Origin of the sequence: Streptomyces sp. NBC_01237 (assembly GCF_035917275.1) — a bacterium.
Classification (GTDB): domain Bacteria; phylum Actinomycetota; class Actinomycetes; order Streptomycetales; family Streptomycetaceae; genus Streptomyces.
In genome coordinates this window covers 4,594,374-4,650,127 of the sequence record NZ_CP108508.1, presented here as the reverse complement: position 1 = coordinate 4,650,127, position 55,754 = coordinate 4,594,374, and the positions used below count along the sequence as shown (strand labels likewise).

The window sequence follows — 55,754 nt, the reverse complement described above, 5'->3', positions numbered from 1 at the left end:
GCGCGGGCGGGGCGGGCTGCACGGTCGGAGCGGGGGGGGCGGTTCGGCGTCGGTAGGGGCGGCGTGGTTCCGGGCGGCGGAAGGCGCCCGACCCGGGCCGGATGTTCCGGCCCGGGTCGGGGTGGGGTGAGGGGTGCCTGGTGTACGGGTCAGGTGGTGGGCCGGGTCAGGTCGTAGAAGGTGGAGCTGCCGACGGTGACCTCCGTGAAGTTCTCCGTCACCCACGAGGAGATCTGCGAGGACGTACCGGCGCTGCCGCCCATACCGCCGCCGCCCATGCTTCCTCCGCCGCCGCCCGAGATGAAGTAGTGGATCCGGCCGTCGGCCACGTACTTCTTGAACTGGGCGAGCGTCGGGGACGGGTCGCTGCCGTTGAAGCCGCCGATCGCCATCACCGGGTCACCGGTGGCGAGCTGGTAGCTCGCGGCGTTCTGCGAGCCGATGGCCGCGGCGGCCCAGGTGTAGTCTCCGGCGTTCTTCTCCAGGAGCTTCCTGGCCTCCGCGCCGACGGACGAGCCGTTGAGCAGTCCGCCCATGCCGCCCCCGCCCATGCCGCCGCCCATGCCACCGCCCATACGGCCTTCGCCGGTGGTGCCGGGAGCGGTGCCAGGAGCGGTGCCGGGCATTCCGCCCTGTCCCTGCCCCTGGCCTTGCCCCTGCCCCTGGCCCTGGCCCTGGCCCGGCTGACCGCCGGTCGGCGGCCGGCCCGTACCGCCGCCCTGCTGGTTGCCCTGCTGGGTCCCCTGCCCCGGAGGCCGCATCCCGCCACGCATTCCGCCGCCGTCACCACCACCGCCGGGACCGCCCCGGCCGCCGCCACCCGGGCCGCCCATGCCGCCGGCCCCCGAGGGGCCCGCCGTCACGATCGACCCCTGGTGTCCGGTGTCCAACGTGCTGATCGTGTACGCCGTCGGCCCCGCCAGCGAGGCGACGAAGCCCAGAGTCACCACGGCGAGTGCGAGCCGCCGCCCCGTCCGGCCGGCGAGCAGCAGGCCGACTGACGCCACCAGACCGCCGATCAGGACGGCCCAGCGCAGCCACGGCAGGTAGTCCGGGGTGCGCCCCAGCAGGACGTACGACCAGATCACCGTGACGGCGACGGTCACGGCGAGCACGCCGCCCGCCCACCACCTGGCCCGTTCCTCCCACAGGACCGTGGCGCCCATGCCGACGAGCGCCGCGACGTAGGGCGCGAGGGCCACCGTGTAGTACTGGTGGAAGATCCCTGCCATGAAGCTGAAGACGACCGCGGTCATCAGCAGCGAACCGCCCCAGGCGAGGAAGGCCGCACGCGCCGTGTCCGTCCGCTTCGCCTTCCAGGTCAGCCAGACACCCGCGGCGAGCAGGATCAGGGCGGCGGGCAGCAGCCACGAGATCTGGCTGCCGATCTCGGAGTTGAACATCCGGCCGACCCCGGTCTCACCCCAGCCACCGCCACCGCCACCGCCACCGCCACCGCCACCGCCGACGCTGCCGGTCTCCTCGCCGTTGATCCGGCCGAGTCCGTTGTAGCCGAAGGTGAGTTCCAGGAACGAGTTGTTCTGGGAGCCGCCGATGTACGGCCGTGAGGAGGCGGGCATCAGCTCGACGATCGCCACCCACCAGCCGCCCGCGACGACCATCGTGAGCGCGGACAGGGCGAGTTGGCCGAGCCTCCCGCGTACGGGACCGGGTGCGAACACCCCGTACAGCACGGCCAGCGGCGGCAGGATCAGGAACGCCTGCAAGGTCTTCGTCAGGAACGCGAACCCGACCGCGGCCCCCGCCCAGACCAGCCACTTCGTGCGCCCGTTCTCCATCGCCCGCAGGACGCAGCAGACGGTGACGGTCATCAGGAGCGCCAGCAGCGCGTCCGGGTTGTTGAAGCGGAACATCAGCGCCGCGACCGGCGTCAGCGCGAGGACCGCCATGGCGATCAGCCCGGCGGCAGCGCTGAAGCGACGGCGCACGGCGGCGTACAGCACGGCGGCCGTGGCGACGCCCATCAGCACCTGCGGGACGAGGATCGCCCAGGAGCTGAGCCCGAAGAGCCGCACGGACAGGGCCATCGGCCAGAGGGTCGCCGGGGGCTTGTCGACGGTGATGGCGTTGGCGGCGTCCAGCGAGCCGTAGAAGAACGCCTTCCAGCTCTGACTGCCGGCCTGCACGGCGGCGGAGTAGAAGGAGTTGGCGTAACCGGAGGCGCTGAGATTCCACAGGTAGGTCAGCGCGACGACGAGCAGCAGTCCGAGGAAGGCGGGCCGTACCCAGCGGGGGTCGTCCGGCCTGCCCCGCAGGGCGCGCCGCGCGAACGTCTCCCTGGTGCGCCCGGGCGCGGCGGGGTCGCCCGGGGGCGGGGCGGGGGCATGGTCGGGGTACAGGGTGGTCATCGGACGTTCCCCAGTTCGTGTTCGGTACGCCGGTCCGGGAAGACCCAGGCGCGGAAGAGCAGGAAGCGCAGCACCGTCGCCGCGAGGTTGGCCGCGATCAGGACGGCGAGTTCCGTGCCGTGCGAGGGCGAGCCGGATGCCGCCCCCAGCGCGGCGAGCGAGCCGCTGGTCAGGGCGAGACCGATGGCGAAGACGACGAGCCCCTGCGCCTGGTGGCGTACGGCGCCGCCCCGGCCGCGTACGCCGAAGGTGAGCCGCCGGTTGGCCGCCGTATTGGCGACGGCCGACACCAGCAGCGCGCCCCCGTTGGCGAACTGCGGCCCGAAGCCCGTCCGGAACAGCGAGTACAGGGCCAGATAGAAGAGGGTGGAGAGGGCCCCCACGACACAGAACCCGACCAGTTGGCGGGCCAGCCCGCCCGGCACCCCGGGCAGGGCGCGGTCGCGCGGGTCGTCGCCGAAGGGCCGGGCCAGCCGGTCCAGCGGCAGTGCGCCGACGGCCAGGGCCCGCCCCACCCGCCACACGCCTTTCAGGTCCTCGGTCGCCGTCCGCACGATGTGGACGGTCGAGTCGGGGTCGTCGACCCAGTCGACCGGCACCTCGTGGATGCGCAGCCCGGCCCGTTCGGCGAGCACCAGCATCTCGGTGTCGAAGAACCACCCGGTGTCCTCGACCATCGGCAGCAGCCGCTGGGCGACCTCGCGCCGTATCGCCTTGAATCCGCACTGGGCGTCGCTGAACCGTGCGGCCAGCGACGAACGCAGTATGAGGTTGTAGGCCCGCGAGATGAACTCACGCTTCGACCCGCGCACCACCCGCGAACTGCGCGCCAGCCGCGACCCGATGGCCAGGTCGGAATGGCCGGAGATCAGGGGGGCGACCAGCGGGAGCAGTGCGTTGAGGTCGGTCGAGAGGTCGACGTCCATGTAGGCGAGGACCGGGGCGTCGGAGTGCGACCACACGGTACGCAGCGCCCGGCCGCGCCCCTTCTCCTCCAGCCGGTACGAGCGCACTTCCGGGATGGCCGCCGCGAGCGCGGCCGCCACCCGGGGCGTGCGGTCGGTGCTCGCGTTGTCCGCGACGGTGATGCGGAAGGGGTACGGGAACGTGCGGGCCAGATGGTCGTGCAGCCGCAGTACGCACGGTTCGAGGTCCTTCTCCTCGTTGTGGACGGGAACCACGATGTCGAGCACGGGGGCACCGGCCGCATCGGCCTCGCCTGCCAGGAGATGTTCCCTGGCCGGCAGGCTGTCGCCACTGCCACTGCCACTGCCACTGCCACTGCCACTGCCACTGCTGACGCTGCTGTCGTCGCTGCCGCTGTGGCCGCTGCCGCTGCTCCGGAGGCTGTCGGTTCGCATGTCATCGACATTCGCCAACCGCGCTGTCACACCGGTGTGATGAGCCTGTGTCCACCCTGTGAGCCGCCTTCGCCGAGCCCGGTGCCGGGCCCTGCGCCGGGATCCGTAACGGAGCGCGGAGCCGATCCCGTACCGGAGCGTGTGGCGCATCCCGTACCGGATCCCGTACCGGAGCCCGTAGCGGCCGGGTCGGCGGGCAGCTGGACGGCGAAGACCGTGCGTCCGGGCTCCGAGCGCACCTCCACCCGGCCGCCGTGCGCGGTGACGACGGCCTGCACGATGGCGAGCCCGAGCCCGGTGGACCCCGCGCCGCGTGAGCGCGAGGCGTCGCCACGCGCGAACCGTTCGAAGACATGCGGCAGCAGTCCGGCCGGGATGCCGGGCCCGTCGTCCTCGACCTCCAGCGTCACCCGGGGCAGGTCGGCGGAGGCCGCCCGCACCCGGACGGTGACGGTGGTCCCTGCCGGGGTGTGCGTACGGGCGTTGGCCAGGAGGTTGACCAGCACCTGCTGGATGCGGGCCGGATCGGCCCGTACGGTCGTGGGGGCGTCCGGCAGCTCCAGCCGCCAGTGATGTACGGCTCCGGGCCCGCCGCCCGGTCCTCCGCCGCTCCCGGCCCCGGGCCCGCCGCCCGCTTCGCCCGCGACGCGCGCATCGCTCACCGCGTCGACGACGAGCGGCAGCAGATCAGTGCTCTCGTAACTGAGCGGCCGTCCGGCATCGAGCCGGGCCAGCAGCAGCAGATCCTCCACCATCCCCGTCATCCGCTGCGCCTCGGACTCGATCCGGCCCAGTGCGTGACGGGTGTCGGGGCCGGTGTCCTCACGGCCGCGCCTGGTCAGTTCGGCGTACCCGCGGATCGAGGCCAGTGGGGTGCGCAGCTCATGGCTGGCGTCGGCGACGAACTGCCGTACCCGCATCTCGCTGTCCTGCCGCGCCGCCAGCGCCGAACCGACGTGTCCCAGCATCCGGTTGAGCGCGGCGCCCACCTGCCCGACCTCGGTACGGGGGTCGGCCTCGGCGTCCGGGACACGTTCGAACAGGGCCACCTCACCGCTGTGCAGGGGGAGTTCGGAGACGCGGGTCGCGGTGGCGGCGACCCGGCGCAGCGGACGCAGGGCCACGGGGACCATGGCGGCGCCCGCGATACCGGCGGCGATCAGTCCGGCCGCGGTGACACAGACCTCGACGAGGATCAGGGTGGTGAGGGCGCTGCTCACCTCGTCGCTCGGGATGCCGACGAGGACAGTGTCCCCGTCGGAGGTGGCGACGGCCTCCACCCGATAGCCGCCGAGGCCGGGCAGATCGATGCCCCGCGCCTCTCCGCCGGCACCCGGTCCAGAGGCGTCGGGCCCGTCCCGCAGCCCGTCCATGAGCCCGTCGGCCAGCGCGTTCTCCAGCGCGGCCCGCTGGGCGCCGGTCAGCGGCTCGGCACTCTCCTGGGCGCGCTGACCGCTGTCCTCGACCACCTTCGACTCGGTGACGGTCCCGTCGACGACGACGGCCCCGAGGGTGCCGAAGGGCTGACCGCCCCCGCCGATGAAGCCCAGCGGTCCGGCGGCGCGGAGCCCGGCGACGAGCGGCGAGGGGCCGGGCGGCCGCTCCGCGCGTACGGCGATGGAGTGCAGCTGATCGTCGAGCTTGCCGTACATGTAGCTGTGGAAGGCGATGGCGGTGACCGAGCCGATCACGGCGGCGACGACGGCGATGAGAGAGACGGCGGACACGACGAGCCGGGTCCGCAGCGTCCAGGGCTTCCGCGGCGCCCCCGGCCTCAGCAGGTTCCGCGGCTTCCGCAACTTCCGCAGCGCCCCCGGCTTCAGCAGGTTCCGCAACTTCCGCGGCGCCCCCGGCTTCCGCAGCCTCGGCGGCTTCCGCGCCGGGCCACCCGCCCGCGACGGTCCGCGCACCGTGCCGCCCACGGGTCCGCCCACAGGGGTGCGCACCGGCCTACTCCCCGGGCTTGATCAGATACCCCGCCCCACGCCGGGTGTGGATCATCGGCGTCCGTCCCGCGTCGATCTTCTTGCGGAGGTACGAGATGTAGAGCTCGACGACGTTGGCCTGGCCGCCGAAGTCGTAGTTCCACACCCGGTCCAGGATCTGGGCCTTGCTGAGCACCCGGCGCGGATTGCGCATCAGGAAACGCAGCAGCTCGAACTCGGTGGCCGTGAGGTGGATCGAGTCCTCGCCCCGGCTCACCTCATGGCTGTCCTCGTCCAGCACCAGGTCCCCGACGACGAGCGTCGACTCACTGCGTACCGCCGCTGCCGCCGTGGCCGAGCGCCGGATCAGCCCGCGCAGCCGCGCCACGACCTCCTCCAGGCTGAACGGCTTGGTCACATAGTCGTCGCCGCCCGCGGTGAGCCCCGCGATCCGGTCCTCCACGGCGTCCCGCGCGGTCAGGAAGAGCACCGGGACGTCGGAGTACTCCCGCCGCAGCCGGCCGAGCACGGAGAGCCCGTCCATATCGGGCAGCATCACATCGAGAACCACCGCGTCGGGGCGGAAATCACGGGCGGCCCGTACGGCTCCGGCACCGTCACCGGCGCTGCGCACGTCCCAGCCCTCGTACCGTAGGGCCATGGAGAGCAGCTCGGCGAGCGGTGCCTCGTCGTCCACGATGAGGACGCGCACGGGGTTGCGGTCCGGCCTGAGCATCTCGGTACGCCCCTGGGGCGAGGTCGTCGTCATGCCTCCACCCTGTGAGGCCCGCCTGAGAGCCGCCTGACCCATTCCTGTGAATTCCCTGAGAAACCTCAGCCGAACAGTGCGCTCGCGTTCCCGTGGCACACGCCCCGCAACCACGCGTCGCCCAGCTCCAGCCGCTCCAGCGCGTGCAGTTGATGGACGTACGGGTAGGGAATGTTCGGGAAGTCGGTTCCCAGCAGGATGCGGTCACCGAGATCCGCGAGCCGCCCCCGTTCCGCCGCCGGGAAGGGGGTGAACCCCTCGGTGAAGTCCGTGAACGCCATCGTCGTGTCGAGGCGGACCTGCGGGTACACCTCGGCCAGCGCCATGAACTCGGCGTACTCCGGCATCCCCATGTGCGCCACCACGAGCGGCAGCCGGGGATGCCGCGACAGCAGCCCGGCGATCGGCTCGGGCCCGGTGTACGCGCCCGGGGCGGGCCCGGACCCGCAGTGCATCACCACCGGAACTCCGGCCTCCGCCAGCAGTCCCCAGACGGGCTCCAGGAGCGGGTCGTTCGGGTCGTACGCGCCGACCTGGAGGTGCGACTTGAAGACCCGCGCCCCGTCCTCGACGGCCTCCTTCACATACCGCTCGACGCCCTCCTCCGGAAAGAAGGTGGCGGTGTGCAGACAGTCGGGCACCCGCCCGGCGAAGTCCTTGGCCCAGCCGTTCAGCCAGCGGGCCATCCCCGCCTTGTGCGGATAGAGCATCGAGGTGAAACGGAGCACCCCGAACGAACGCAGCAGGGCCAGCCGCTCGTCCTCGTCGTGCCGGTAGGTGATCGGCCACTCCATGCCGGTCAGCGGCCCGGCGGAGTCGAAGTACGCCCACACCTTGCGCAGGACCCGCTCCGGCATGAAGTGCGTATGGACATCGATGATCCCGGGCAGCCCCAGCCGCTCCCAGAACCGCACGACATCGTCCCGTTCCTGCCCCACGTGCGCTCCCTCACCTGTCCCCAGGGCCGATCCGCCCTCAGAACAACCCACCCTGCACGCCGCCACCCCCGATGTCGATGGTGGGCACACTCACTCCGGCCCCGGCCCCGGCCCCGGCGTCGGCGTCGCCCCCGGTCCCGCCCCCTTCGCCCTCTCCGGCGCCGACCCCCGAGAGCTCCCACCCGCTCATCAGCCGGGTGTCCAGCACCACCACCCCACCGCCGCCCGGCCCGGTCGTCGCCAGATGCAGATCGGGCCCGGCCGCCGCGAGGAGCCGCCCCGCGACGACACCGCCGTCCGCCAGCGCGCTCACGGCCCTGACCGCCCCGGGCGCGCCCTCCAGCCCGAACAGCCCCAGATGATCGACCGCCTCGAAGGGCAGCCGCTCCAACGACTCCGGCCAGCCGTCCCCTTCCAGCGCGACGGCCCGCCGGTACAGCTCCGCCACCTCCTCGCCCCGCTCCCCGGCACCCGGCAGCGTCCCGCGCACGGCCCGCTTCCTCGCGTACGGAATCCGGTCCGGCACCCCGAGCGCGGCCCGCAGCACCTCCTCGGTCCGCCGCGCCGCCATCAGGGGCCCGCGCCCCAGCCAGCTGAACACCACGGCCCCCTGCTCCCGCAGCCGCGCCGCCCCGCGCTCCTCCCCGGTGATCCCGACCTTGACCATTCCGGGCCCGAACCAGGCGAGATAGACGCGGTACGTACGCGGGTCATCGGCGATCGTGTCGGCGGCCACCGAATGCGCCCGGTCCAGCCGCGCACACTCCGCGCACCGCGCTCCGGTACTCCGCACGGGCACCACGGCCCCCACCGGACACACGTTCCCCCGAGCCCCCACACAGTGCCGCTCCCCCACGGCCCGGAACCCGAGCCCGGCCCCGTACGAGAGCACACTCACCCGCCGGGCCGCCCCCTTGCGCCACCCCAGCTCGGGCACCTCCCCCGGCCAGCGCAGCCCGGTGCACCACCACCCCATGAGCCGATATCCCTGCCCTCCGTGAATCACAACGCGAGAGGCCCCCAGGATTTCTCCTGGGGGCCTCTGGCCTGCTGTGCACTCGGCAGGATTCGAACCTGCAACCTTCTGATCCGTAGTCAGATGCTCTATCCGTTAAGCTACGAGTGCTTGGCGTTCCGGGCTTTTCTGCCTGGTCGGCGTTGCGGGAACAACATTACATGACCTGCGCCGTGACGCGAAATCCATTAGTCATATGGCCTCTGACCTGCGAAAACACCATTCTGAGGCGTATCTCGGCCATCCTCCCGGCCGCCCCGGCGCTCTCCCGTCGCGCCGACGCCGTGCCGACCCCGTACTCACCCCGTGCCGACCCGCGAGCGGCGTGTCCGGCCGGAGACGACCGAAGCCCCGTGCCAGGGGCACGGGGCTTCGGTGTTCGAGCGGAGGCGGAGGGATTTGAACCCTCGATGGGCTTTAAAACCCAAACCGCATTAGCAGTGCGGCGCCATAGACCGGACTAGGCGACGCCTCCAGCACACCCCGCGCGGACGCGAGTGGTGCGTGCAGATGATGACACAGACGAGCGCGCTGTCACCAATCGCCGCCCACGGTACTAGGCATGCGGGCGCCAGGGCAAAGCATTCGGGCATCGCCCGCCGCCTTCACCCACCGCCTTCGCTGACCGTCATCGTCCGCCGCCTTCGCCCGAAGCCCTCACCCGAAGCCTTCACCCGACGTTGCACACCGATGTCGCACACCGACGTCGCACAACGTCGGGGCGCGCCCTCGGGGCGCAACGTCGCGGCGTCCGGAGCGTTAGAGGAGGCGGGGTGACGGGGTGACGGCCCGTTGGTCGCCGTCGCTGTCCGCCGCCCTCCACCGAGCCCGTCGTGTCAGAGCACAGGAGCCCCGCATGCTGCGCCGTCTCACCCGAACCGCCGCCGTTTCCCTCGCCTCCCTCGCCGTGCTGTCCGCCGCCGCTCCCGCCGCGACGGCCGCGGGGTCGCTGACCATGCCGATCCCGCCGCTGCCGTCGTTCCAGCACCTCCCGCTGTTCCAGGAGCTGGGCGGCGTGTACCACCCGGCGAACACGGGGCAGACCCGGCTGACGGTGACGGTCTCCTCGTCCGGCAACCGGGCCGCCGACGGAACGTTCGAGCTGGAGTGCGGGCCGACCGGGGGCAGCCACCCGCAGCGGCAGGGGGCCTGCGACCGGCTGGCGGAGGCGGCGAAGGCGGGCGAGGAGCTGTTCGCGCCGACGCCCCAGGACGCGATGTGCACCCAGATGGACGGCGGGCCGGCCGGCGCGCGCATCGTCGGAACCTGGCAGGGACAGCGGGTCGACACGTCGCTGAGCCGGGCGAACGGCTGCGAGATCTCGCGCTGGAACAACCTCGTTCCGGTGCTGCCGACCGTCAAGTAGCCGTCCGTACCAGGCCCGCCGCCCTGTGTTCGCGCACGTCACAGGGTGTGCGGGCGGTCATGTAACCGACCGGGGGTGTACCCGCCGTGCACAGAACCTTGGTGAGAGCTCCCCCTCATCCGCCGCCCCTCGGCCCTCCCCAGCCTTTAGACTCCTCCAGTGACAGCCTGCGGCCCGAGGGGCAAGATGGGGCCCGCTGTCGGCAAGGTGCGGTAACCAGGGAGGAAGCGTCGTCGTGAGCAGCAGGCCATCCCGAGGCGCTGCTCGCCTCGCAGCCATACTCGACGCCCTCCCGGACGGGCTTCTGCTCGTCAATTGCAACGGCACGGTCGTCAACGCCAACACCATCGCCCTCGAAATGTTCGAGACCCCGGGCACCGCGCTCGTCGGGCGCGGACTGCTCGATCTGCTTCCGGAGTTCGACTCCAAGCTGATCCCGGGGTCGATGCGCCGGCCGGAGGCTGCGGACGAGCAGGGCAGGACCAGGCCGACGCGGATGATCGCGCGGCGCACCGACGGCAACGAGTATCCCGTCGAGGTCACCAGCGCGAGCCTGGACAGCGGACAGGCCGAGTACAACGACATCCACGCGAGCTACACCGGCGACGAGCTGCTGATGCTCGTCGTACGTGATCTCTCGGGCACCGTCGACACCGAGGCCGAGCTGGCCCGTTCGCAGCGCCAGACCGAGATGATCCTGCGGGCCGCGTCCGAAGGCGTCGTGGGCACGGACAACGACGGCAGGGTCGTCCTGGTCAACCCCGCCGCCGCGCAGATCCTCGGCTTCCGGGCGAGCGATCTGGGCGGTCAGGAGCTGCACCCGCTGATCCTGCACTCGCGTGCGGAGGGCGAGCCGTTCCCGTACGAGGAGTCGCCGCTCGCCGACACCCTCAAGTCCGGGCGCAAGCACCGCGTGCGCGGCCAGGTGCTCTGGTCCAAGAGCGGTGCGCAGGTGCCGGTGGACCTGACGACCGCACCGGTACGCGACGGGGACCAGCTCGTCGGCGCCGTGATGACGTTCACCGACCGCAGGCCCCAGCAGGAGCTCGCCGATCAGCACGAGGCGTCCGTCAACGAACTGACCGCGAGCCACACCGCCGAGGTCGCCGCGCTGACCGAACGGCACACCGCCGAGATCGCCGCGCTCACCGAGCGGCACGCCACCGAACTGGCCGACAGGACCGAGCGGTACGCGTCCGAGCTGGAGGAGCAGGCCGAGCACATCGCCGCGCTGAACGGCCGGCACCTCCAGCTCACGGCCGTCCTCGGCGAATCGCTGCGCGGACCGCTGGAGGAGCTGCGCGGCGAGCTGTCCACGCTCGCCGCCGACCCGGCGGGCCAGCTCTGGCCCGAGGCCAATCAGATCCTGCATCACCTGGCCGCCGGCTACGCCCGGATGACGACGCTCGTCGACAACGTGCTGGGCTACCAGCGTCTCGACGCGGGTACGGAGGGTCTCGCCAAGGCGCCCGCCCTGCTCGACGCGGTCGTGGCGGCGGGGGTCGACGGGGCGGTCGAGCTGATCGGGCCCGGACGCGCGCAGTTCGCGGTGCACGCCCCGCCGATCGAGGCCGAGGTGGACGCGCGGCGGCTGGCGACGGCCCTCGCTCATCTGGTCGCGGACGTGGCCGGCGTCGACTCCACCGGCAAGGCCCGGCTGGTTCCGGGCGGCGGCTATGTCGACTCGACCGTGGTCGTGGCCGCCGCGCAGCGTGGTGACGTCGTACGTATCGAGGTGCGCGGTCCGTTCTCCGGGGGCGACCCGGTGCACGAGCCGATCGTGCGCGGGATCGTACGGGCGCACGGCGGGGTGCTCCAGACGCACGAGGTGCCGGGCATGAGCGGCAGCGCGTACGTCCTCGAAGTGCCGCTCGGCACGGGCTCGGGGACCGTGGCGCCTCCGACGGTGGCGCCGGAGGCGTTCGGGGCGGAGCCTTTCGGGGCGGAGGTGGCCGGTACGGAGGCCGCCGTTCCGGAGGGGGCCGTTCCGGAGGCGGCGGTTGTTGCGGAGGCTGTTGTTCCGGAGGCCACGAGCGGCGGGCGGCGCCGGGCCCGCCGGTCCTCGACCGATGCCTTCCTGGAGAGCCCGGTGGGCGCGGCTCGGGCCGAGGACACCGCGGCCGCCGAACCGACGGGGCGTCGCAGGGCGCGTCGTGGGCCCGCGGCGCCGGACGAAGAGCAGCAGGCCCAGGAACTGATCCCGGCCCAGCAGGGCGAGGGCTCCGGGCGCAGGCGCGGCCGTCCCAGCCCGGCGGAGACCGGGTCGGTGGCCTCCCCCACGGGCCGGGCCGGGCAGGTCACCGGGCAGGACCAGCAGGCCGGGCAGTCCGGCCGGCAGCAGGGACAGCAGCAGGGAAGGGCGCTGGCGTTGCCCGCGGGGGCCGCCGCGCCGCCGGCCGATCCGTCCGCCCCCTCCGAAGGCTCGGTCGTCACGGCGGCGGAGGGTGCCCAGGGCGGCGGACGCCCGCAGCGCGGACAGACCGTACCGCCGCAGGGCGTGCCGTCCGAGGCACAGCTTCCGGTATCGCCCTCCGGGCGTCGCGCACGCCGCGACGGGGAGGACCGGCCCGCGCTTCCGGCTCTCGCGGCCGGCAGCGCCGACGCCGACGCGCCCGTCGACGCCGGGGCCGGCACGGGTGCCGCACAGCCCGGTGGGCGGCGTGCCCGACGCGCGCTGTCGGCGGCGCAGGAGCGTTCCGCGGCGGCCGAGGCGATGGGGCCGCGTACCGCGTTCGCCCTTCCGCCCGCCGACGCCGACCGGACCGCCCCGCCCGCGCCGCCCGTCGGCGGTGTGCAGGGCGCCCCGTACCAGGAAGGCCAGGAGGACCAGGCAGGTCAGACAGGTCAGGCAGGCCAGGCGAACCACGGAGCTCCGTCGGGCCACGGAGCTCCGTCGGGCCGGGAGGTCCCGGAGCGGCAGGTGCGGCACGACGCCGTGCGTACCGCACCGGGAGCCGACCACACCCCGCCGCAGGCACACCCCGCTGGGCCCGACTGGGCGCGGGGCGGCGTGTCGGGGCAGGGACCGGCCGCACTGACGGTGCACGACGACGTCGACGGACCGGAGGGCCGGTCCGCGGCACCGCACGCCGCGCCTCCCGTCGGAACGCCGGAAGCCGCGCCGGGCCACGGACCCGACGACGCTCTGGACGACGGGCCGGACGACGTGTCCTGGGCGGGCCTCGACCGCACCACGCACACCACCGGCACCACGGGCAACGCCGCAGCACCTCACCCGGCCGACGGCGGGGCGGGCGGTCCCGCGGGGGACGCGCGCAGGCAGCCGTTGCCCGCCGAGGCTCCGATGTCCGGGTCGTCGGACTCGACACAGGGGCGGGCCTTCAGCGTGCGGACGCTCGGGCAGGGTGTGCCCTTCGCGCAGAACCTCGCGCACCAGCAGAACCAGAGCGCCGGCGGTGCCGGACGGCGCCGTAAGCTCGCCGCCCCGCCGGAGGGTGAGCGTCCGGCTCCCCAGAGCGGCGCGGCACAGAGCGGCGCGGCACAGACCGGTACGGCACAGACCGGTACGGCACCGACCGGTACGGCGCAGGCCCCTGGTGGCCCGGCCGCCGGTACCCAGCCGGCCGGCAGCAGGCCCGGCGCCGCTCAGCCGGGCGCCGCTCAGCCCGGTGGCACCCCGCCCGGCGGCACGGCAGCCGGTGGCACGGGACCGGGTTCCGGTCAGTTGCTGCCGCCGCACGCCGCCGAGGGGCGCGCGTACGCGATAGGCGCCCCCGACGAGGGCGCCGAGGGACCGGAGCCGCTGGACGGCCCCGGTGGCGCCGTCGAGGTCGCCAACCGCCCGCAGCCGCGGCCGGTCGACGACGAGCTGCCCCCCGAGCCGCTGGACAACCCGCGCCGGCTGCTCGTCTGGCCCGCGCCCGACGTCTCCACCCAGCAGGCGCTCAGCGACCGCGGCTACCGTCCGGTGATCGTGAACTCCCGCGAGGAGGTCGACGCCCAGATCGCGGCGTTCCCCGCCGCGCTCTTCGTCGACCCGCTGACCGGGCCCATCACCCGTACCGCCTTGCAGTCGCTGCGCCGGGCGGCCGTGGCAGCCGAGGTTCCGGTGCTGGTCACGGCCGGTCTGGGGCAGGCGACCAGGGAAGCGGCGTACGGCGCCGATCCGGCCGTACTCCTCAAGGCCCTCGCCCCGCGCGACAGCGAGCAGCACCCCCCGCGGGTCCTCCTGATCGAGGAGCACGAGGAGATCGCGCTGGCCCTCACCGAGACGCTGGAGCGGCGCGGGATGCAGGTCGGGCGGGCCGCCGCCGACAGCGAGGCGGTCGACCTGGCCACCCGGATGCGGCCGAACCTGGTGGTGATGGACCTGATGCAGGTACGTCGCCGGCGCGCCGGGATCATCGACTGGCTGCGCGCGAACGGCCAGCTGAACCGCACCCCGCTCGTCGTCTACACCTCGGCCGGGATGGACCGGGCGGAACTGCCGAGGCTCAGCTCCGGCGAAACCGTCCTTTTCCTGGCGGAACGCTCCACCAGCGAAGAGGTGCAGTCCCGCATCGTCGACCTGCTGGCGAAGATAGGCACCAACTGAGGTCGCCGTCCTAGGTCCTCGCCCGGATCGGTGGCGAGGACCGGAGCACGCGGCACGGCACGCACGAGGGCGGTACGGAGTTTCCCGTACCGCCCTCGTGCGCGTACGCCGACGGGCGCGCGTCGCCGGTCGGCGTGCTGCCGGTCGAACACCGCCGGTCGCGTGCTGCCGGTCGAATGCTTCCGGTCGCGTGCCGCCGGTCGCGTGCTTCCGGTCGCGTCAGAGCTGGGTGATGTCCAGCTCGCCGTCCGCGTACTGCTTGCGGATCACCTTCTTGTCGAACTTGCCGACGCTCGTCTTCGGTACCGCCGGGATGATCGTCCAGCGCTCCGGCAGCTGCCACTTGGCGATGCCGGACTCCGCGAGGAACGCCTTCAGCGCCTCGTACTCGGCAGTGGCGCCTTCCTTGAGGACGACGGTCGCCAGCGGGCGCTCGCCCCACTTCTCGTCAGGGACGGCGACGACGGCGGCCTCCGCGACATCCGGATGCGCCATCAGCGCGTTCTCCAGCTCGACGCTGGAGATCCACTCGCCCCCGGACTTGATGACGTCCTTGGCCCGGTCGGTGAGGGTGAGGAAGCCGTCGGTGCTGATCACGCCGACATCGCCGGTCTTCAGCCAGCCGTCCTCACTGAACTTGTCCTCGGGGCGCAGATGCGTACCGTCCGCACCGCCGTAGTACGCCCCGGCGATCCAGGCGCCGCGGACCTCCAGCTCACCGGCCGACTCGCCGTCCCACGGCAGGTGCTCGCCACCGGGACCGACCAGGCGTGCCTCGACCCCGGCGGGGAAGCGGCCCTGGGTGATGCGGTAGGGCCACTCCTCCTCGGCGCCGAGCCCGGCGGGCGGGTTGGCCATGGTGCCCAGCGGTGAGGTCTCCGTCATGCCCCAGGCGTGGCAGAGCCGGACGCCGAGCTTGTCGTACGCCTCCATCAGGGAGGGCGGACAGGCGGCGCCGCCGATGGTGACGTTGGCCATCGAGGTGAGGTCGCGCGGGCGGGCCGTGACCTCGGCGAGCAGGCCCTGCCAGATGGTGGGCACCGCGGCGGCGTGGGTCGGCCGCTCCCGCTCGATCATGTCGGCGAGCGGGGCGGGCTGGAGGAAACGATCCGGCATGAGCATGTTGACGCCGGTCATGAAAGTGGCGTGCGGCAGGCCCCAGGCGTTCACATGGAACTGGGGGACCACCACGAGAGTGGTGTCCTTGTCCGTCAGCCCCATCGACTCGGCCATGTTGACCTGCATGGAGTGCAGGTAGATGGAGCGGTGGGAGTAGACGACGCCCTTGGGGTCGCCGGTGGTGCCGGAGGTGTAGCACATGGCGGCGGCCTGGCGTTCGTCCAGCTCGGGCCAGTCGTACGCGGTGGGGCGGCCCGCGATCAGTTCCTCGTACTCGTGCACGCGCGGCGCGACACCGGCGAGGCCCGAGCGGTCGCCGGGGCCCGAGACGATCACGTGCTCGATGGACGGCAGGTGGGGAAGCAGCGGCACGAGGAGCGGCAGCAGCGAACCGTTGACGATCACCACCTTGTCGTCGGCGTGCTGGACGATCCAGACCAGCTGTTCGGCGGGCAGCCGGAGGTTGAGGGTGTGGAGCACGGCGCCCATGGAGGGAATGGCGAGATACGCCTCCACGTGCTCGGCGTTGTTCCACATGAGTGTTCCCAAAACACTTCCCTCGGTCATGCCGAGGTCGTCGCGCAGGGCATGGGCGAGCTGTGCGGCGCGGGCGCCGATCTCACCAAAGGTGCGCCGGTGCGGCTCCGCCTCGCCGGTCCAGGTCGTGACCTGCGAGTTCCTGTGTACGGTCGAGCCGTGCGTCAGGATGCGTGAAATCAACAGCGGGATGTCTTGCATTGTGCTCTGCACCGGGTACCTCCGCTTGGTGGGTATCCGGTGATTCTGGCGTCATACCGCGCGGTATGTCACTACCTGCGGGTAGCTCATTTCTGACGACCTGCCCCGGAATCACTGCCCATGGGTCCGGCTCCCATCGTGGATGCATCACGATTTCCACGTCCGCGCTCGCCGATCCGTGCCTGATGAGCACAACCCGCCGCAGGAGCTTGCGAAGCAGTGCGTTGCGCTCCGGGGTGATGAGTACGGGCCATTCGGTGAGTGTGCTGCTGATCAGGGGCTCGAACTCGGCGCGGTCGGGCAGCGGCTCGACTTCGGCCGGTAGATTGTCGAGGGCCGATTGAGCGGCGGCGCGCTTGGACCGAATGAGTCCGGCCGCGGCTTCGTACTCTCCGGGGCCATAGTCATCGGGGTCGGCTGCATAGTCGGCGCGGAGCCTGGCGAGGGCCGCCGACTGCTTGTCCACATCAGCTTGGGCGCGTACCCGTGCTCGCGCATGGGCGGCGCGGTCGTCGCGAGGGGCACGGCGCAGATCCGTGGCAGGTGAGCCGTCTATTCCCGCGGCCCCTTCGCGCTTCAGCCACCGATAGACCTCGGCTTCTACGAGGTTGCGCGGCACCAGGACGCCATCACAGGCGAGGGGTCCGGCCTTGGCCCGCAGGCTGCACCGGTAGGCAAAGCCCGTCTCGTGGGAGCCGTTGTGGCCTCGCCTCGCGTTCAGGCTGGTGCCCTTGCGGCACCCGCCGCACTTCGGTAGACCGGTCAGCTCATAGATTCCGACCCGGGACCGCGGGTACGTCGCGGCGACTTCGGCGCGGCGCTTGCGATATGCCTCCCAGAGGCCGTAGTCGATCAGTTCTTCTTGGGCCCCCTGGATGTAGATGCGGATGCGGCAGGTGCCGTTCTTCTTGCCGCACCGGCATTCCGGGTCATGGACCCGGAGCAGACCGGCCGCAAAGCCGCTGTCCATATAGCGCGCGAGGGTGTCTGTTGTCCACAGGGTGCCCTGCGTGGTGCGGTGCCCATCCGTGTTGAGCCGAATGGCCAGGATGCCAAATCCGTCGCCTGCGACGTACTCGCGGTATCGGTCGGCGATAGCAGGGCCGGCGGATACGGTTTCCGGCTCGTACCACTCTTTCTGTAGCGTGCCGGCCGCTTCGTCCCATCGCTTGTGCCAGATGTAGCCGAAGCGCTTTCGACCCTGCGCGGGCAGCCCCAACTTGTACTTCCGGTGATCGTGCGTCTCTCGCCACTGCTCGCCGGCGCGGTCGCTCTCGAACGCGGAGAATTCGAGGATCATCCCCCGCTGAAACCGTCCGATTGCGGTCGTGGCGTCAACCGGCTCAGTTGCGGATTCCAGCTCGCCACCTGCCTGTTGCAGGCGGGCCAAGTTCGCGGCGTTGCCAGTGCGATCACGCCCGAAGCGGGAGTATTTCCAGACGGCGACGCCGCGTACTTCGCCTGCCTCAACCCGCTCGATGCACTTCATGATCTTGCGCCTGAAGTGCCTCCCGGACACGTCGAGGTCTTCGACCCATCCGACGATGCGGCGGTTGGTGCGCTTGGCCAATTCGAGGATTGCGTCACGCTGAATTTCGGGCGAGATTTTTTCCTCGCGCCATGTGCTGACCCTGATGTAACCGAGCCAGGGCTCGCCGTCATCGTCGACGGTCGAGCCCTGGAAGGTTGCTGGTACATCCCTCATGTCACAGTGCTTTCCGTTCATCGTGCGGGCCGGTGATGCTGCGGGCGTGCAGCCACCGGACGTTTTCGGGTGTGGCGCGGTGACCATCGCCGGTCGGGGTCGGCTCCAGGAGTCCGCGGGCGACGTGGTCGAGTGCCATGCGGTATCCGGCCGTGTGCGCGTCGGCAAGTTGGTCAGCCGTGGTCTGGTGGGCGCGGCGTTGGGCCCAGCAGGTGACAGCGGGCAGCGCGGCGAGGGTGCCGAGGATGCCCACCGGTAGAAGCAGATCGGTTCGGGGGGTGGGGAGGAGCCCAGCAGCGCCAACAAACACTCCGGCCGAGACGGCGAGGATGGCCGGCGGGATGGTGCGCATGGTGGGACCTCCGTGCTCGTGCTTAGTCGGCGACGGCGTCGCCGTTGGTATTCGCTTGGTGACGTAGCGTCTCGGTCATGGAGATGAAAAGGCGCCTGGCCTGCGCGTCATCGATTCCAAGCTCGTCGGCTGCTTCGTCGGGTGTGATGTGTCGTCGGGCGCCGGGGGTCTGCACGGCGCGGAGTTCGTCAGCCGAGAGGATGCCGGCGCGAACAAGAATTTCCGCGAGCGGCACATCCAGTGCCGCGGCGAGCTGAGCTAGGACGCGGGTATCTGTGGCGCCCTGACCGGTGAGGATGCGACTGATCGTGGCGCGGCCGATGCCGCTGACGTCCGCGAAGCGCGTGCGACCCCCGCCGCGAGCGGACATCTCGTATCCGCGGCGTACCAACTGGTCGTGAAGCCACTGGCCGAAGTCTCGGGCCTGCTGTACGGCCGCATCGTCATCCCTATGTTCCATGGATGGAACATACCGACCACGGATGGTAGACGCATCGCCGCCCCCGCTTTACCCCCCGGATTTTCACCGCGCTTACACATACCAGCCCCCGTGTGCAAATTTACTCGAACTGACTATCGATCGTGCCCGGCTTGTCAGCCGGTGTCAATGAGTTAGGGGAACGGACCGTTCCCATTGGCCGCATCGTCCACGCACCGTGCTAACGTTCCACTCGTGGACGGAATGTACCGGCCACGAAAGGACGTTCCCTATGTATGACCGCACCGCGCTGCACACCGCCGCCCGCGACATGGGAGACCACACCCCGTCAGACCTTGCCCGGCGGTTGAAGGTTGCACGAAACACCGGCTGGCGGCTGTGGCACGGCCACACCGCGCCGTCGGCCGCCGTAGTCGCCCGAATCGAGCACGCATACGGCGTCTCCGCCCGCCAGCTCACCCGGCCCGCCGCATGACCGACGACACGATCACCCGCGAGCAGGCGTTCGCCGAGGCCCGCGCCGTCCTCGACCGGGCCCGCATCCGCATCGCCGCCGACCGCACCGCCGGACGGCTGCCGCCGGAGCACGAACTGATCATGCGGCGACTCGAACGCGAGCAGCGCCACCAGCAGACCACCGGCCACCGCGCCGCATAACAGCAAAGGGCCGCCCCGGATTGCGCCCGGGGCGGCCCACCACGACCCGTGAGGAGACACGACTCGTGAACACCACGCACAGTACCCGCCGCCCGCTCCGCGCCGCTCTCGCCATCCGTGGCGGGCAGGCCGGCCGACGCCACGTCACCCGCACCGGCGTGCTCCGCCGCCAGCTCAACCAGATCGCCCCCGGCGTCGCCGTCGTGTGCATGGTCCCCGTGACAACCGCCGGAACGCACGGCACGCACGTGATGCTGCTGAACGACCTCGCGCAGCCCGTCGGCGACGACCTCGCGCACCGCGCGGCCGGTCGCCTGCTCCGCGCCGCGTTCCCCGCCGCCCAGGACACCGCCCACGACTACTACGTGCAGTCCGGGCGCATGGTCGACGCCACCCCGACCGCCCCGGCCGCACTCGGCATCGACACCGCGCCGGTGCTCCTGTGATCCGCCCCGGGCTCACCGCCGCCGGTGACCGCGTTCGCCTGCCCGTCGGCGAGCAGCTGCTCGCCCCGCTGATCGACGCCCTCGCCATCACCTACACCGAGGACCCCGACGCGGTCGGCCGACTGCTCGCCGGGCACGCCGTGCGCGTGCTCGCCCTCGACTTCGCCGAGTGCTCCCTCGACATGCCGGAGTACGAGCGGTCGATGCGCGCCGCCGAGGCCGACGGCACCCGCGAGGCACTGTTTGCCGAGCTGCCCGACGAGGTCCAGAAGGACCCGCTGCTCACTCCGGGCGACGCGGTCGCATTCGCCACCCGCCTGAACCGGCTCGCCGCCCGCATCCGCCGGACGGCTACCCCACGCGCTCGCTGGACCCGCCTTACCGCTCGCATCCGCTGCACCAAGAACAGGACCACCCGCTCATGACGATGACCCTTGCCGAGCGCCCGCAAGCGCCTGCCGCTCTCCAGCCCGCCCCTGGCGGCTCGCTCGCCATCCACCCCGAGCAGACCGCGTGGACGGCCGATCAGGTCGCTGTCCTCCGCCAGGCTGGCATCAAGCAGCAGGTGACCAGTGCGGAGCTGTCCGGCTTCCTGCACCTGTGCCAGCGCACCGGCCTTGACCCGTTCTCCCGGCAGATCTACCTGATCGGCCGGTACAGCAAGAAGGACGGGCGGGACGTCTACACCCCGCAGACCGGCATTGACGGATACCGCGTCATCGCCCAGCGGGTGACCGCGCAGACCGGCGGAACGTACGGCTACGAAGACATCGTCTGGTGCGACCCGTCTGGCCGGTGGCGTGACGTGTGGTTGGCCGAGGTGCCCCCGGCCGCCGCGAAAGTGACCGTCATCCGGAACGGCCAGCGATTCTCTGCTGTGGCGACGTTCCGTGAGTACGTGCAGACCTTCCCGGACGGCAACGCGAAAGGTCTATGGGCGAAAATGCCCGCCGGCCAGATCGCGAAGTGCGCCGAAGCGCTTGCACTCCGAAAGGCTTTCCCGCACGACCTTGCCGGGGTGTACACAGCCGAAGAGATGGGCCAGGCCGACAACGCGACCGACGCCGCACCGGCCCCGCAGATGCAACGGGCGCAGCAGGCCGAGCCCGACGAGTGGGCCACGGCCGCGCCGCGCCGCGACTACCTTGCCGAGGCGCGCGCCGCCGAGACCGCCGAGGACGTGCGCACGATCTACCGCGCCGCCGCAGCCGAGTTCGGCCCCGGCACAGCAACCGCGCAGGAAATCGCAGCCATCGGCGCGACGAAGCCCGGAGCGAAGACGCACGAGCAGGCCGCCTCGAACCCGGTCGGCCCCTCCCCGTACTCCATGTCGGATGCCATGGCCGAGGAGGGCGCCTACGACGACGGATACCGACCCGCCGACGAGACCAGGGCCGCCCCCCTGGATGCCGCCGAGCAGGACCCGGCGGACAAGGCCGCCGAGGCCGAGAACGCGCTCCGGCTCGCCGCGTCCCGCGCCAACCTCCCCACCCTGGACCGCGATTTCGAGAGGGTGTTCGGTCTGCCCATCGCGCAGGCTGCCGCGGCGCAGCTCGACCTGTTCCGCGAGCGCATCGAGGCCGCCGCCGGGGGTGCCCAGTGACCGCCGTCGAGGAGAAGCCGCAGGCACCCGACCCCGCGTACCTCGCCGCCGTGCTCCGGCACCGGCAAACGATGCAAGCCCAGCTTGACCGCGCCAAGGCCATGTTCGCCGAGGTCGACGCCGACGCGTCCGCACTGCTCGCGCAGCAGTACAAGGCCACCAAGAGCACGAAGGCCGAGGTCACGCTCCCGGACGGCGAGACGAAGTTCGCCACCGTCACGCGCATCCCCGGGCAGGCCGACGCGGAGGTCACCGACCGCGACCGATTCGCCGCGTGGGTGCGGGACACCTACCCGGAGTACTGGGGCTTCAAGGTGATTCCGGCCCGTACGGAGGTCGTTGTCGACGCAGCGTTCATCGACCGCGTGTTGGCCGCCGTGAACGCCGCCACCGTCACCGAGTACGCCGACCCGGAGTCCGGCGTCGTGCACAAGGTGCCGGGCGTGGCGATCAAACCCAAGCGCCGCGCCCACTTCAAGTGGGCGTTCACCCGCACCAGCAAGTCACAGCCGCTCGACGGCCGCGAGCTGGCCGCGCAGGCGGTCGCTGCCGGGCTGATCAGCACGGACGCGCCGCCCGCCCTCCCCGCCGCACTGGCCGACGATCAGTCGGCCGCCGCGTAGCCACCCCCGCAGGGCCCGCCCGCCTCCACCGGGCGGGCCCCGGAAGGACACCATGCCCATCACTCTCATGACCCCCGACGAGCGGGCCGTTATTGCCGCCCGCCTCGATGGCCAGAACCCCGCCGCCCCCGAGCTGGTCGACGCAACCGTTTCCGCCGCGAACGGCATCATGCGCAGCGGACGCAGTGGCGCCGCCGTGGGCCGTCTGCTCGCTGCCGACGTGCGCGCCGTCGCCGCCCGCCTGATCGCCGCCGAGCAGGAACTCAGCACCACCCGCGACGTTCTCGCCCGCATCCTTGCCGCGCAGGAAGCCGGGGACTACTACAGCCCTGACGACGTTCTGCACGAACTGGACCGGGCAGGAATTCACCTCCGCGCCAATGTCGAATCCGCCGGAGTCGCGGCCGACGCCGCCGAGACCGCGTGGGCACTGCGGTGACGCCGCGCGCCCGCCTCGACCGGACCCGCCAGCTACTCGACACCCCGCCCCCCGCGCCCGTCCCCGGACAGCTTGCCGTCGAGATGCCCACCGACCGACCGTCGCGACCGTGCGAGCACGGAAACCCCCGGTGCCGCGCCACCCCGACCTGCCCATACCGGCGCGGCCCCCGATGCGAGCAGCACCAGCCCAGCGTCACCCGTCCCTACTTCCGTCAGGAGTCACCGTGAGGGCATTTCACCGCGGGTACGACCCTGACAAGGGCCGCCAAGGGCCCGCGGTTCGCCGCCTGCACATCATGCGCGAGACGGGCAACTTCGCCGGTAGGCAGGGCCTTTGCGGGTCCGCCGGGTGGGCCCACCGCACCACCACCGCCGTTGTCATCGACCCGCTGCCTGCCGAGCCACCCCCCGGACTGGAGTGGTGCCCCGCGTGCGTCGGCCGCGCCGCCGAGAACGCCGGACAGCTCCGATGGATGGCTGCCGCCCTCGCCGCCCTGTAACACCCCTTGACGGCCCGGGGCGAGGACGAGCCGCCGCGCCCCTCGCCCCCAGCGCCCCACCACCCCGAAAGAAGCGCCACCGTGGCCCGTATCCGCACCATCAAGCCCACCTTCTTCACCTCCCTCACAATCGCCGATCTCTCGTACGAGCAGCGGCTCACCTTCGTCGGCATGTGGACCCACGTGGACGACGAAGGCCGCTGTGTCGACGACGCCCGACTGATCAAGGCCGCTGTCTGGCCACTCGACGACCGGACCGCCGCCGATGTCGAAGACGACCTGCGCGCACTCACTGAGCTTTCACTGATCACTCGCTACACGCTCACGCGCCGCTCGTACATCGCCATTTCCGGGTGGGCAGAACACCAGCGAATCAACCGCCCGACCCCAAGCAGATACCCCGCGCCCGACCAGGCTGAATCTGCCCCGGAAAAGCCTCTGACCAGCAGTAATGAAAGGTCGTCGAGCACTCACACACAACTCAGTGAGCCCTCACGCCCGGAAGGGAACAGGGAACAGGGAAGGGAACAGGGAACAGGGAACAGGGAAGAAGCATCGTCCGGGACCGCTGTCGCGCTCCCAGACCCGCCGCCGGACCGCGACGACGTCGAACGGATCTGCACGCACCTCGCCGACCGCATCGAGCAGAACGGCAGCAAGAGGCCAACCATCACCAAGTCGTGGCGGACCGCGGCCCGGCTGCTGCTCGACAAGGACGGACGCAGCGAGGAGCAGGTACACGGCGCAATCGACTGGTGCCAGAACTCGGACTTTTGGCGCTCCAACGTGATGAGCCTGCCGAAGCTCCGCGACAAGTACGACACCTTGCGCCTCCAGGCCACACGCCCCACCCCCGGCAGCAACGTCGTGCCCATCGGCGCCGGTGGCCGCCAGCTCGGCCGCGCCGCGAACGCCGCCGCCGTCATGGCCGAACTGCTCGGACAGGAGAAGGTTCAGTGATCCCCGCTCACGTTGCCGCACTGCTCGCCCACGTTGATCGTCTCGACCCCAGCCGCGCCCCCGTCGAGCGCGCCGCCATCGCCGAGCGCCTTCAGCAGTGGTGCGACGTCCTCGCCGACGTCGCACCGACCGCCCCGCACCCCGAGGGCCGCGATTGGGACGCCTCGCAGGCTGTGTTCCGCCACATCGCGACGTCGCCGTACCCGATCAAGCCGTCCGACGTGAGCATCCCGTGGGCCGCGTTCAAGCGTGATGTGCTGTCGCGCCATTTCGACCCGCTGCCCGACGTCGACCCCGACGACGAGCCCGCCTACCGGGCCGCCATCGCCGACCACCGCCGCGCCATCGAGTCCGGCCGCACCGTGGCTACGCCCCGTGCCCTGATGCCGTCCGGCACCCGCGCCGAGCGCGACCAGGCCGCCGCCGAACGCCTTGCCCAGCTCGGCACCTACGTGCCCCGCAGCGTCGTTGACACGCTCGCTTCGACCCGCCCCGGCATGACCGAGCGTCGCCGCCTCGCCGTCGCTGGACAGGCCGACCCGTACAGCGTGCCGTGCCCGTGGGAAGCCTGCCGCGCACCCCGCGGCGCCAAGTGCCGCACGGCCGGCCGCCCTCGCCGCGACTTCCACGATGCCCGCCTTACCGCCGCCGCCCGACAGGAGCAGCCCGCATGAAGCATTACGCCACCCGCCCCGACCGCCCGCACAAGCGCAAGGCTCCCAACCGGGACCGCACGCGAAGCGCCAACGCGTGGCGAATCACAGCGAGTTGGGACTCGCGCCCGGACCGGCCAGCCGTCCGCACCACATCGGACAAGAAGGCCCGGAACCGCATGGTGCGCACCTTCACCGCCGACGGGGCGTACGTCATTGTCGAGGAGCAGCACGGGCCCGCGTGGCGCACCTGGCGGGAGTTCAACGGCGCCGAGCAGCTGCGCAACGCTGCTCGCGCCGAGCAGGAGCAGGCTGAGGCCGCCGCCCGTGAGACCCGCCACCGCGCCGACTACGACCGGCAGGTGCGCGTGCACCAGGCCGTTGCCGTCGAGCAGGCAGCCGCCGACCGCGACCGCCTAGCCGCCCTGATGCGGCGCCCTCCGATCGCCCGCCAGTCCACCGGGCATGCCACCGCCCGCCACATCACCGGCAGCCAGCGGTGAACACCCAACTTCCGGACGCAGTAGCAGCGATCATCGCCGCCGCCATCCGAGACGACCCGACCAGCACCCCCGAGCAACAGGCACACATTGCCGTACGGACGCTGCGCGAGCAGGGGTGGCACATTGCCGCACCCGAGGTCATCGCCGCCGCCCTACGGGCCGCGTAACGCCACGAGGGGGGGTGCTCCACAACTCCCAAGCGCACCCCCCTCCATGCTACCGTCCACCCATGGACGGTACGTACCGCCCAAGAGCCGTGAGCCGTCGCTCAGACCGGAAGGACCCCGCCATGCCGCCCAGGCCCCGCCCCACCGCCGCATGGCGCTACTGGTCCCGCGTCGCATTCGACGGCCCCCTCCCACTCGTCCGCGGAGTCACCAGCCACTGCCACGAATGGACCGGCAGCCGGAACGAGCGCGGCTACGGCACCTTCTGGCTCGGCCGCACCGTCAAGGCGTACCGCCACGGATACGAGATCGCTCTCGGCCCCATCCCCGCCGGCCTCGACATCGACCACCGGTGCCGCAACCGGGCCTGCGTCCGGCCCAGCCACCTGCGCGCCGTCACACACCGCGTGAATCTCCTCGCGAGCACGAACCACGTGGCCTTGCGCGCCGCGCAGACCGCGTGCCATCGCGGCCATCTTTTCGACGCCACAAACACGATCCGCGCGAAGAACGGCACGAGGAAGTGCCGGACTTGCAAGAACACCCGCGCCCGCGCCTCGCACCACACCACCACCCCCGAGAGGACCGCAGCCTGATGGCAGGCGAAACCGTGATCACCATCGTCGGCAATCTGGTCGACGACCCCGAGTTGAAGTTCACCCCGGCCAGCCACGCCGTCGCCAAGTTCCGCGTGGCTTCCACCCCCCGCACGTTCGACCGCCAGACGAACGAGTGGAAAGACGGCGAGTCCCTGTTCCTCACCGTCACCGCATGGCGCAGCCTCGCCGAGAACGTCGCCGGATCACTCACCCGCGGCATGCGCGTCATCGTCCAAGGAGCCCTGAAACAGCGGTCGTACGAGGACCGCGAGGGCGTTAAGCGCACCGTGTACGAGATCGAAGCCGAGGACGTCGGCCCGTCGCTGAAGACCGCCACCGCCGCCGTCACGAAGACCAACGGCAACCAGGGCCAGGGTCGCCAGCAGCAGCCCAGCACCGGCGGATACGGGGCACAGCAGCCCGCACGCGACCAGTGGAACACCGGACAGCAGCAGAACACATGGGGACAGCAACGCCCCGCCGACGCCCCGTTCTGACCCTTCCCCGCGCGGCGACCGGTCGCACCGCCCGCCGCGCGCGTGAGCAACCCACGCCCCTTCCCTCGCTCCACATTCGAGAGGACCCCATGAACACCCAGCCCCCGCCCCGCTCCGCGTCCGAGGCCATGCGGCGCGCTCTCGGCCCCCAGGTGTCGGGCGCGCTCGCTCGCGGCATCGCGCAGGGCCAGCAGCGCGCCGACATTCCGCCGACCGCGTTCGGTGTGTCGTCGGAGGAGGCCGCCGCGAACATCAAGGCCAACGTGCCGCTCCTCGCCGCACTTGCCCCGACCGCCGAGGCGTGCACGGACCCGCGTCACACCGGCCCGATCCGGGCGCAGCTCGGTTGCACCGGGCCCGACCCGGCCGCCGAACAGCCCGACTACGGCCCCGTACCGGAAGCGTGGCCCGCGTGGTCCGCGCTCCGCAGCACCCTCGTACGGTCCGTGTCGTCCGACGACGCCGACCGGCTGATCACCGACTACTACCGCGCCACCATCCGCCGTGCCCAGCTCACAACCGCTGAGCAGCCCGTGCCACGTACGGAGCGCGCCTACTGGCAGTCCATCGCTGACGCCCTGAACGCCGCGCAGGCCGCAGGGATGCCGGTCGGTATCGAGCTGGACGGCACGCTCACTGACCACCGCGCGTGGTCCGTCGTGTGGAACCGGGACGCCGAGCGCTGGACCCTTACCGGGTACGAGGGCGACGAGGACCAGGAGCAGCGGTCCGCGTGGCTGACCGGTGCCGAGGCCGGAGAGCCCGCGCCCATCACGGCCACCGCTGACAAGCCCCCGCGCCTCGACCCGTTCGACGAAGCCGCGATCCGCCGCGCGGCACTGCTCGGCGGCGCCGACGCCATCGAGGCACTGCCCCAGGATTACGAGTGCGACCCCGGCCGCGGTGACGCCGTGAAGCTGCTGCGCCGCCTCGCCGGACTCACCACGACCACGGAGCAGCCGACCGGGCTGACGTGGGAAGCACGCGCCGATCACGCCGTCCGCTTGTACGCCACGACCGCGATCGAGCTGGAGGATGCCCGCCGCGAGAACGGCCGGCTCCGTACCAAGCGGGACGAAGCCACCCGCGACGCCAACCGCTACGCCGCGCGCATCGTTACCGCCCGCGACCTGCACACGCAGTACATCGACTCCCCGCACTGCGCGCACGACGCCGAACAGTGGCCGTGCCCGACCATCGCCGCGCTCGACCGCGACGACCAGGCCGAGGGCCCCGCGCTGCTCACCGTCGCCGAGCTGGAGCAGCGCCAGGCCGACGCCGACCACCTCGACACCATCACGGCGCTGGTCGACGAGATTGCCGACGACATCCCCCACCACCGCGCCCCGCAGATCGCTGCCGACTACCTCAACCGGCACGCCCGGCTGCTCGCCAAGCAGATCACCACGCTTGGCCAGGCCCGCGGCTGGTCCACGTGGGCCGCCGCGCTCATCCACCCCGACCGCGAGTTCGTAGACCCCGGCAAGGACGACGACCAGGCCGAGCAGCAGCTCGCCGTGCCCACGGTCGGCGACCGGTACGAGAAGCGGACCGCCCCGGACGCCGGGCGCATCGTCACCGTCAACCGCGTGTGGGTAGCCGAAAGCGGACGTACCGCAGTTGCGTATGACTGGCGCGACGACAGGCCCGGCCAGTGCGGTAGCGCGTGCCCCCTCGACGTGTTCCACCGCGAGTACAAGGCCGTCGAGGAGCAGCCGCTCGCGTTCCCGCAGCTGGCCGTACCGTGCCCCCGGTGCAAGGCGCCCGCCGGGCAGCTCTGCACCAGCCACAACGGCACACGCCAGCGCACCGCCGACACGCACCAGGACCGCAGCCGCGCCTACCGCAGGCAGCAGGCCAGCCGATGAGTACCCCGACCCCGGCGCCCGTCGCCACCACGCTGCTCCACTCCCGCATGTTCGGCCGCACCAACGCCGCCCGCGAAGCCGCCGACCAGCTCGCCGCCGACGGCCACCACGTCCACTACGTCGCCAGCAGCGAGACCCGCTGCCACACCGGCCACTGCACCCCGAAGGCCGGCCGATGACCGGGGCCGCGGCCACCGCCGCCTACGTCGCACTCGTCGTCGTCGCCGCCGGGCTGCCCGTCGGCATGTGGACACGCACCACCGGACCGCGCCGCGGCGACGAGCAGATTCTCACCCGCCTCGCACCGGTCCCCATCGCCAACGACGAGCAGAGCCCGCACTACTGCTACACCTGCCGCCGTATCTGCGGCTCCCAGCCTCACCCCCCGCAGTAACCACCCCCGGGGCGCCGCCATTGCCGCGGCGCCCCGCACCCCACCGGGAGCCCCGTACATGGCCGTTCGCCGCTGCTCGTTCCGCTACCTCGCCCACCGCACCGGGCTGCTCTGCTCCTGTTTGCTCCTGTACATGGACGTGCCCTTCTCCAACCGTTGGCACCGCCGCCGCATCATCGCCCGGAAGGACCGCACCTGATGGCCCGCCGCACCATGGCCGAGCGGAAGCGCCGCGCCGCCGAGCGTGAGACCCGCCGCGAGTCCCTGCTCGTGCTCCTCTCCCGCATGCAGCGAGGCGCACTGCTCGACGTCGAACGCCCCCTGCTTCGCGCCCACGTCGAAACCGAGCTGTCTGACGCCAACGAACTGCGCCGCACCGTCGCCGGACAGCAGACGCTCATTCAGCGTCAAGCCGTCCAGCTTGACGCCGCACACGACGCCATCCGCGAGGCCGAGCAGGACGCCGCCGACGTCCGCGAGCAGCTGCTCGCGTACCGGGCCGTCGAGGCGCAGCGCCGAGCCGAGCACCGGCAGGCCCTTTCCCGACTGCTCACCATCCGGTCGCACTCCAACGTCCGGGCGTTCCTGGACGAGCAGACCGCCCACCTCGCCACCTCGACCCCGGAGCAGCCGTGACCACCGTCCCCATCGACGCCGCCCGCCAGGCCCTCAACGACACCGAGGCCGCCCTCGCGAGGCTCCGCCCCGCCCTCGCCGCCGCGTACGGCACCGCCGGAGAGAACCTGACCGCCGCCGCCGGGCAGATCGACGCCGCCGAGCGCCGCGCCGAGCGGGCCGAGGCCGACATGAAGGAGATCGCCGAGGCGTACGACCGGCACCGCCGAACCCTCGCCGCGGTCTTCGCCCGGTCGGCCGAGACCCCGTTCGAGGAGATCACCGAGTACGCCGCGAAAACGCTCACCCGCAGTGGCAAGCGGCTGCTCGACGCCGAGGAACGCCTCGCCGCCGCCGAGCAATTCGCTATCCGACTCGCCGCCGCCGAGAAAGCCCGCGCCAAAGCCGAACGCGTCGCCGACCGCGCTACCAACACCCTGCTGCGGATCAAGCACGCCCGCACCGCCGCCGACGCCTGGACCGAACTCGGCACGCACTACCACCTGCCCGCCACCGAAGCCGGCCGCCGAGCCCGCGACTGGCGCAGCACCGCCGAACGGGACGCCGCCAAGCGCACCGAGACCGCGTCCGCGCTCGGCGCACGGCACATGGGCGACTCGGAGCGGTTCCACGCCGCGTGGCACTCCGCCCGTCTCCGCGCCCAGCAGACCGCGTCCGAACTCCGCGTCACCCGGGCATCCCGCCGCCGCTGGAAGCGCCGCGCAAAGACCGCCGAGCAGGCCCTCGCCGACATCCGCACCCCCAAGCCCATCAGCCGCGACCACCCGATGTACGCGCTGCTCGCCGCCATGGTCGGCCCCGGCATCGGCCAGGCCGAGGCCCGCCAGCACCTCACCGACTACTACGACGCCATCACCGGCCGGAAGCAGTGACCATGACCAACCCGCCCACCATCCGGCCCGACGCCGTCGACTACCTCGACCGCCAGCAGACAGCCGCCGATCTGCGCGCCGTCCGCGAGCAGTGGGGCGACCTACTCGCCGCGATCGACTGCCCGCCCCGGGCCGAATGGCCGCCGCGTGACTCCCGCGCCCTCGGTGCCACCCCCGAGGCCGAGGCCGAGCCCAACGACACGCCGGCCGTCGGACGTCTGCCACTGATCCTGCGCGAGCATCCCGCCCCCCTCAACCTCACCGCGCTGAACGCTGCCGTGGAGACCGAGCGCGAGCTGTTCCAACTGTGCGACACCGTGGCCGCCGCCGTACAGCGCCCCGTACGGCGCCGCTACCACCGCCCACAGCCCGTACGCGGCCGGGCAGCCCCCCGAGGCGGCTACCGCTCCCAGGCATACATCGACTCAGCCGACCGCGCCGACCCCGCACGATGGCGCACCGCCTCACCCACCACCCCAGGAAGCCGGACACACGGACTGCATTGGGCCGCCGTGTGGCTGGAAGGACGCGCGCTCGGCGAGGAGTCCGGCGACCTGTTCAGCCCCGTCCTGCCGCCGCTCAGCGAAACGATTGCGACGACTGCCCGCCGCGCCCGCGCACGAGTCGAGCGGGCACTCGGCCGCGACAATCAGCCCACCCAGCTTGGCCAGCCATGCCCGTACTGCCGGGGCCCGCTCACCGCGTACACCCGGAGCGGTGACCCGGCCGCGGCGACCATCGAGTGCGGCACGGGAAGCAACTGCACCGCGCCCGTGCCGCTGAACGGCCGGCGCCGCCGGGAGTGGGCAGGTGCCGAACTGGTGAGCTTCTACGTAGCACTCAATGCCGCGCAGCGCCGGGCCAAGCGATAGCACAGACAGAAATAGCGCCAACTCCCGCGTAGGCGGTGACCGGTTTCGATACCATCAGAGCGGTCCCCGCCTATGCGGGGTTGGTCCTTGAACGAAGCGTTCGTGGACGAGCAGTACGAAGCGTTCCCCGCGCGGCGGGGCTGGTCCGCTTCTGTGCTTGCGGTTGCAGTCGTCCCCGCAGAATGCGGGGATCAGCAGTTGTCCCCGCGCGTGCGGGGCATCCCCTGAATCATGCTCCCCAAGGAATCTCTTCATGCCTGTTGTCCGCTGCACTCATTGCAACTGCTGGCAGAACCCCGCCGTCAACGGCTGTGCAGGATGCGCCTATTGGGGACGTCGTAGGGCTGAGGTAGGCGACGGGCACCGCTGCAAGCACTGTGCCGCTCCCTTGCCGCAGGACGCGCCGACGCGCTGCACCAAGTGCGCTGCGGTTCGGGGCGACGCTGAATTCCAGGTGCGCAAGGCCGCGGCCGACAGCCGCTTTCCGCAAGGCATCCGAGGTGCGCTTCTGGACCGGCTGACTACCGGAGAGCACATCACGGCTGCTGCCGCCGCCTTTGGTGTAACCAGTCAGCAGATTCACGGATTCAAGGCGTACGACGACACGTGGGCCGATGCGCTGGACGCTGCCCTCATGGCCGGCCGAGTTGATGCCGGATGGCATGGCACGGAGCGGGGCTACAGGCGGTGTCGCTGCCGGTGCCCCGAGTGCCGCGAGGCGAGGCAGGCGCGACGCTTGCGGTACTGAGTACCGAGGGAATACGGTACTCGGTACCGGCGAGGCTCCACACCTCGCCATCCACCACCACGGGAGCAAACCCCATGGACACCCACGCCGTACAGGGCGCAGCACACCAGGCCACCGGCCACTACCGCCGCCCCGGCACCCGCACCCTCTACTGCGGACGCCCCGCCGGACCCCGCAACAGACTTTTCTGCACCGTCCGCGGCTGGAAGGTCTGCCGGTCCTGCGTCAACGCCGAGGCCCGCGACCGCGTCGACGCCGAAGCCGTCGCCGCCGAGCACACCGCCGAACAGCCGGCCGCCGTGGCCCCCGCGCCCGCCCGCCCCCGCCGCGCCCTGCCCGTGCGCACGTACGTCTACGGCGCGCAGCAGCTCACCATCATCGGCACCCCGCGCCCCGCACAGGGCGCACTCTTCGCCGCCCGCTGAAAGGCCCTCATGGACAGCAGAAGCAACACGGAATCACTCGGTCGCCGAGTTCGCAACTCCCTTGTGGAAAACGTGCGTGAAGCAACGATGAGTGCACTAGAAAGGGCGTTCAACGAACTGGAGGCCAAGCATGCCGCCTCAATGAGTGCGGTAACACCGGGCACCCTGTCGGACCTCGCCGACGACTACGACGCAGCCGCCACAGATCAACTTCGCGCCGCAATCGCGTACGCAGTCGCCGAGGACATCCCACTTGAGACAGCGGGCAAGATCCGTCGCGCCGCCAAGGCGATCGAGCTTGGCACCCCTGGCCTTATCCACCGTGCCACTGCCAATGGGGCAACCCCCTCCGCCATCGCCAAGGAACTCAGCGTCACAGACTCTTACGTACGTCGCATGATCCGCGAAACGCGCCAGGTGTCCTGGCGCATCGACTTGTTTGAAAGCGAGGCCGGACGCGGATGGCAGGCGTGGGAGTCAGGCGAGAGCGTCATCCCGGCCACCTACACCGCCGCAGACCTCGCGGAGCACGTTCTCAGCCGCGGCGGGCGCGGCCCGAGCGAACACCGCTCCCGCGTGCTGATCTGGAACGGTACTGACGAGCAGCCGAACAGGGCCGCGATTTACGCCCAAGAGCAGGACCCTGCTTACTGACACGCCGCGGGCCCGCCCACGACTCCACATCGTGACCGGGCCCTCACCACCACGGGAGCAAACCCCGCCATGGCTGACCAGAACCCTACCCGCCGCCCCATCCGACGCCGCCCGAGCCCCGTCTCCGTCCCCCGCACCGCCGCACTTGATGACGCCCTCGCCACGATCATGCGCACCGGCATGACACAGGCCGAGGCCATGCGTACCGCGGCCCGATTCCTCGCCCACGGACTTCAGTCCGCATGGGAATCCGGGGCCGTACCCGACGGGACCATGCCTCACCGCATGCTTATGCGCGTAGAGCGACAGGACACACCGCAGCCCGCCGACCAGCGGGTATGACACCTGCATGACCACCTGCGCCCCGCTGTACGACACGGCGGGGCGCAGCGGTACGACCGGTCGTACCCGCTGGTGCGCGCGTGAGCACCACAACCATTCGCCGCCCCCACATGTCTCACACTGCACACGACTACGTACGGAGTGCCACCGTGAGACCTACCGCCGCACTGCTCGCTGCGTCCGCTGCCGCGCTGCTCGTGCTCACTGCCTGCTCGGCCGAGGAGGACAAGGCCGCGCCCTCACCGAAGGCGAAGACGTCCGCGCCGGCCGCCGAGACGACCGACCCCGGCAAGAGCAGCGACGCCGAGAAGAGCGCGGGCATCCCGGACGCGCCGACGGGGGCCGATCGCGCCGCGTACCTCGCCGCGATCAAGGCGATTGACCCCGCGATCGTCGAGGACGAGGAGAAGGCGATCGACGCGGGCCGCAATCAGTGCAGCCACCTGGCCTCGCCGAGCGGCAAGAGCGACTGGCTTGCCGCACAGCGCTTCGGGAACGACGCCCGGCCGCTCACGGACGCACAGGGCAAGCAGCTGAACGCCGCACTCCGCAAGACCCTCTGCCCCGCCTGATTGCACGTCGTTATCAATCCGTGATCTAATCAGGGCGACCCCAGCGTGCCCGAAAACGGCCGCCCCGAACGCCCCGCCGCACACCGCGACGGGGCGTTCTGCATGCCCGGACCACCGCGGCGAGGAGGTGGCGTACCCATGGGCCGACCCATCACTGAGACAGACCGGCGAGCGGTACGACGCCACCACGCCGCGGGCATGACCCGCAACGACATTGCACGGAAGATCAAGCGCAGCCCGAGCACCGTCTCGAAGCTCGCCGCCGAGCTAGGGCTCACCTTCGACCGCGCCGCCGAGGTAGCCACCGCAACGGCCGTACGCAAGGCGGACCTTGACGCACGGCGCACCGAGATGGCGCACCGGCTTCACGACGTCGCCGAGCGCGAACTCGGCAAGATGACCATGCCGCAGCTCTACTGGGAATGGGGCGGCAAGGACCACACTTATGCGCAGAAGGAGCAGCCCGAGCCGACACCGGCCGACCGTCGCACCATGATGGCGACCGCCGGGGCCGCGCTCGACCGGTCCCTCAAGCTGCTGCCGCCGAAGACCGACCCGGGCGAGCAGGGCCGCAGCGTGGTAGGCGAGCTGATGGCGGGACTGGCCCGGGACTACGTGGCACGCCACGGCGGGCCGCCCCCGGACGCCGATGACGACCAGGCCGCCGCCGATGAGCCGTAGCCTCGCGCTCTCCCCGAAGCAGATCGACAGCATCATGGAGGCGCGCGCCTTCCAGAACATCTGGGAAGGCTCGGTCCGCTCCGGCAAGACGATCGCCAGCCTGTTGCGTTGGCTTGACTTCGTGGCCGATCGGCCCGAGGGCGGCGAACTGGTCATGGTCGGCCGCACCCGCGACAGCCTCGCGCGGAACGTGTTCGGGCCGCTGACCGACCCGTCGATCTTCGGACCGCTCGCCCGCGACATCACGTACACCAACGGGGCCCCCACCGCGAACGTACTGGGCCGCACCGTGCACTGCTTGGGCGCCAACGACGCTCAGGCCGAACCCAAGGTCAGGGGCCTGACGTGCGCGGGCGCGTACGTGGACGAGCTGACCACGCTCCCGAGGACGTTCTACGACCAGCTGAACGCCCGCTGCTCCATCGAGGGCAGCAAGATCTTCGGGACGACCAACCCGGACAACCCGAACCACTGGGCGAGGCGCGAGTACCTGCTCCGCCCGCGCGAGACGAGGTTGCGCAGCTGGCATTTCGTCATGGACGACAACCCCGGATTGTCGGACGAGTACAAGGCGCGCACCAAGGCGTCGTACCGCGGGCTGTTCTACAAGCGCAACGTCTTGGGCTTGTGGGTCATGGCCGAAGGTGCGATCTACGAGGCGTACGACGAAGCACAGCACGTCGTCGACACGCTGCCGGAGATGCGCCGCTACTGGATCGGCATCGACTACGGCACGGTCAACCCGACAAGCGCGATTCTGCTTGGTCTCGGTGCCGATGACCGCCTGTACGCGGTCGCAGAGTGGCGCCATGATTCCCGCGCAGCACAGCACCAGATGACCGACGCGCAGTACTCCAGCGCAATCCGCGAGTGGGTATCGGGGCTCGGCATCACACCGCAGTGGACGTTCATCGACCCGTCTGCCGCATCGCTGATTACGCAATTGTGGAGCGATGGCTACCCCAGCATTGCCCGCGCCTCGAACGAGGTCAGCGACGGAATCAGAAGCGTCGCGTCTGCGCTCGCGGCCAGCCGACTCCGCATCCACCGATCGTGCACCGGCCTGCTCGACGAAATCCCCGGCTACGTCTGGGACGAGAAGGCCGCCGAGAAGGGCGAAGACCGCCCGGTGAAGCTAAACGATCACTCCGTGGACGCGCTCAGGTACGCCGTACACAGCGCCGCCCACGAGTGGCGGCACATCCTCTCTCTTGCCGCATAGGAGGCCGCCACCATGGCGTACACCCCCGCCGTCAGCATCTCCCTGCCCATCACGATCACCGTTGGGGACCTGCCTTGCGAGGCCGGGACGATCACCATCGACCCCGGCGACGTAGCGGGCAGCATCCGCAGCGAGTTCGCCGCGTTCCTCCGCGAGGCCGCCAACATCGTCGAGGGGGTGACCGACACGTGACGACCATCCCGACCGAGGTCACCCTCGACCAGCGGCGCGCAGCGTGCCGCGCTCTCGGTCTCCCGCCCGCGATGGTCGCCGACCTGAGCCTGAGCCAGGGCGACGGGGTACACGCGCACCTGTACGTCCTGGACCGCGAGGGACGCCGCATCCAGCACGGCGAGCAGCCCCTCACCGCCGCCGTGCACATCCCGACCGCCGAGGAGGTGACGACGCCGTGAGCATGCCCGCCCCGGGGTCCGCATGGCCGCCGCCGCGCATGGCCGCCGTCTACCGCGAGATGGCCCGTGACGCCATGTGGTACGCCGGAGACCCTGACCGACTTGCGTGGGCACATGACCGCCGCGAGACCGCACCGCGCCGCGCCGACAGGCACGGCCGCGACGGGCGTACGAACCGATGGGGACGGCAGCCGGCCGACTACCCGCGCAAGCGGGAACGCAGATTGCACGTTCCGCTGCCGGGCGACATCGCCACCAAATCCGCCAATCTCTTGTTCGCGGACATGCCGACGATCACCGCACCGACCGCCGAGACGAACGTCTTCATTGGCGACGCGCTCGACACGATGCACCTGCACGAGGTGCTGCTCGGCGCAGCGGAGCAGGCCGCCGCCGTGAGCGGGATTTTCCTCCGGCTGACGTGGGACCGGGACATCGTGCCGGACCGGCCGATCCCGACGACCATGCAGCCGGACAATGCCATCCCCGAGTACGCGTTCGGTGTCATGAAGGCCGTCACCTTCTGGCGCGAGCTGGACGGCGGCGACACCCAGACCGTCTACCGGCACCTGGAGCGCCACGAGCCCGGCCGCATTGAGCACGCCCTGTACGAGGGCACCCCCGACAATCTCGGCCGGGCCGTGCCGCTCACCGAGCACACCGACACGGCCGGCCTGATCGGCTCACTTGGCTCCGACGGGGTATCCGTGGAGACCGGTATCCGGATGCTCACCGCCGTTTACGTGCCGAACATGACACCCAACCGTCTGCACCGGGCAAGCCCGTACGGGCGCAGCGACTACGCCGCGCCGATTCACGACCAGTTCGCCGCGTTGGACGATGTCTGGACAAGCTGGATGCGTGACATCCGCCTCGCCCGCGCACGACTCGTCGTGCCCGACGGATACCTCACCAACTTGGGCCCCGGCCAGGGCGCGGCATGGGACGACGACCGCGAGGTGTACAGCGGTATCAACATGCCGCCGAACGAGGGCGGAGGCTTGACACTCGCTCAGTTCGGCATCCGGGTCGAGGAGCACCAGAGGACGGCTGAGGCCGTGACCCGCAAGGCCGTCGAGTCGGCTGGGTACTCCGCGCAGAGCTTCGGGTTGGAAGGCCGCAGGGAAGCGATCACCGCGACGGAGGTAGACGCCCGCGACCGCGACAGCACCGTTACCACGGGGAGAAAGGCGGGCTACTGGCGAAGCCGACTCCCTGACTTCCTGTGGGCGTACCAGTTGCTTGCCGTCGAGCAGTTCGGGGCCAGAGTTGTTCCGGAGCGGCCGACGGTTGAGTTTCGGCTCGCCGCCGAGAGCGAGCAGTCCAAGGCCACCACGCTGGAGCTGTACGCACGCGCCGGAGCCGTGAGCACGGCCACCAAGGTCAAGTACCGGTCGCCCGACATGGACCAGGCGGACGTTGATGCCGAGGTGGCCGCGATCCTCGCCGAGACCGGCGCGGGCGCACCCGACCCGGGCGACACCTACCCCATGTAGGAGGTGTTCCGCGTGCCGATTCACCCGGGCATGGTCGAAGACCTTGCCGCCGGTACGCGGGACCTGTACGCGTCCGCCGAGGAGCGCCTACTTGGCATCATCGCGAAGCAACTGGAGGGCGGGTTCGATTCGCCGCAGTGGGCCGAACGGAAGCTCGCCGCGGTTGCCGCGCTGCGCCGGGCGGCGACAGCCGTCACCGACCAGCTCGACCAGGCCGTGCGCCTGGAGGTGTTCGAGGTGACGGCCGAGGCGTACTCGACCGGGCACCGCGCCGGGGTCGCCGAGCTGGGCGCGCTCGACGACGACGCCCGCCGCCTGGTCGACGAAATCACGCCGCAGGCGCAAGCCGTCGACCGCCTTGCACAGCAGACCGTCGACCGCGTCACGGACACCCACCGCAGCATTCTGCGCACCGTTCTGGACCGTTTCCGAGCGATCGTTGCCCAGGTGGCCGCACTGCCGCTGCTCGGCACGGCTACCCGCCGTCAGGCCACACAGGACGCCATGCGGAAGTGGGCAGACGAGGGAATCACCAGCTTTACCGACCGCGCCGGCCGACGGTGGAAACTCACCTCGTACGCGGAGATGGCGGTACGCACCGCCGTGGGCCGCGCCGCGACCGAAGGCCACATGCGGACGCTGGAGGCTGCCGGTGTAGAGCTGGTCATCGTGTCCAACTCCCCCCGAGAATGCTCACTGTGTCGTCCATGGGAGACCCGCGTACTGACCATCAGTGGCCCGGACGGGCCCCGTACGGCCGCGGTCGAGCACGCCACCCGCGACGGCGAGCAGCTGCTCGTACGGGTCGCTGGATCGCTCGACGAGGCCCGCCGCGCAGGGCTTCAGCATCCCAACTGCCGCCATTCCGTGAGCGCATATACGCCGGGCATCACCCGCACCGAGACCGCCACGCCAGACCCCAAGGGGTACGAGGCCGGGCAGCGTCAACGGGAAATCGAACGGAAGATCAGGCAGTACAAGAACCGGTCGGCCGCGGCGACAACGCCGGAGGCCCGCACCGCCGCAAACGCCAAGACTCGGCAGTGGCAGACCGCCATGCGCGACCACCTCACCGCGCACCCCGACCTGCGACGGCTCCGCGCCCGCGAACAGCCCGGGGCCTCGAACCTCCCCACCTCGCAGACCGCGCCGAGCAGCCCGTACGTACAGGCCGCCCGCGTTCGGTCCGGCGACGACGGGACCATGCGCGAGATGACCGACGACGAGATGGGCACCGCGATGCGGGCCGCCTCGCTCGACGACCGCGACCGCAACCGAATCGCCGCCGAACTCGACCGCCGCTACCCGCCCGATCCTTTGCCGGCCGCCGCCGCGACCGGTGACGCGGTCGCCGACATGCTCGCCGACCGCGCCGCCCTTGACGACGCCCTCGACCCGCTGCCCGCACCGGAGGAGTGGGGGGCGCTGGCCCGTGATGCCCGGTTCGCCGACGACCTTGCCGCAGCGGTCAAGGCCGCCGAGCGGAAGACGGGCGACGCCGAGCCGCGCGAGCGAATGACCCGGGCCAAGGCACGGGAGATGTACGCCGAGTACGTCTACCGGCAGTACCTCGCCGCCGAGGGCGACACTCGCGGCTACCTCCTGAACAAGAAGGCGCAGGCCGACGGTATCGACCCCATGTCGCTGTTCAGCGGCCCGGCTCGGATCGCCCACGCGCGCGCCAGCGACGAACTGCGTGAATGGTGGGCGCGGCATGGCCGGTTGACGCAGGCTGAATTCATCGAGCAGGCGACCGGCGAGGCGCAGCGGTGGGCCGACGGGGCCCGACTGAACGAGTCTGCCCACCAGAACAAGAGGTGATGATGGGAACGCGCGAGGAGATTACGCGTGCGGTCGTCGAGGGGGCCAAGGCTGGCCACCGAGGCGACCGCCCGACCACTTGTCCGTACGCCGCTGACACGCTGCTTCGTGCCGCGTGGATTCGCGGCTATGCCACCGTGCGCCCGCTCACCGAGTAGGCGCACCACAGACCAGCACGATCCCCGGGGCCCGCCAGGTGCGGGCCCCTTTTGCATGCCCACACGGCCCGCCAGGCGCGGGCCCGACCGCACCAGGAGTGCACACGATGAACACCCCCGCGTACCGTCACCCGCTCGCCACGTACCCGGCCGGGGCCGTCCTCGGTTACCGCGCCGACGGCCGCCCGATCTACGCCATCGCCGGAGGCGACGGCACCGGAGAGGGCGGCACCGGGGGCGACGGAGGCCAGGGCGCGGCCGGTGCCGACACCGGACAGCAGGGCGCGGCCGATGGCCAGCAGCAGGGCCAGGGCGGGCAGGACCCCACCGGCCAGCAGCAGGGCCAGCAGCCCGCCGAAGGTGACGTGTCGACGCTCCCCGCATGGGCGCAGAAGGCCATCAGCGACGCCCGCGCCGAAGCCGGAAAGTCTCGGACCGTGGCCAAGGCCAACGCCGCTCAGGCCGCCGAACAGGCCCTCGCGCAGAAGATCGGGCGCGCGCTCGGCCTGGTCCAGGACGACCAGCAGGCAACGCCCGAGCAGCTGACGCAGCAGCTCGCCGAGTCGCAGAAGTCTGCCCGTGAGACCGCGGTACACCTCGCCGCGTACAAAGCGGCGCAGACCGAGCAGGCGCGTGCCGACCGGCTGCTGAACAGCCGGTCGTTCACCGACCGCCTTGCCGCGCTCGACCCCGCCGCCGCCGATTTCGGCGAGCAGCTGAAGGCAGCAATCACGGCCGAGGTCGACACGGACCCCGACCTGTACAAGGTCCGCCCCGCCGGGGCCGTCAAGGGCGGCGCCGACTTCTCCGGCGCCGGTGCCGGAGACCGGAAGCCCACCAACCTGCACGACGCCGTTGCCGCCCGCATGGGCAGCCGATCCTAGGAGTACCACCTCATGCCCGTGACCCTCGCCGAGGCGAAGAACAACACCCAGGAAGACCTGGATGTCCAGGTGATCGACGAGTTCCGCAAGGAGAGCGCGGTCCTCGACAGCCTCACGTTCGATGACGCCGTGAATCCGGCCGGCGGGGGCGCGACCCTCGAATACGGCTACCGGCGCCTGATCACCCAGCCCACCGCCAGTTTCCGTGCGCTGAACTCGGAGTACTCGCCGAGCAACGTGACTACGCAGAAGTACAGCATCGAGCTGTCCGTGCTCGGTGGATCGTTTCAGGTGGACCGCGTCATCGCGAAGCTGGGCCCGGCCGCGTCCGGCACTGTCGCGCTGAACATGAGTCAGAAGATCAAGGCGGCTCGGACCAAGTTTCAGGACGCCGTGATCAACGGTGATGTGGCGGTCGAGGAGGACGGTTTCGACGGACTCGACAAGGCGCTCACCGGTACTGCGACCGAGCACCGCGCAACCGTGGTAACCGACTGGACCGACTTCGACAGCAGCACCCGCGCAGAACACAAGGCACTCGACGCCATCGACGAGTGGCTGTCCCTGCTCGACGGCACCCCGACCGTCATTCTCGGCAACAAGACCGCGCTCGCCCGCGTCCGGGCCGCTGCCCGCCGAGCGGGCATGTACACCAAGGACCCGGTGGACGGGCTCATGGGCCCCGGCGGTCGGCCGATCGTCCGCGAGACGTACGGCGGGATCATCTTCGCCGACCCGGGCGACAAGCCTGGTACCTCTGACCCGATCATCCCGATCGAGAACCGCACCGTCGGCGGCACCGCGGCAACCGGTCTCACCGACCTGTACGCCTACCGGGCCGCCCTCGACGGTTTCCACGGGGTGAGCACCATGGGCGGGCAGCTGGTCAGTACGTGGCTGCCCGACTTCACGTCGTCCGGTGCCGTCAAGACAGGTGAAGTCGAACTCGGCCCGCTTGGCGTCGTCCTCAAGGCCACGAAGGCGGCAACCGTCTTCCGCAACCTGAAGGTGCGCTGACCGATGATCGACACCCCGGGCGGCGAGCACCGTAGCGCGCTCGCCGCCCCGGCGGTTGACGTCGGTTCTGGCGAGTCCCGCCGGCCGCTCAGCGAAGTACTGGCCGAACTCACGGGCGGGCCCGCGCAGCCGATCGCGTGGGCCGACATCACTGGCAAGCCCACGTCGTATCCGCCTGCCGCGCACACGCACACCGCGGCGCAGGTGTCGGACGCCACGGCGACCGGACGCAGCGTTCTCACCGCCGCCGATCCTGCTGCCGTCCGAACCGCGATCGGCGCGGGCACGTCGTCGCTCGCACTCGGCACCACTGCGGCGACCGCCGCCGCAGGCAACCACACCCATGCCGCAACGGCCGTCACCGCTACGGCGATTGGGCCCGGCACCGCCACCACGGTGCAAGGCGTCCTTGCCGAGCTGGCCGCCCGCATCACAACACTGGAAGGGGCCCCGTAATGGCCACTTTGCACACCCCTGTCGAGGACTTCACCGGCCCCGGGCCGGGCGGAACCTATTTCGCCAACGGAACCGCCGAGTCGGACGATCCGGCGGTCATCGCGTACGCGCGCCGGCACGGCTACGGGGTCGAGGAGACCAAGCAGCGCCGGAAGCCGCCGGAGCCCCCGAAGGAGTAGGCCAGTGCGTGTGTACGCCACCCCCGAGCAGTACACAGCGCGACCCGGGGCACGCCCCATACCGCCGGGCGAGGACATCGCGGCTCTCCTGGCCCGTGCCAGTGAGGACGTGGACGATGCACTGCTCACCGCGATCTACGACACCGACACCGACGGAATGCCGACTGATCCGGACGTGGCCGCCGCACTGGCCGCTGCAACGTGCGCGCAGGTTGAGTACGTCGCGGAGCAGGGCGGGGACGACACCGGCGCGGCCGGCCAGTGGGATTCCGTGAGCATCGGGCCTGTGGCCATGTCCGGCCGCAAGGGCGGGCCGGTCGGGTCCGAGGTAGATCTAGGCCCGCGGGCGCTTCGCGCTCTGCGCCGAGCTGGACTGCTGCCGGGGGTGGTCTGGTGAGGGCACCATCCTGGCTGATGCCGCACCGCATCGTCGTTCAGCGGTACCGCGGTGAGGGTCCTGTCGGGCCGGTGTACTGGCCGCCGGGCGCACCAGTGGCCGCGCTTGTCTCCGAACGGGTTCGCACCGTCCGGGACCGAACCGGAGCCGAGGTGACGAGCACTGCTCAGGTCATCGCCGCACCGGGGCTCGACTGCCCCCCGCAGTCCCGCATCTCCCTCCCGTCCGGCCGCGTGACGACCGCGCTGCACGTCGCCGCCCACACCGCCCCGGGCCTTCCGGTGCCTGAGAGTACGGAGGTGTTCTGCGAGTGACGCGCGCACGCCTCACCTGGAACGGCAACGCCGTGATCCGGGGCACCCACGACGGTGCTGTTCGCGGTCTGCGGCTCGGCTCCGAGCACGTCCTACAGGTCAGCCGGGAGCGAGTCCCCATCGAGGAGGGCACGCTCGAACGCAGCGGCACCGCCACCGTGGACGAGCAGTCGTTGACGGCCGCCGTCGCCTACGACACCCCGTACGCCGTCCGGCAGCATGAGGAGATGGACTACCGGCACGACGCCGGACGCACGGCGAAATTCCTCGAACTCCCCATGGCGGAGGAGGCCGACACGGTCGGCGAGATCATCGCCGCCGAGATGCGCCGGGCCCTGCGGTGAGCTACACCGCCGACGTCGTCGAGGGCCTGGCCGAACTCCTCGCCGAGCAGGGGCTCGGCACCTACGGGCCGCCGGATGAGCCGTACCCCACGACAGGTACGGCGATCGTGCTGGGCGTCATGCCCGCACAGCCGGACCGGGTGCTGTGCCTGACCCCGTACCCGATCGAGGACACCGGGGGGCCGGAGGCGATCACCGCCGTCCAGGTCCGGATGCGCGCCGGGCGTGACCCACGCGCCGTATACGCCCTCGCCGACGGGGTGTTTGACGCGCTGCATGGCCGCGAGTACTTCCGGCTGCGTGTCGTCCCCGTGGCGCTGATGTGGCGGGCCTCCGAGGCATCTCTCGGCCTCGACGCGAACGGGCGGATGGAGATCACCGCCAACTACTACGCCCGCACGAGCAGGGCGACACCCAACACCTATGAGTAAGGAACCGCGCCCATGAGTACACCTGTTGAGCCCGACGTTGTCGCGCTCGCCCGACGGTGGCGGATCGAAATCAACATCGGTACGGGGACCACGCCGGATTGGAAGGTCTGCCCCGGGATCACCAGCTTCCAGCCGGCCGCCGAACCGAACATCGAGGACTCCTCGGACTACGACAGCGACGGTTGGGCCGGGAACACCAAAACGGGCCAGGCGTGGGAGCTGTCGCTCACGATCAACCGGCGGATCGCGGAGACGGCGAAGACGTACAACGCGGTGCATGAGGCGCTGCGGCTGGCCAGCTTCGCCTACGGTGCCGCCTCGCGCGTTCACGTCCGATACCTGGACCGGCGGGGCCTGCCCGAGGCGTACGAGGGTCACGCCCTGGTGACGTGGGCTCCCTCCGGCGGGGAGTACACGGCGCTGGATCAGGTCGAGATCACCCTCACTGGTGATGGCCCGCTCCTGCCCATCGCGAACCCGGTGGAGACCCCGTGAGTGGGGGGTTCGCCGCACTCGGCGATTTCCTTGACGATGTCCTCGAACTTCCCGTTACCGGGAAGGACGGGGAGACGCGCACGTACCGGATCGAGGACCCTGCGGCCGAGGACGGGCTCAAGATCGAGCGCATCACCACGCTGGCCGCGCGGCTCGCAGCCGGGGGCAACGCGCTCGACGGACCCGCCCTCGACGACAAGGAGGAGATCGACCTCTACCGGCTGTGCCTCGGTGCGACGTACGAGCAGCTGCTCGCGGATGTGCGCTGGAGCCGCTTCCGACACGTGGCGCTCACGGCCATGATGTGGATCACTGCTGACCGCGAGACCGCGGAAGCCTACTGGAACACCGGCACCGGCCCGGGAAAAGCGAATCGGGCGGCGAGGCGGTCGGCGTCGCGCGACTCCTTGGCAAAGGGTGCGGCGAGTACGACCCCGACACCGGCCTCTACGAGTGGTACGAAGGCGGGCTCGGCTCGCAAGGGCAAGGCCAAGGCGGCCCCGCGCTGACCTGGGATGCCCTGTTGGACCGGTGGGAGCTGATTGAGGCTGATCTCCACCAGGTCTACGGCGTTGACGTCGAGTCGGGCATTCTCCGCGAGCGCAAGTGGCGCTGGCTCCGGCTCCGCATTACCGGTCTGTTGAGCACCGAGTGCCGCATACACCGCACCTTCGCACCGCCCGACTCCGGGCAGAAACGGGGGCGGTAGCTATGGCGCTCACCATTGGCGAGTTGACCGGTTTCATTACGATTGACGATGGCGAGGTGCGGCCGGCGCTTCGGCGCGCGGAGGGCAGTCTCCGTACGTCGGGGCAGCGGATGACCGACGATGCGGAGCGGGCCGGTCAGGCTGCTGGGCAGGCACTCGGCGATGGGCTGACCCGCGCGGCCGACGGGTCAATTCGGGACGCCCGCGGGCGATTCGTCGCGGCCGGCCGACGGGTCGGTTCAGCCGCGGGTGACTCGCTGGGCGATGGCCTGCGGCGCGGTGCTGACGACGGTGCCAACGGTGCCGTCCGCTCTGCCGAGGGCGGCTTCTCCCGCATCAAGATGGCTGCTGCCGCGGCTGGGATTGCGGCCGGCGCGGTGCTCATGCAAGGCATGGCTCAGCAGCTGGAGCAGTCGCAAATTACGGGGCGGCTCGGTGCACAGCTGGGGGCTACTCCGGCTGTGGCTCAGAAGTACGGGCAGATCGCCGGGAAGATGTACGCGGACGCGGTAACAGCCGATTTCCAGACGGCTGCGAATGCTATTTCTGTGACGATGCGTGCGGGACTCCTCCCGCCCGGTGCCACGAATTCGCAGATCCAGGCGATCAGTACGAAGGTCAGTGACCTTGCGGCGACTTTCGAGCTGGACCTCGGACAGTCCGCCAATGCGGTCGGGCAGATCATGAAAACGGGTCTTGCTCCGAACGCGAAAACGGCCCTGGATATCATCACCAAGGGTATGCAGCAGATGGGCCCGCGTGCCGATGACGTCATGGATACGTTCAATGAGTATTCGGTCATTTTTCAGCGCCTGGGACTAAATGCTCAGATGGCCACGGGGCTCATGTCCCAGGGTCTCAAGGCGGGTGCACGCGATACTGACACCATCGCGGACACGTTGAAGGAATTCACTATTGAAGCCGTCGCAGGGTCCGACAAGATTGTTGGCGGATTCAAGGCTATCGGGCTGAATTCGAGTCAGATGGTCCGAATGATGGGCGAGGGTGGGCCGCAGGCAACCAAGGCCCTGCAAATGACCCTGGATAAGCTGCGCGAAATGGAAGATCCCGTCAAGCGGGACGCTGCCGCGGCTGAGCTTTTCGGCACCAAATCCGAGGACATGCAAAAGGCGCTGCTGTCACTCGACCCCTCGAAGGCCGTGGCCAATCTCGGCAACTTCAAGGGCGCCGCGGACAAGATGGGTAATTCCCTGCGTGATAACGCGGGGGTGCGTCTGGAGCAATTCAAGCGGGGTATGCAGCAGGGTGTCGTGAATGTGCTGGGCACTCAGGTGATTCCCGCGCTGATGAAACTCGGTACGTGGGCGCAGCAGAATTCGACGACACTGAGGGTGCTTGCCGCGGTTGTGGGTGGCGCTTTGGTGCCGGTACTCATACTCATGGGTGTCACCGCGACTGTTTCGGCCACTCGCACTGTTGCGGCGTGGGTTATGACCGGCGCGTCTTCTCTGGCATCGGCTGGTACACAGGTGGCGGCTGGCGCGCGGGTGGTCGGTGCGTGGCTGCTCATGGGCGTTCAGAGCCTGATTCAGGGCGCGCGCATGGCTGCGGCCTGGGTCATCGCCATGGGCCCGATCGGCTGGGTCATCGCCGCATTGGTCGGTCTTGGACTTCTGATTTGGAAGAACTGGGATTCCATCAAGAAATGGACTGCTCAGGCGTGGGATTGGGTTTGGGAGAAAATTAAATCCATCGGCGGGGCGATCCTGGGATTCCTCATCAAATGGAATATCGTCTCGATTTTCCTGCGGCACTGGGACCGGATTAAATCGGGTCTTGCCGAGAAGACGCTAGCCGTACTCGGTTTCGTCGCCAAGCTTCCTGGGCGCATCAACGGCGCAATTGTCGGGCTCGGGAGTCTGCTGTACGGCAAGGGCCGGAATGTGGTCGAGGGCCTTTGGCGCGGCATTCAGTCCATGGGCGGCTGGATCAAGTCGCAAATTATGGGTTGGGCTCGTGACGTGATTCCGGGGCCGATCGCTAAGGCGCTCGGAATTCACTCGCCAGCACGTGTGACTAAAGAGCAAGGCCGGTGGATTGCTCGCGGTCTGATTGATGGTCTGCTCGGCTCCACCAAGCAGATCAAGGCCGCTTCGGCGCGGCTTGCCGAAATGGTTACTGACGGTCTCAAGCCGGGCAAGAAGCGGTCAAAGGCCCTTGGGAAAATCAGCTCGGGCAGTAAGACGCTGCTGAAACTCGTAGACCGCGAAGTACGGGTTGCCTCGCAGCTGAAGGCGGCACAAAAGCGTCTCGCGGATCAGGTCTCTGCCCGCGAAAAGCTTTCCGCCGATGTCCGCAATGGTGTTCTCGCCAGTGGCAATATCACGTCGCTGGACGGGCCCGCCACAGCTGACACCATCATCAACACCCTGGCCGCACGGGTCGATCAAGCGCAGCGCTTTGCCGCACAGCTTGCTGCGTTGAAGAAAAAGGGTGTTCGCTCGGACTTGATTGCGCAAATTGCTCAGGCTGGAGTCGAGCAGGGCGCGGCATCGGCCGCTGTGCTCGCCAATGCTTCCACTTCGCAGATTGCGCAGATCAATTCGCAGCAGGCGCAGTTGGTGAAGGCGGCTACGGCCGCTGGGGACACTGCTGGGAATGCGATGTACGGCGCTGGTATCAATGCCGCACGGGGGCTTGTAAGGGGCCTCCAGAATGAGCAAAAGGGCATTGAGCGGCAGATGCTCAAGATTGCCCTGGGTATGCAGAAGGCCATTCGGCAGGCTCTTGGTATTCATTCGCCGTCGCGAGTAATGGCGGCGATCGGCCGGTACATCCCGCAAGGGCTGGTACGCGGCATCAAGGGCGGTCAGGCTGCGGTCGATCGCAGCATGGCCGCGCTGGTCGACCCGTCCGCTGTTCCGGTCGCTGCCGGGGGCGCGTACGGCGGTGCGGGGCCAACATCGGCTCCGGCCCGGACCGTGATCGAGATTCGCAGTGACGGTTCGCGCCGGTCGGACTGGCTTGTCGAAGAGCTACGACAGTCGGTACAGGCAAGGGGCGGGGACGTGCAAGTCGTTCTCGGCGGAAGGAGGTAGGCGCCGTGGCGTTTCCTGAAAGCTCACTTGGCCTACGCGCCGAGCTCCACATCAGCGGGTCCTGGGTGGACGTGACTCGGCACGTCTACACCCGGGACCCGATTCGTACCACCGTAGGAATGAGCGCTCAGGGGACGGGAGTTGATCCGTCGACTCTGGGTCTCACTCTCAACAACCGCGACGGTCGGTACAGCCCGCGGAACCCTCTATCGCCGCACTTCGGGCTGCTCGGCCGGAACACCCCGATACGCATCACTGTGCCGGGGGGCGAGACGTACCTCGCGGTCGACGGGCAGGCAGGGTCACGCGCCTCAACTCCCAGCGCTGGACTGCCGACCGGTGACATCGATCTACGTATCGACCTGACACCGGAAATGTGGGCGGGGCCGTATACGGCCGATGGGTGCGAACTGATCGGCCGTTACGCCACGTCAGGAAATCAGAGGTCGTGGCGGCTGCTGCTCCGCGCGTCGGGAGCCCTTGAATTTGTGTGGTCGCCGGATGGGACTGCACTGCTGGCTGCGACATCACTCCCCACTCAGTACGCCCCGGGGCAGCGCGGCGCGGTGCGCGTCACCCTGGACGCGGACAACGGGGCCGGCGGCCGGACGGTGTCCTTCTACACCGCTCCCACGCTGGCTGGCCCCTGGACCATGCTGGGGTCTCCCGCTGTCCAGAGCGGCACGACGTCTCTCTACCCGAGCAGCGCCCCGCTGGAGATCGCTGACATTGCCGGGCTGGGGTTCGGGCGGCTGTCCGGGGCAGTACACGGGGCAGAGGTGCGCGGCAGCGTCGGCGGCGCACCGGTCGTGCGCGTCAATTTCGGCGCTGCCTCGGTAGGCGCCGGGTCCCTTGTGGACAGCACCGGGCGCACGTGGTCAGTGGTCGGCGGCGCGCGCATTGACGACCGTGCGGCATTGTTCGTGGGGGAGGTGAGCGCCTGGCCGTCCAGGTGGGCGCCGTCGGGTGCCGATGTGTGGGTACCGATCGAGGCGTCCGGGGTGCTGCGGCGTATGCAGCAGGGTCGCAAAGCCCTCGCCTCGACGCTGCGGCGGCGCATTCCGACGGGTGCCCCGGTGGCGTACTGGCCGCTGGAAGAGGGCCGCGAAGCAACGCAGGCGTACAGCCCGCTGCCGGGCGTTGCACCGATGCGCACCACCCTGTTCAGCTACGGATCGGATGCCACGCTCCCCGGATCGGACCCGCTGCCCACCATGGCCGCGGGAACAACTTGGGTAGCCACAGTGCCCGGGACCGCTGTGGCAACTGCGTGGCAGGTGGAGTTCGTCTACCACCTGAGCGCGGCGCCGACACTGACGATGCCGCTGGTCGACGTCGTGACCGGGTCGACGGTGTGGCCGAGCCTGTCTGTGCGGCTGGGCGCATCGGGGCTTACTCAACTCGTGGGCACTGGCTCCGATGGTGAGGCGACCACTCTCCTGATCAACGGGGGTGGTGGTGCTACCTCTGGCCAGTGGAACCGACTTCGGTTGACCGCCCGCCAGGATGGGGCCCTGGTCCGCCTGGAGATGTGGATCATCCCCATCGGTGGGGCTGGGCAGATGTGGTCTACGTCGTACACGGGTCAGATGGGCGCCGTGCGTCGGCTGTCGGGTTCGTACGGTTCCCAGTACGACGGTATGGCGCTGGGGCACCTTGCTGTCTTCCCCTCCGCAACCCCGGTCTTCGACTTCGCTGACCATGGGTACACGGGCGAGACTGCCGCCGCGCGGGCCCTTCGCGTCAGCGCTGAAGAGGGTCAGCCGCTCGCGGTCTATGGCGACCCTGCCGACAGTATGGCGATGGGGCCGCAGCCCTCGCAGACGCTCGTAGACCTGCTGCACGAGTGCGCGGAGGCTGACGGCGGAATCCTCATGGAGCGGCCGGGGTCACTCGGCCTGGCTTACCGGCCCCGCACGAGCCTCTATAACCAGGGGCCGACGCTGACCCTGGACTATGCGGCCGGACAGATAGCGCCACCTCTCGAACCGGTGGAAGACGATCAGTCAGTACGAAATGACATCACTGTGACGCGTACAGGGGGAGGGTCGGGCCGTGCCGTCGTAGAAGCTGGGCCGCTCTCCGTGCTGCCGCCCGAGCAGGGCGGTGTAGGCATCTATGACGAAGCCATCGAGCTGAACCTCGCCACTGACGGTCAGGCGCAGCCAATCGCCGCATGGCTGGCGCACTGCGGCACGGTCGACGAGCCGCGGTGGCCAAGCATCCGCGTGCAGTTGCACCGGCACCCGGAGCTGATTCCCGCAGTGCTGCGTCTACGCGTCGGGGACCTGATCCGGCTCAATGGGCTACCGCCGTGGGCTGGGGCCGCATCCACGGATCTGCACGTCATGCAGATACAGCACGAGCCGCGTCCCCGGGCGTGGGTGGTGACACTGGTCGGTGCGCCGGCCAGTCCGTACCACGTCGGAGTCGTGGGGGACGGAACTCGCGGACGAGTCGATACGAGCGGGTCTCAGCTGGCCGCGGACGCCACGGCTGCGGCTGCGGCGCTGTCCGTCACGGTAACGGCTGGCCGTCCATGGATCACGTCGAGTGTCTTCCCTGCGGACTTCCCCTTCAACGTGAAGCTCGGCGGTGAAGTCGTGACCGTCACGGCGATCAGCGGCACGGGCGCAGCGCAGACGTTCTCTGTGATTCGCGCCGTCAATGGGATTGTCAAGCCTCACTCGGCCGGAGCAGATGTGCGCCTGGCCGACCCCACCATCGTCGCCCTGTAGAGGAGAACCACCATGCCCGTACCCGCCACTTTGTGGCAGCCCGGCATGCGCATCACGGACACCAGGCTCAACACCCGGGACTACCAAGCCGGTCAGCTGGTCGTTTCGTTCACCAACTTGGCGTCATACACGCTGCCAGTGACGTTTCCCGAGCCCTTTCCGGTGGCGCCGATCATGAACTGTGAGATCGCCGCGGGCGCGGGTTCGACGGGCCGTTTTGAGGCCCGGCCTATCAACGTCACCGCAACCGGCTGGACGCTGTTCGTGCTGATCACGGACGCTGCCGAGGGCCCCGACACGTGGGTGGGTGTGCCGGTCCACTGGACCGCCCGTATGCCCACCTGACCACACAGCCGCCGCCCCGTACGCCCCGTGCCGATTCCGGCCGGGGCCATTTTTATGTCTGGAGACACCCCTCATGTCCACACCGCTCACCGCCGACCGGCTGCTCAAGGCCCTCAAGGACGAAGGGCTCACCGTCGTCCAGGTCGGCAACTGGCGTACCCACAACCGCAACCACAAAGGCCCCTGGGGGCCGGTGAACGGGGTGATGATCCACCACACCGTCACCCAAGGCACCGCCCACACCGTGGAGCTCTGCCGCGCCGGACACAGCGCCCTGCCGGGCCCGCTGTGCCACGGCGTCATCGACAAGGCCGGCACTGTTCACCTGATCGCGAGCGGTCGGGCGAATCACGCGGGACTCGGCGACGACGACGTGTTGCGCGCCGTCATCGCCGAGAAGCGACTCCCCGCGGACAATGAGGCCAACACCGACGGGAACAGGCACTTCTACGGGTTCGAGTGCGTCAATCTCGGCGACGGCCGCGACCCGTGGCCGGCCGAGCAGGTCGAGGCCATCGCCCGCGCCGCGGCCGGTATCTGCCGGGCGCACGGGTGGGGCGCGGCGTCCGTGATCGGTCACTCCGAGTGGCAGCCGGGCAAGGTCGACCCGCGGGGCCCGATCGGCGCCCCGGACGGGCCCGCGCTCACCATGGCGCGCATCCGAGCCCGCGTCGAGCAGCTGCTCGACGACGACAAGCCGACCACGCCGAGCACCCCCTCGAAGCCCAAGCCCAAGCCGAAGCCGTACGCGCCGCCTGCCTTCCCGAAGGGACTCGCACCGGGCCGCAAGGCGCCGTCGGCCCGCGGCCTTCAGCGCGCGCTCAAGGCCGCCGGGTTCATGTCCAAGGGCATCCCCGAGGCCGACTCGTACGGGCCCGCCACACAGACCGCCGTCGCACGCTTCCACCAGGCGCACCCCGCGTACCGCGCCGCCGGTCTGCACTACGACCCCGCCATCGGCCCGCGCGGGTGGGCCGCACTCCACACCGTCGCCTACGGGAAGAAGAAGTGACCATGAAGTCGAGCACCAGGCGCACGATCCGCACCGCCATCCAGGCCGCCGTTGGCGTCGCGGTCGCGCTCCCCGCGATCGTCGCCGCGTCCGGCATCCCCGAGTCCCTGCCGTGGGTCGTCGGGGCCCTCGCCGTCGCGGCCGGCCTCGCCCGCGTCATGGCGCTCCCCGCGGTCGAGCAGCTGCTCGACCGCGTCGGGCTCGGCCTGGTCGAGGACCGCCCGTGACCATCCCCACCCCGTCCGACCCGGCCGCCGTCGCCGTCGAGCTGGAGAAGCTACGCGGCACGATGGAGACCGGATTCGCCACGGTCAACGGATCGCTGGCCCTGGTCGCACAGCGCGGCGACCAGACCGATAGGGCTCTGGAGGACCACGAGAAGCGGCTTGACGCCCTCGAACGCGCCCGGTGGCCGCTGCCGTCCCTGGCCGCGCTGGTCGGTGTTGTCAGCCTCGCCCTGGCCCTGTGGCAGCTCTCCCAGAAGTGACCGCGCCCCCTTCCGCCTGGCGCGGAAGGGGGCGCTTTCGTGCGTCCAGGGTGGTCTACAGGGTGCCGTCTGTGACCGCGTCGACCATGGCCGCGAGGGCGCTGCGGCCGAAGATCAGGGCGGGGCCAGTCGGCGCCTTGCTGTCGCGGACGGCGATTGCGTCGGCACTGATGATGCCGCACTCCACACAGTCGGACTGTGCGGCCGAGCGCGACGACTTCCACCAGGTCACGGCGAGGGCAGACGCATCGGGGGCTACGGAAAGGATGGTCATCTCTGGTCCCTAATCTGTGTGATCAAATCGGCAGAGTCGGCAGCTGATAGTGCCCGAGCACGCAGCGCGCGGATAGCGTCCTGGTACGCGGCGACGTTGTCGCGTCCCTCGACGTACAACGCCTGTGTCAGTGACTCGATGTGCACCACGTCGAGGCTGGCGTGAGAGCCATACCCGAGGATTGAGTAGGCGCCGGTCTGGCCAACGTGCGGCGGTTCACTCAAAGGCAAAATCTGAATCGTGACGTTGGGCCACCGGGATGCCGCAAGCAGCCGCGCAAGTTGTTCGGACATGATCCGCGCGTCCTCCGTACGGGTACGAAGAGCGGCTTCACCAATGATCGCCCACAAGGTCAGCGGTTCGTGCCGCGTCAGCACAGCTTGCCTGGCGAGTCGCACCTCAACCAAGGCGGTCACGCGTTCGGCAATTGCGTCGCCCATGGCGGTGGCCGCGATTATTTGGCGGGCGTACTCGCCCGTCTGAAGCAGACCCGGAATCATGACTGGCTGCCAAGTGCTGATCTGTTCGGCTTCCGATTCGAGGCTGATCAGGTCCTCGTAGGCGGGAGACAAAACCGATCGGTACGACTGCCACCATCCGCGCCGTGCGCCGTCGCGGGTGAGGCGGAGCAGTCCAGATCGGGTGTCATCGTCTTCGATTCCGCAGGCGTCCAGGATGAGGGTCACGTCTGCGGCGGTCGCCGCAGTCACGGCAGTCTCGATTCGGCTGATCTTTGCCCCGTTGAGCTTGCCACCAGACCGGGCCGCTACGTCGTCCTGCTTGAGCCCGAGGTTTTCGCGGAGTGCCCGCAGAGTGCGGCCGAGCTGCCGCCGTCTGACTGTCGGTGCGCTCACGAATCCCTGCCCTCTCGCCGTGTGGTCAGCATCAGTCTGCCGCGATCCGCGCCGTGCTGTCACCTCTGGACACCCCTTCCTACAGCCGTTCTACCCGGCATATGCAAATTCTGATTTCACTCGTAGGACACTTGCATTCGTCACTGTATGGGTCGCACGATGATGTCAGATTTCCATCCGCGCCGACACGGCCGCGAGAGGTCCGGATCGGCCAGACTCAAGGGGTCCGCATGATGACCGCCCTACCGCCGCCCGGCGCCTGCGCGCTGCCCGAGGTGCCGCCCCAGCTGATCGTTGCGGCTGTTCCCGAATCCGTCCGGCCTGCTCGTAAATACGTACGAGCCGCAGTGGCCTACCAGGAGCCGGCCGTACCGGAGGATGCGCTCGGCACCCTCGAAATCATCGCCAGCGAGCTGGTAACCAACGCGATCCTCTATGGAGCGCCATCCCCAAACACCTTGATCCGGGTGGTGGTGGAGGCCGAGCCGCATCACGCTCGAATCGAGGTGCACGACGGGTGCTGCAAGACTCCACGCATCCGGCCACTGTCGACCAAGCGCAGCCGCGGGCGCGGGCTGCTTCTGGTCACAGACATGGCCGCAACCTGGGGCACGGACGAGCGCGCGGCCGGAAAAGTCGTGTGGGCGGTGGTGACGTGGTGAGACATTCGATTCCGCAGCTGCCGGTGACGGACGACGCGGTTATGCACCGGGCGGTGATAGACCACACCGCGAACTGCGAGGCATGCAACCGCGCGTCGGGCCCGTGCCCGATCTTGCTGCGCCTGAAAGAGTTTGCGCGGGTGGCTACGGATCTATGGGTGGCCCGGGTTGACGCGGCGCTGTCCGCGTACGAAGCCACGATCGGCGAGCAGGCCGAGAGCCCGCATTGTCGGGCGGCACGGCTGATGAGCGCGGCTGAGGGGCACGGCATGTGTGCGCGTGCTGGGTGTGTGTGCGGTTGCCACAAGGGCGTCCCACAGCAGCGTTGAGTCATGAGAGCGGCCCCGGAGTGACGAAGACTCCGGGGCCGTTCTGCTTGTCATACGGTACCCGCGCTATGCGGGAAGTGTTTTACATGCGTTGTTCCACATGAGGGTGGCCACCCGCTGGTCGCCGTCGACCCCCAGCTCGTCGCGCAGGGCGTTGGCCAGCTGCGTGGCGCGGGCGCCGACCTCGGCGAAGGTGCGTCGTTGCGGCTCGGGTTCGCCGGTCCAGGTCGTGACCTGCGACTTCCCGTGGATGGTCATCCCATGGGTCAGGATGCGGGTGACAGTCAGCGGTACGTCCTGCATGGTGCTCAGCACGGCGTCCTCCCGGTGGGCGCTACGCGGCAGTAAGGTTCCGCTGATTCTGCTCACATACCACGCGGTATGTCACTACTTCCGGGCGTACGAATCGGTGCCGGTCGGCGGAATCGGGCTTCGGGGACGGTTCGGACCCCACTTCGCCCACCGCGCCGGATCAGCGGACGGACCAGGGACGGGCCAAGGGATGGGCCAAGGGACGGGCCAAGGGACCGGCGTCAGCGGACCGGCGCCGGAAGACCGGCGTCAGCGGACCGGCGTCAGCGGACCGGCGTCAGCGGACCGGCGTCAGCTCCGGGTCCTCACGGAGCTTGCCGAGCGCCCGGGACACGGCGCTCTTGACCGTACCGATGGACACTCCGAGCACCTCGGCCGTCTGGGCCTCGCTGAGATCCTCGTAGTAGCGCAGGACGACCATCGCCCGCTGCCGGTCCGGGAGCTTCAGCACGGCGCGCCACATCGCGTCGTGCAGCGACTGCTGCTCGGCGGGGTCCGGCGCCGGGACGCTCTCCTGTTCGGGCAGCTCGTCGCAGGCGAACTCGTCGACTTTGCGCTTGCGCCACTGCGAGGTGCGGGTGTTCAGCAGGGCCCGGCGGACATAGCCGTCGAGCGCCCGGTGGTCCTCGATCCGCTCCCACGCGACATACGTCTTGGTGAGCGCGGTCTGCAGCAGATCCTCCGCGTCGCAGGGGTTCGCGGTGAGCGAGCGGGCCGTTCGCAGCAGTACGGGGCCCCGCGCCCGTACGTACGACGAGAACGACGCGTAGGGCGGGTGTCCGGAGGCGGCAGCGGCTGCCCTGGAGGCGCCCGTGCAGACTGGCGTGGTCATGTCTCCACGCTAGGAGCGGGCACCGCCCGGGGGATCGGCCCCAGGTCCCGAAGCCGGGTCCGCCTCAGGTTGTAGGGGCGGGGCGGACTACACCTCCTGTAGGTGGAGGGGCCACCACCGCCCGTCAGGGTCCACCCCCGAGTCGTACGC

The 55,754-nt window shown here is 70.2% G+C and carries 63 protein-coding genes, 2 tRNA genes and 1 pseudogene; 50 read left to right on the top strand and 16 right to left on the bottom strand.

The genetic code is table 11. The features are described from left to right. Positions 1–149: 149 nt before the first annotated feature. The 8 genes from OG251_RS20505 to OG251_RS20470 form a co-directional block, all read right to left on the bottom strand. Entirely contained in the window at positions 150–2,369 is a 2,220-nt protein-coding gene (locus OG251_RS20505) for an ArnT family glycosyltransferase (protein ID WP_326678556.1), read from the bottom strand. Next, the gene (locus tag OG251_RS20500; RefSeq protein ID WP_326678555.1) at positions 2,366–3,730 is read right to left on the bottom strand and encodes a bifunctional glycosyltransferase family 2/GtrA family protein; all 1,365 of its coding nucleotides are present in this window, start codon (positions 3,728–3,730) and stop codon (positions 2,366–2,368) included. Before OG251_RS20500 ends, OG251_RS20505 begins: the two co-directional genes overlap by 4 nt. Positions 3,731–3,756: 26 nt before the next feature. Then, positions 3,757–5,508 (bottom strand): sensor histidine kinase, encoded by a 1,752-nt coding sequence (locus OG251_RS20495; RefSeq protein WP_326681330.1) that lies wholly within the window; start codon positions 5,506–5,508, stop codon positions 3,757–3,759. 172 nt (positions 5,509–5,680) lie between these two features. Then, complete coding sequence (locus tag OG251_RS20490) at positions 5,681–6,424, bottom strand: response regulator transcription factor (RefSeq protein WP_326678554.1); 744 nt, start codon at positions 6,422–6,424, stop codon at positions 5,681–5,683. A gap of 65 nt (positions 6,425–6,489) precedes the next feature. Further along, complete coding sequence (locus tag OG251_RS20485; RefSeq protein ID WP_326678553.1) at positions 6,490–7,362, bottom strand: amidohydrolase family protein; 873 nt, start codon at positions 7,360–7,362, stop codon at positions 6,490–6,492. A gap of 37 nt (positions 7,363–7,399) precedes the next feature. Further along, entirely contained in the window at positions 7,400–8,338 is a 939-nt protein-coding gene (locus OG251_RS20480) for a DUF2797 domain-containing protein (protein ID WP_326678552.1), read from the bottom strand. Between the two features lie 77 nt (positions 8,339–8,415). After that, positions 8,416–8,488: transfer RNA gene (locus OG251_RS20475), tRNA-Arg, on the bottom strand. A gap of 273 nt (positions 8,489–8,761) precedes the next feature. Next, a tRNA-Ser gene (locus OG251_RS20470) sits at positions 8,762–8,852 on the bottom strand. Positions 8,853–9,233: 381 nt separating this feature from the next. Between OG251_RS20470 and OG251_RS20465 the strand changes: the two genes are divergently transcribed. Together OG251_RS20465 and OG251_RS20460 are read left to right on the top strand one after the other, a co-directional pair. Further along, positions 9,234–9,743: an SSI family serine proteinase inhibitor gene (locus OG251_RS20465; RefSeq protein ID WP_326678551.1), complete on the top strand. Its 510-nt coding sequence runs from the start codon at positions 9,234–9,236 to the stop codon at positions 9,741–9,743. A gap of 235 nt (positions 9,744–9,978) precedes the next feature. Next, on the top strand, positions 9,979–14,298 hold the full coding sequence (locus tag OG251_RS20460; protein WP_326678550.1) for a PAS domain-containing protein: 4,320 nt from the start codon (positions 9,979–9,981) through the stop codon (positions 14,296–14,298). Positions 14,299–14,517: 219 nt separating this feature from the next. Here OG251_RS20460 and OG251_RS20455 read toward each other — a convergent pair whose 3' ends face one another. From OG251_RS20455 to OG251_RS20440, 4 genes are read right to left on the bottom strand one after another with little or no spacing between them, the layout of a single operon-like run. After that, entirely contained in the window at positions 14,518–16,155 is a 1,638-nt protein-coding gene (locus tag OG251_RS20455) for a long-chain fatty acid--CoA ligase (protein ID WP_326681329.1), read from the bottom strand. Further along, positions 16,037–17,860: a recombinase family protein gene (locus OG251_RS20450; RefSeq protein ID WP_326678549.1), complete on the bottom strand. Its 1,824-nt coding sequence runs from the start codon at positions 17,858–17,860 to the stop codon at positions 16,037–16,039. The genes OG251_RS20455 and OG251_RS20450 overlap by 119 nt, the downstream gene beginning before the upstream one ends. Before the next feature lies 1 nt (position 17,861). Then, positions 17,862–18,212, bottom strand: a complete 351-nt coding sequence (locus OG251_RS20445) for a hypothetical protein (RefSeq protein ID WP_326678548.1) — start codon at positions 18,210–18,212, stop codon at positions 17,862–17,864. A 22-nt stretch (positions 18,213–18,234) separates the two neighbouring features. After that, positions 18,235–18,672 (bottom strand): helix-turn-helix domain-containing protein, encoded by a 438-nt coding sequence (locus tag OG251_RS20440; protein ID WP_326678547.1) that lies wholly within the window; start codon positions 18,670–18,672, stop codon positions 18,235–18,237. A 250-nt stretch (positions 18,673–18,922) separates the two neighbouring features. On the opposite strand from OG251_RS20440, the gene OG251_RS20435 reads away from it, so the two are divergent. The 47 genes from OG251_RS20435 to OG251_RS20205 all read left to right on the top strand — a co-directional run bounded on the left by OG251_RS20435 (position 18,923) and on the right by OG251_RS20205 (position 52,341). Continuing rightward, the gene (locus OG251_RS20435) at positions 18,923–19,126 is read left to right on the top strand and encodes a helix-turn-helix domain-containing protein (RefSeq protein WP_326678546.1); all 204 of its coding nucleotides are present in this window, start codon (positions 18,923–18,925) and stop codon (positions 19,124–19,126) included. After that, positions 19,123–19,308 carry a hypothetical protein gene (locus tag OG251_RS20430; protein WP_326678545.1) on the top strand — a complete coding sequence of 62 codons (186 nt, stop codon included), beginning with the start codon at positions 19,123–19,125 and terminating at the stop codon, positions 19,306–19,308. The genes OG251_RS20435 and OG251_RS20430 overlap by 4 nt, the downstream gene beginning before the upstream one ends. 65 nt (positions 19,309–19,373) lie before the next feature. Next, positions 19,374–19,754, top strand: a complete 381-nt coding sequence (locus tag OG251_RS20425) for a hypothetical protein (RefSeq protein WP_326678544.1) — start codon at positions 19,374–19,376, stop codon at positions 19,752–19,754. Further along, a complete protein-coding gene (locus OG251_RS20420) occupies positions 19,751–20,179 on the top strand; it encodes a hypothetical protein (protein WP_326678543.1) in 429 nt (142 codons plus the stop codon). The genes OG251_RS20425 and OG251_RS20420 overlap by 4 nt, the downstream gene beginning before the upstream one ends. Beyond that, a complete protein-coding gene (bet, locus tag OG251_RS20415) occupies positions 20,176–21,357 on the top strand; it encodes a phage recombination protein Bet (RefSeq protein WP_326678542.1) in 1,182 nt (393 codons plus the stop codon). The genes OG251_RS20420 and bet overlap by 4 nt, the downstream gene beginning before the upstream one ends. Next, positions 21,354–21,980 (top strand): hypothetical protein, encoded by a 627-nt coding sequence (locus tag OG251_RS20410; RefSeq protein WP_326678541.1) that lies wholly within the window; start codon positions 21,354–21,356, stop codon positions 21,978–21,980. Before bet ends, OG251_RS20410 begins: the two co-directional genes overlap by 4 nt. A 52-nt stretch (positions 21,981–22,032) precedes the next feature. Next, positions 22,033–22,419 (top strand): hypothetical protein, encoded by a 387-nt coding sequence (locus tag OG251_RS20405; RefSeq protein WP_326678540.1) that lies wholly within the window; start codon positions 22,033–22,035, stop codon positions 22,417–22,419. Between the two features lie 226 nt (positions 22,420–22,645). Further along, the gene (locus tag OG251_RS20400; RefSeq protein ID WP_326678539.1) at positions 22,646–22,921 is read left to right on the top strand and encodes a hypothetical protein; all 276 of its coding nucleotides are present in this window, start codon (positions 22,646–22,648) and stop codon (positions 22,919–22,921) included. Between the two features lie 81 nt (positions 22,922–23,002). Then, positions 23,003–23,881, top strand: coding sequence for a hypothetical protein (locus OG251_RS20395; protein WP_326678538.1), 879 nt, complete (start codon positions 23,003–23,005; stop codon positions 23,879–23,881). Further along, positions 23,878–24,555, top strand: a complete 678-nt coding sequence (locus tag OG251_RS20390) for a zinc finger domain-containing protein (protein WP_326678537.1) — start codon at positions 23,878–23,880, stop codon at positions 24,553–24,555. The genes OG251_RS20395 and OG251_RS20390 overlap by 4 nt, the downstream gene beginning before the upstream one ends. Continuing rightward, positions 24,552–25,037, top strand: coding sequence for a hypothetical protein (locus OG251_RS20385; protein ID WP_326678536.1), 486 nt, complete (start codon positions 24,552–24,554; stop codon positions 25,035–25,037). The genes OG251_RS20390 and OG251_RS20385 overlap by 4 nt, the downstream gene beginning before the upstream one ends. Next, positions 25,034–25,204, top strand: coding sequence for a hypothetical protein (locus OG251_RS20380; RefSeq protein WP_326678535.1), 171 nt, complete (start codon positions 25,034–25,036; stop codon positions 25,202–25,204). Before OG251_RS20385 ends, OG251_RS20380 begins: the two co-directional genes overlap by 4 nt. Positions 25,205–25,326: 122 nt before the next feature. Continuing rightward, the gene (locus OG251_RS20375) at positions 25,327–25,800 is read left to right on the top strand and encodes an HNH endonuclease signature motif containing protein (RefSeq protein ID WP_326678534.1); all 474 of its coding nucleotides are present in this window, start codon (positions 25,327–25,329) and stop codon (positions 25,798–25,800) included. Next, complete coding sequence (locus OG251_RS20370) at positions 25,800–26,300, top strand: single-stranded DNA-binding protein (protein WP_326678533.1); 501 nt, start codon at positions 25,800–25,802, stop codon at positions 26,298–26,300. The genes OG251_RS20375 and OG251_RS20370 overlap by 1 nt, the downstream gene beginning before the upstream one ends. 89 nt (positions 26,301–26,389) lie before the next feature. Then, positions 26,390–28,168, top strand: coding sequence for a zinc finger domain-containing protein (locus OG251_RS20365; RefSeq protein ID WP_326678532.1), 1,779 nt, complete (start codon positions 26,390–26,392; stop codon positions 28,166–28,168). Beyond that, positions 28,165–28,347 carry a hypothetical protein gene (locus OG251_RS20360; RefSeq protein ID WP_326678531.1) on the top strand — a complete coding sequence of 61 codons (183 nt, stop codon included), beginning with the start codon at positions 28,165–28,167 and terminating at the stop codon, positions 28,345–28,347. The genes OG251_RS20365 and OG251_RS20360 overlap by 4 nt, the downstream gene beginning before the upstream one ends. After that, positions 28,344–28,562: a hypothetical protein gene (locus OG251_RS20355; RefSeq protein WP_326678530.1), complete on the top strand. Its 219-nt coding sequence runs from the start codon at positions 28,344–28,346 to the stop codon at positions 28,560–28,562. The genes OG251_RS20360 and OG251_RS20355 overlap by 4 nt, the downstream gene beginning before the upstream one ends. A 58-nt stretch (positions 28,563–28,620) precedes the next feature. Continuing rightward, a complete protein-coding gene (locus OG251_RS20350) occupies positions 28,621–28,761 on the top strand; it encodes a hypothetical protein (RefSeq protein ID WP_326678529.1) in 141 nt (46 codons plus the stop codon). Next, positions 28,761–29,198 carry a hypothetical protein gene (locus OG251_RS20345; RefSeq protein ID WP_326678528.1) on the top strand — a complete coding sequence of 146 codons (438 nt, stop codon included), beginning with the start codon at positions 28,761–28,763 and terminating at the stop codon, positions 29,196–29,198. The genes OG251_RS20350 and OG251_RS20345 overlap by 1 nt, the downstream gene beginning before the upstream one ends. Continuing rightward, on the top strand, positions 29,195–30,070 hold the full coding sequence (locus tag OG251_RS20340; RefSeq protein ID WP_326678527.1) for a hypothetical protein: 876 nt from the start codon (positions 29,195–29,197) through the stop codon (positions 30,068–30,070). Before OG251_RS20345 ends, OG251_RS20340 begins: the two co-directional genes overlap by 4 nt. Before the next feature lie 2 nt (positions 30,071–30,072). Then, entirely contained in the window at positions 30,073–30,942 is an 870-nt protein-coding gene (locus tag OG251_RS20335; protein WP_326678526.1) for a hypothetical protein, read from the top strand. Between the two features lie 822 nt (positions 30,943–31,764). Continuing rightward, complete coding sequence (locus tag OG251_RS20330; RefSeq protein WP_326678525.1) at positions 31,765–32,115, top strand: hypothetical protein; 351 nt, start codon at positions 31,765–31,767, stop codon at positions 32,113–32,115. Positions 32,116–32,124: 9 nt separating this feature from the next. Then, entirely contained in the window at positions 32,125–32,769 is a 645-nt protein-coding gene (locus OG251_RS20325; RefSeq protein ID WP_326678524.1) for a hypothetical protein, read from the top strand. A gap of 452 nt (positions 32,770–33,221) precedes the next feature. Further along, a complete protein-coding gene (locus OG251_RS20320) occupies positions 33,222–33,683 on the top strand; it encodes a hypothetical protein (RefSeq protein ID WP_326678523.1) in 462 nt (153 codons plus the stop codon). A gap of 198 nt (positions 33,684–33,881) precedes the next feature. Further along, entirely contained in the window at positions 33,882–34,364 is a 483-nt protein-coding gene (locus tag OG251_RS20315) for a helix-turn-helix domain-containing protein (protein ID WP_442818352.1), read from the top strand. Then, on the top strand, positions 34,354–35,586 hold the full coding sequence (locus tag OG251_RS20310) for a PBSX family phage terminase large subunit (RefSeq protein WP_326678522.1): 1,233 nt from the start codon (positions 34,354–34,356) through the stop codon (positions 35,584–35,586). The genes OG251_RS20315 and OG251_RS20310 overlap by 11 nt, the downstream gene beginning before the upstream one ends. Positions 35,587–35,598: 12 nt before the next feature. After that, positions 35,599–35,778, top strand: coding sequence for a hypothetical protein (locus OG251_RS20305; RefSeq protein ID WP_326678521.1), 180 nt, complete (start codon positions 35,599–35,601; stop codon positions 35,776–35,778). Then, complete coding sequence (locus tag OG251_RS20300; RefSeq protein ID WP_326678520.1) at positions 35,775–35,999, top strand: hypothetical protein; 225 nt, start codon at positions 35,775–35,777, stop codon at positions 35,997–35,999. Before OG251_RS20305 ends, OG251_RS20300 begins: the two co-directional genes overlap by 4 nt. 2 nt (positions 36,000–36,001) lie before the next feature. Further along, complete coding sequence (locus OG251_RS20295) at positions 36,002–37,495, top strand: phage capsid protein (protein WP_326681327.1); 1,494 nt, start codon at positions 36,002–36,004, stop codon at positions 37,493–37,495. Between the two features lie 12 nt (positions 37,496–37,507). After that, positions 37,508–39,316, top strand: coding sequence for a phage minor capsid protein (locus tag OG251_RS20290; protein ID WP_326678519.1), 1,809 nt, complete (start codon positions 37,508–37,510; stop codon positions 39,314–39,316). Beyond that, positions 39,316–39,474 (top strand): Rmf/CrpP fold protein, encoded by a 159-nt coding sequence (locus OG251_RS20285; protein ID WP_326678518.1) that lies wholly within the window; start codon positions 39,316–39,318, stop codon positions 39,472–39,474. Before OG251_RS20290 ends, OG251_RS20285 begins: the two co-directional genes overlap by 1 nt. Before the next feature lie 107 nt (positions 39,475–39,581). Then, positions 39,582–40,358 carry a hypothetical protein gene (locus OG251_RS20280; protein WP_326678517.1) on the top strand — a complete coding sequence of 259 codons (777 nt, stop codon included), beginning with the start codon at positions 39,582–39,584 and terminating at the stop codon, positions 40,356–40,358. 12 nt (positions 40,359–40,370) lie between these two features. Continuing rightward, positions 40,371–41,375, top strand: coding sequence for a major capsid protein (locus tag OG251_RS20275; protein ID WP_326678516.1), 1,005 nt, complete (start codon positions 40,371–40,373; stop codon positions 41,373–41,375). Positions 41,376–41,378: 3 nt separating this feature from the next. Beyond that, positions 41,379–41,831, top strand: coding sequence for a hypothetical protein (locus tag OG251_RS20270; protein ID WP_326678515.1), 453 nt, complete (start codon positions 41,379–41,381; stop codon positions 41,829–41,831). Beyond that, entirely contained in the window at positions 41,831–42,010 is a 180-nt protein-coding gene (locus OG251_RS20265; RefSeq protein WP_326678514.1) for a hypothetical protein, read from the top strand. Before OG251_RS20270 ends, OG251_RS20265 begins: the two co-directional genes overlap by 1 nt. Positions 42,011–42,014: 4 nt before the next feature. Next, the gene (locus OG251_RS20260; protein WP_326678513.1) at positions 42,015–42,407 is read left to right on the top strand and encodes a hypothetical protein; all 393 of its coding nucleotides are present in this window, start codon (positions 42,015–42,017) and stop codon (positions 42,405–42,407) included. 152 nt (positions 42,408–42,559) lie between these two features. Next, a complete protein-coding gene (locus tag OG251_RS20255; RefSeq protein WP_326678512.1) occupies positions 42,560–42,721 on the top strand; it encodes a hypothetical protein in 162 nt (53 codons plus the stop codon). Next, positions 42,718–43,065: a hypothetical protein gene (locus OG251_RS20250; RefSeq protein ID WP_326678511.1), complete on the top strand. Its 348-nt coding sequence runs from the start codon at positions 42,718–42,720 to the stop codon at positions 43,063–43,065. Before OG251_RS20255 ends, OG251_RS20250 begins: the two co-directional genes overlap by 4 nt. Then, positions 43,062–43,496 carry a minor capsid protein gene (locus OG251_RS20245; protein ID WP_326678510.1) on the top strand — a complete coding sequence of 145 codons (435 nt, stop codon included), beginning with the start codon at positions 43,062–43,064 and terminating at the stop codon, positions 43,494–43,496. Before OG251_RS20250 ends, OG251_RS20245 begins: the two co-directional genes overlap by 4 nt. A 12-nt stretch (positions 43,497–43,508) precedes the next feature. Then, positions 43,509–43,991: a phage tail tube protein gene (locus OG251_RS20240; protein ID WP_326678509.1), complete on the top strand. Its 483-nt coding sequence runs from the start codon at positions 43,509–43,511 to the stop codon at positions 43,989–43,991. Then, complete coding sequence (locus tag OG251_RS20235; protein ID WP_326678508.1) at positions 43,988–44,500, top strand: DUF7426 family protein; 513 nt, start codon at positions 43,988–43,990, stop codon at positions 44,498–44,500. The genes OG251_RS20240 and OG251_RS20235 overlap by 4 nt, the downstream gene beginning before the upstream one ends. A 202-nt stretch (positions 44,501–44,702) precedes the next feature. Further along, positions 44,703–47,759, top strand: a complete 3,057-nt coding sequence (locus OG251_RS20230) for a phage tail tape measure protein (RefSeq protein WP_326678507.1) — start codon at positions 44,703–44,705, stop codon at positions 47,757–47,759. Between the two features lie 119 nt (positions 47,760–47,878). After that, the gene (locus OG251_RS20225) at positions 47,879–50,497 is read left to right on the top strand and encodes a hypothetical protein (protein ID WP_326678506.1); all 2,619 of its coding nucleotides are present in this window, start codon (positions 47,879–47,881) and stop codon (positions 50,495–50,497) included. A gap of 12 nt (positions 50,498–50,509) precedes the next feature. After that, complete coding sequence (locus tag OG251_RS20220) at positions 50,510–50,842, top strand: hypothetical protein (protein ID WP_326678505.1); 333 nt, start codon at positions 50,510–50,512, stop codon at positions 50,840–50,842. Positions 50,843–50,915: 73 nt separating this feature from the next. Continuing rightward, a complete protein-coding gene (locus tag OG251_RS20215; protein WP_326678504.1) occupies positions 50,916–51,854 on the top strand; it encodes an N-acetylmuramoyl-L-alanine amidase in 939 nt (312 codons plus the stop codon). A gap of 2 nt (positions 51,855–51,856) precedes the next feature. Further along, positions 51,857–52,081, top strand: coding sequence for a hypothetical protein (locus OG251_RS20210; RefSeq protein ID WP_326678503.1), 225 nt, complete (start codon positions 51,857–51,859; stop codon positions 52,079–52,081). After that, positions 52,078–52,341 (top strand): hypothetical protein, encoded by a 264-nt coding sequence (locus OG251_RS20205; RefSeq protein ID WP_326678502.1) that lies wholly within the window; start codon positions 52,078–52,080, stop codon positions 52,339–52,341. Before OG251_RS20210 ends, OG251_RS20205 begins: the two co-directional genes overlap by 4 nt. A 55-nt stretch (positions 52,342–52,396) precedes the next feature. Here the strand turns inward: OG251_RS20205 and OG251_RS20200 are convergent, their stop codons facing one another. Then, a complete protein-coding gene (locus OG251_RS20200) occupies positions 52,397–52,615 on the bottom strand; it encodes a DUF397 domain-containing protein (RefSeq protein ID WP_326678501.1) in 219 nt (72 codons plus the stop codon). After that, positions 52,612–53,469, bottom strand: a complete 858-nt coding sequence (locus OG251_RS20195) for a helix-turn-helix domain-containing protein (RefSeq protein ID WP_326678500.1) — start codon at positions 53,467–53,469, stop codon at positions 52,612–52,614. The genes OG251_RS20200 and OG251_RS20195 overlap by 4 nt, the downstream gene beginning before the upstream one ends. A gap of 230 nt (positions 53,470–53,699) precedes the next feature. Between OG251_RS20195 and OG251_RS20190 the strand changes: the two genes are divergently transcribed. Further along, positions 53,700–54,131, top strand: a complete 432-nt coding sequence (locus OG251_RS20190) for an ATP-binding protein (protein WP_326678499.1) — start codon at positions 53,700–53,702, stop codon at positions 54,129–54,131. Between the two features lie 416 nt (positions 54,132–54,547). Here OG251_RS20190 and OG251_RS20185 read toward each other — a convergent pair. Together OG251_RS20185 and OG251_RS20180 are read right to left on the bottom strand one after the other, a co-directional pair. Further along, positions 54,548–54,775, bottom strand: a pseudogene (locus tag OG251_RS20185) (fatty acid--CoA ligase); the annotation flags it as partial. 274 nt (positions 54,776–55,049) lie between these two features. Beyond that, complete coding sequence (locus OG251_RS20180; protein WP_326678498.1) at positions 55,050–55,604, bottom strand: SigE family RNA polymerase sigma factor; 555 nt, start codon at positions 55,602–55,604, stop codon at positions 55,050–55,052. Positions 55,605–55,754: the final 150 nt, after the last annotated feature.

What these genes read in the sequence shown, in the direction of transcription:
- OG251_RS20275 (WP_326678516.1), top strand. Translation starts at nt 40,371, where the DNA reads ATGCCCGTGACCCTCGCCGAGGCGAAGAACAACACCCAGGAAGACCTG.
- OG251_RS20280 (WP_326678517.1), top strand. Translation starts at nt 39,582, where the DNA reads ATGAACACCCCCGCGTACCGTCACCCGCTCGCCACGTACCCGGCCGGG.
- OG251_RS20200 (WP_326678501.1), bottom strand. Translation starts at nt 52,615, where the DNA reads ATGACCATCCTTTCCGTAGCCCCCGATGCGTCTGCCCTCGCCGTGACC.
- OG251_RS20350 (WP_326678529.1), top strand. Translation starts at nt 28,621, where the DNA reads ATGGCCGTTCGCCGCTGCTCGTTCCGCTACCTCGCCCACCGCACCGGG.
- OG251_RS20445 (WP_326678548.1), bottom strand. Translation starts at nt 18,212, where the DNA reads ATGCGCACCATCCCGCCGGCCATCCTCGCCGTCTCGGCCGGAGTGTTT.
- OG251_RS20315 (WP_442818352.1), top strand. Translation starts at nt 33,882, where the DNA reads ATGACCCGCAACGACATTGCACGGAAGATCAAGCGCAGCCCGAGCACC.
- OG251_RS20220 (WP_326678505.1), top strand. Translation starts at nt 50,510, where the DNA reads ATGCCCGTACCCGCCACTTTGTGGCAGCCCGGCATGCGCATCACGGAC.
- OG251_RS20455 (WP_326681329.1), bottom strand. Translation starts at nt 16,155, where the DNA reads ATGCAAGACATCCCGCTGTTGATTTCACGCATCCTGACGCACGGCTCG.
- OG251_RS20325 (WP_326678524.1), top strand. Translation starts at nt 32,125, where the DNA reads ATGGACAGCAGAAGCAACACGGAATCACTCGGTCGCCGAGTTCGCAAC.
- OG251_RS20225 (WP_326678506.1), top strand. Translation starts at nt 47,879, where the DNA reads ATGAGCGCTCAGGGGACGGGAGTTGATCCGTCGACTCTGGGTCTCACT.
- OG251_RS20295 (WP_326681327.1), top strand. Translation starts at nt 36,002, where the DNA reads ATGCCCGCCCCGGGGTCCGCATGGCCGCCGCCGCGCATGGCCGCCGTC.
- OG251_RS20385 (WP_326678536.1), top strand. Translation starts at nt 24,552, where the DNA reads ATGAAGCATTACGCCACCCGCCCCGACCGCCCGCACAAGCGCAAGGCT.
- OG251_RS20285 (WP_326678518.1), top strand. Translation starts at nt 39,316, where the DNA reads ATGATGGGAACGCGCGAGGAGATTACGCGTGCGGTCGTCGAGGGGGCC.
- OG251_RS20500 (WP_326678555.1), bottom strand. Translation starts at nt 3,730, where the DNA reads ATGCGAACCGACAGCCTCCGGAGCAGCGGCAGCGGCCACAGCGGCAGC.
- OG251_RS20505 (WP_326678556.1), bottom strand. Translation starts at nt 2,369, where the DNA reads ATGACCACCCTGTACCCCGACCATGCCCCCGCCCCGCCCCCGGGCGAC.
- OG251_RS20450 (WP_326678549.1), bottom strand. Translation starts at nt 17,860, where the DNA reads ATGAGGGATGTACCAGCAACCTTCCAGGGCTCGACCGTCGACGATGAC.
- OG251_RS20345 (WP_326678528.1), top strand. Translation starts at nt 28,761, where the DNA reads ATGGCCCGCCGCACCATGGCCGAGCGGAAGCGCCGCGCCGCCGAGCGT.
- OG251_RS20440 (WP_326678547.1), bottom strand. Translation starts at nt 18,672, where the DNA reads ATGGAACATAGGGATGACGATGCGGCCGTACAGCAGGCCCGAGACTTC.
- OG251_RS20405 (WP_326678540.1), top strand. Translation starts at nt 22,033, where the DNA reads ATGCCCATCACTCTCATGACCCCCGACGAGCGGGCCGTTATTGCCGCC.
- OG251_RS20375 (WP_326678534.1), top strand. Translation starts at nt 25,327, where the DNA reads ATGCCGCCCAGGCCCCGCCCCACCGCCGCATGGCGCTACTGGTCCCGC.
- OG251_RS20230 (WP_326678507.1), top strand. Translation starts at nt 44,703, where the DNA reads ATGGCGCTCACCATTGGCGAGTTGACCGGTTTCATTACGATTGACGAT.
- OG251_RS20465 (WP_326678551.1), top strand. Translation starts at nt 9,234, where the DNA reads ATGCTGCGCCGTCTCACCCGAACCGCCGCCGTTTCCCTCGCCTCCCTC.
- OG251_RS20330 (WP_326678525.1), top strand. Translation starts at nt 31,765, where the DNA reads ATGGACACCCACGCCGTACAGGGCGCAGCACACCAGGCCACCGGCCAC.
- OG251_RS20310 (WP_326678522.1), top strand. Translation starts at nt 34,354, where the DNA reads ATGAGCCGTAGCCTCGCGCTCTCCCCGAAGCAGATCGACAGCATCATG.
- bet (WP_326678542.1), top strand. Translation starts at nt 20,176, where the DNA reads ATGACGATGACCCTTGCCGAGCGCCCGCAAGCGCCTGCCGCTCTCCAG.
- OG251_RS20430 (WP_326678545.1), top strand. Translation starts at nt 19,123, where the DNA reads ATGACCGACGACACGATCACCCGCGAGCAGGCGTTCGCCGAGGCCCGC.
- OG251_RS20270 (WP_326678515.1), top strand. Translation starts at nt 41,379, where the DNA reads ATGATCGACACCCCGGGCGGCGAGCACCGTAGCGCGCTCGCCGCCCCG.
- OG251_RS20490 (WP_326678554.1), bottom strand. Translation starts at nt 6,424, where the DNA reads ATGACGACGACCTCGCCCCAGGGGCGTACCGAGATGCTCAGGCCGGAC.
- OG251_RS20480 (WP_326678552.1), bottom strand. Translation starts at nt 8,338, where the DNA reads ATGGGGTGGTGGTGCACCGGGCTGCGCTGGCCGGGGGAGGTGCCCGAG.
- OG251_RS20265 (WP_326678514.1), top strand. Translation starts at nt 41,831, where the DNA reads ATGGCCACTTTGCACACCCCTGTCGAGGACTTCACCGGCCCCGGGCCG.
- OG251_RS20305 (WP_326678521.1), top strand. Translation starts at nt 35,599, where the DNA reads ATGGCGTACACCCCCGCCGTCAGCATCTCCCTGCCCATCACGATCACC.
- OG251_RS20240 (WP_326678509.1), top strand. Translation starts at nt 43,509, where the DNA reads ATGAGTACACCTGTTGAGCCCGACGTTGTCGCGCTCGCCCGACGGTGG.
- OG251_RS20435 (WP_326678546.1), top strand. Translation starts at nt 18,923, where the DNA reads ATGTATGACCGCACCGCGCTGCACACCGCCGCCCGCGACATGGGAGAC.
- OG251_RS20320 (WP_326678523.1), top strand. Translation starts at nt 33,222, where the DNA reads ATGTCTCACACTGCACACGACTACGTACGGAGTGCCACCGTGAGACCT.
- OG251_RS20365 (WP_326678532.1), top strand. Translation starts at nt 26,390, where the DNA reads ATGAACACCCAGCCCCCGCCCCGCTCCGCGTCCGAGGCCATGCGGCGC.
- OG251_RS20190 (WP_326678499.1), top strand. Translation starts at nt 53,700, where the DNA reads ATGATGACCGCCCTACCGCCGCCCGGCGCCTGCGCGCTGCCCGAGGTG.
- OG251_RS20180 (WP_326678498.1), bottom strand. Translation starts at nt 55,604, where the DNA reads ATGACCACGCCAGTCTGCACGGGCGCCTCCAGGGCAGCCGCTGCCGCC.
- OG251_RS20215 (WP_326678504.1), top strand. Translation starts at nt 50,916, where the DNA reads ATGTCCACACCGCTCACCGCCGACCGGCTGCTCAAGGCCCTCAAGGAC.
- OG251_RS20335 (WP_326678526.1), top strand. Translation starts at nt 30,073, where the DNA reads ATGACCAACCCGCCCACCATCCGGCCCGACGCCGTCGACTACCTCGAC.
- OG251_RS20370 (WP_326678533.1), top strand. Translation starts at nt 25,800, where the DNA reads ATGGCAGGCGAAACCGTGATCACCATCGTCGGCAATCTGGTCGACGAC.
- OG251_RS20360 (WP_326678531.1), top strand. Translation starts at nt 28,165, where the DNA reads ATGAGTACCCCGACCCCGGCGCCCGTCGCCACCACGCTGCTCCACTCC.
- OG251_RS20210 (WP_326678503.1), top strand. Translation starts at nt 51,857, where the DNA reads ATGAAGTCGAGCACCAGGCGCACGATCCGCACCGCCATCCAGGCCGCC.
- OG251_RS20355 (WP_326678530.1), top strand. Translation starts at nt 28,344, where the DNA reads ATGACCGGGGCCGCGGCCACCGCCGCCTACGTCGCACTCGTCGTCGTC.